The sequence below is a fragment of the Halorubrum sp. AD140 genome (assembly GCF_034497445.1).
Lineage (GTDB): Archaea > Halobacteriota > Halobacteria > Halobacteriales > Haloferacaceae > Halorubrum.
The window spans coordinates 1-43,543 of the sequence record NZ_JAXRUU010000025.1; the positions used below are offsets into that span (position 1 = coordinate 1).

At 69.3% G+C, this 43,543-nt stretch carries 37 protein-coding genes and 3 tRNA genes; 22 read left to right on the forward strand and 18 right to left on the reverse strand.

What is annotated here, in order from left to right; translation table 11 throughout:
- Both U4E84_RS08250 and U4E84_RS08255 read right to left on the reverse strand, forming a co-directional pair.
- Positions 1 to 422, reverse strand: a 422-nt coding sequence (locus tag U4E84_RS08250; protein ID WP_322531624.1) for a DNA-binding protein, incomplete at its 3' end; no start/stop codon positions are given.
- Position 423: 1 nt separating this feature from the next.
- Entirely contained in the window at positions 424 to 1,350 is a 927-nt protein-coding gene (locus U4E84_RS08255; RefSeq protein ID WP_322531625.1) for a replication factor A, read from the reverse strand.
- Between the two features lie 334 nt (positions 1,351 to 1,684).
- On the opposite strand from U4E84_RS08255, the gene U4E84_RS08260 reads away from it, so the two are divergent.
- From U4E84_RS08260 to U4E84_RS08275, 4 genes are all read left to right on the forward strand, one after another.
- Positions 1,685 to 1,987 (forward strand): hypothetical protein, encoded by a 303-nt coding sequence (locus U4E84_RS08260; protein ID WP_322531626.1) that lies wholly within the window; start codon positions 1,685 to 1,687, stop codon positions 1,985 to 1,987.
- A 72-nt stretch (positions 1,988 to 2,059) separates the two neighbouring features.
- Entirely contained in the window at positions 2,060 to 3,250 is a 1,191-nt protein-coding gene (locus tag U4E84_RS08265) for a hypothetical protein (protein WP_322531627.1), read from the forward strand.
- 152 nt (positions 3,251 to 3,402) lie between these two features.
- The gene (locus tag U4E84_RS08270; protein WP_322531628.1) at positions 3,403 to 5,268 is read left to right on the forward strand and encodes an ABC transporter substrate-binding protein; all 1,866 of its coding nucleotides are present in this window, start codon (positions 3,403 to 3,405) and stop codon (positions 5,266 to 5,268) included.
- Positions 5,265 to 6,116 (forward strand): phosphatase PAP2 family protein, encoded by an 852-nt coding sequence (locus U4E84_RS08275; protein WP_322531629.1) that lies wholly within the window; start codon positions 5,265 to 5,267, stop codon positions 6,114 to 6,116. Before U4E84_RS08270 ends, U4E84_RS08275 begins: the two co-directional genes overlap by 4 nt.
- 63 nt (positions 6,117 to 6,179) lie before the next feature.
- Here U4E84_RS08275 and U4E84_RS08280 read toward each other — a convergent pair whose 3' ends face one another.
- The 9 genes from U4E84_RS08280 to U4E84_RS08320 all read right to left on the reverse strand — a co-directional run bounded on the left by U4E84_RS08280 (position 6,180) and on the right by U4E84_RS08320 (position 15,512).
- A complete protein-coding gene (locus tag U4E84_RS08280; protein WP_322531630.1) occupies positions 6,180 to 6,842 on the reverse strand; it encodes a DsbA family oxidoreductase in 663 nt (220 codons plus the stop codon).
- A 149-nt stretch (positions 6,843 to 6,991) separates the two neighbouring features.
- Positions 6,992 to 7,150, reverse strand: coding sequence for a hypothetical protein (locus tag U4E84_RS08285; RefSeq protein ID WP_322531631.1), 159 nt, complete (start codon positions 7,148 to 7,150; stop codon positions 6,992 to 6,994).
- A 2-nt stretch (positions 7,151 to 7,152) separates the two neighbouring features.
- Positions 7,153 to 7,743 carry a hypothetical protein gene (locus U4E84_RS08290; protein ID WP_322531632.1) on the reverse strand — a complete coding sequence of 197 codons (591 nt, stop codon included), beginning with the start codon at positions 7,741 to 7,743 and terminating at the stop codon, positions 7,153 to 7,155.
- Positions 7,743 to 8,672, reverse strand: a complete 930-nt coding sequence (locus U4E84_RS08295) for a signal peptidase I (RefSeq protein WP_322531633.1) — start codon at positions 8,670 to 8,672, stop codon at positions 7,743 to 7,745. Before U4E84_RS08295 ends, U4E84_RS08290 begins: the two co-directional genes overlap by 1 nt.
- The gene (locus tag U4E84_RS08300; protein ID WP_322531634.1) at positions 8,672 to 9,736 is read right to left on the reverse strand and encodes a hypothetical protein; all 1,065 of its coding nucleotides are present in this window, start codon (positions 9,734 to 9,736) and stop codon (positions 8,672 to 8,674) included. Before U4E84_RS08300 ends, U4E84_RS08295 begins: the two co-directional genes overlap by 1 nt.
- Positions 9,733 to 10,494 (reverse strand): hypothetical protein, encoded by a 762-nt coding sequence (locus tag U4E84_RS08305; RefSeq protein ID WP_322531635.1) that lies wholly within the window; start codon positions 10,492 to 10,494, stop codon positions 9,733 to 9,735. The genes U4E84_RS08300 and U4E84_RS08305 overlap by 4 nt, the downstream gene beginning before the upstream one ends.
- A 234-nt stretch (positions 10,495 to 10,728) precedes the next feature.
- Positions 10,729 to 12,432 (reverse strand): vWA domain-containing protein, encoded by a 1,704-nt coding sequence (locus U4E84_RS08310; protein WP_322531636.1) that lies wholly within the window; start codon positions 12,430 to 12,432, stop codon positions 10,729 to 10,731.
- Between the two features lie 128 nt (positions 12,433 to 12,560).
- On the reverse strand, positions 12,561 to 13,913 hold the full coding sequence (locus tag U4E84_RS08315; protein ID WP_322531637.1) for a SipW-dependent-type signal peptide-containing protein: 1,353 nt from the start codon (positions 13,911 to 13,913) through the stop codon (positions 12,561 to 12,563).
- 123 nt (positions 13,914 to 14,036) lie between these two features.
- On the reverse strand, positions 14,037 to 15,512 hold the full coding sequence (locus U4E84_RS08320) for a vWA domain-containing protein (protein ID WP_322531638.1): 1,476 nt from the start codon (positions 15,510 to 15,512) through the stop codon (positions 14,037 to 14,039).
- Positions 15,513 to 15,959: 447 nt separating this feature from the next.
- Here U4E84_RS08320 and U4E84_RS08325 point away from each other — a divergent pair, with 447 nt between their 5' ends.
- Positions 15,960 to 16,520: a hypothetical protein gene (locus U4E84_RS08325; RefSeq protein ID WP_322531639.1), complete on the forward strand. Its 561-nt coding sequence runs from the start codon at positions 15,960 to 15,962 to the stop codon at positions 16,518 to 16,520.
- 307 nt (positions 16,521 to 16,827) lie between these two features.
- Here U4E84_RS08325 and U4E84_RS08330 read toward each other — a convergent pair whose 3' ends face one another.
- Positions 16,828 to 17,763, reverse strand: a complete 936-nt coding sequence (locus U4E84_RS08330) for a hypothetical protein (RefSeq protein WP_322531640.1) — start codon at positions 17,761 to 17,763, stop codon at positions 16,828 to 16,830.
- 303 nt (positions 17,764 to 18,066) lie between these two features.
- Between U4E84_RS08330 and U4E84_RS08335 the strand changes: the two genes are divergently transcribed.
- From U4E84_RS08335 to azf, 4 genes are all read left to right on the forward strand, one after another.
- Positions 18,067 to 18,615 (forward strand): hypothetical protein, encoded by a 549-nt coding sequence (locus U4E84_RS08335; protein ID WP_322531641.1) that lies wholly within the window; start codon positions 18,067 to 18,069, stop codon positions 18,613 to 18,615.
- A 55-nt stretch (positions 18,616 to 18,670) separates the two neighbouring features.
- A complete protein-coding gene (mutS, locus tag U4E84_RS08340; protein ID WP_322531642.1) occupies positions 18,671 to 21,448 on the forward strand; it encodes a DNA mismatch repair protein MutS in 2,778 nt (925 codons plus the stop codon).
- Between the two features lie 61 nt (positions 21,449 to 21,509).
- On the forward strand, positions 21,510 to 21,860 hold the full coding sequence (sepF, locus tag U4E84_RS08345) for a cell division protein SepF (protein ID WP_322531643.1): 351 nt from the start codon (positions 21,510 to 21,512) through the stop codon (positions 21,858 to 21,860).
- Positions 21,861 to 21,985: 125 nt separating this feature from the next.
- Positions 21,986 to 22,882, forward strand: a complete 897-nt coding sequence (gene azf, locus U4E84_RS08350) for an NAD-dependent glucose-6-phosphate dehydrogenase Azf (RefSeq protein ID WP_322531644.1) — start codon at positions 21,986 to 21,988, stop codon at positions 22,880 to 22,882.
- Positions 22,883 to 22,891: 9 nt separating this feature from the next.
- Here azf and U4E84_RS08355 read toward each other — a convergent pair whose 3' ends face one another.
- Positions 22,892 to 23,569 carry a DUF309 domain-containing protein gene (locus U4E84_RS08355; RefSeq protein ID WP_322531645.1) on the reverse strand — a complete coding sequence of 226 codons (678 nt, stop codon included), beginning with the start codon at positions 23,567 to 23,569 and terminating at the stop codon, positions 22,892 to 22,894.
- Between the two features lie 96 nt (positions 23,570 to 23,665).
- On the opposite strand from U4E84_RS08355, the gene U4E84_RS08360 reads away from it, so the two are divergent.
- Entirely contained in the window at positions 23,666 to 25,537 is a 1,872-nt protein-coding gene (locus tag U4E84_RS08360; RefSeq protein ID WP_322531646.1) for a cation:proton antiporter, read from the forward strand.
- 213 nt (positions 25,538 to 25,750) lie between these two features.
- Here U4E84_RS08360 and U4E84_RS08365 read toward each other — a convergent pair.
- A tRNA-Arg gene (locus U4E84_RS08365) sits at positions 25,751 to 25,823 on the reverse strand.
- Between the two features lie 301 nt (positions 25,824 to 26,124).
- Here U4E84_RS08365 and U4E84_RS08370 point away from each other — a divergent pair.
- The 3 genes from U4E84_RS08370 (at position 26,125) to U4E84_RS08380 (ending at position 29,248) form a co-directional block, all read left to right on the forward strand.
- Entirely contained in the window at positions 26,125 to 27,612 is a 1,488-nt protein-coding gene (locus U4E84_RS08370; protein ID WP_322531647.1) for a single-stranded DNA binding protein, read from the forward strand.
- A 199-nt stretch (positions 27,613 to 27,811) separates the two neighbouring features.
- Positions 27,812 to 28,243 carry a histone gene (locus U4E84_RS08375; protein WP_322531648.1) on the forward strand — a complete coding sequence of 144 codons (432 nt, stop codon included), beginning with the start codon at positions 27,812 to 27,814 and terminating at the stop codon, positions 28,241 to 28,243.
- Positions 28,244 to 29,248 carry a histone deacetylase gene (locus U4E84_RS08380; RefSeq protein ID WP_322531649.1) on the forward strand — a complete coding sequence of 335 codons (1,005 nt, stop codon included), beginning with the start codon at positions 28,244 to 28,246 and terminating at the stop codon, positions 29,246 to 29,248.
- A gap of 225 nt (positions 29,249 to 29,473) precedes the next feature.
- Here U4E84_RS08380 and U4E84_RS08385 read toward each other — a convergent pair.
- Positions 29,474 to 29,546 (reverse strand) — tRNA-Asp (locus U4E84_RS08385).
- Positions 29,547 to 29,576: 30 nt separating this feature from the next.
- Positions 29,577 to 29,649, reverse strand: a tRNA-Asp gene (locus U4E84_RS08390).
- 258 nt (positions 29,650 to 29,907) lie between these two features.
- On the opposite strand from U4E84_RS08390, the gene U4E84_RS08395 reads away from it, so the two are divergent.
- From U4E84_RS08395 to U4E84_RS08430, 8 genes are all read left to right on the forward strand, one after another.
- Complete coding sequence (locus U4E84_RS08395) at positions 29,908 to 30,135, forward strand: DNA-directed RNA polymerase subunit H (protein ID WP_123113668.1); 228 nt, start codon at positions 29,908 to 29,910, stop codon at positions 30,133 to 30,135.
- A complete protein-coding gene (locus U4E84_RS08400) occupies positions 30,132 to 31,697 on the forward strand; it encodes a DNA-directed RNA polymerase subunit B'' (RefSeq protein ID WP_322531650.1) in 1,566 nt (521 codons plus the stop codon). The genes U4E84_RS08395 and U4E84_RS08400 overlap by 4 nt, the downstream gene beginning before the upstream one ends.
- A gap of 1 nt (position 31,698) precedes the next feature.
- Complete coding sequence (gene rpoB / locus U4E84_RS08405; protein ID WP_322531651.1) at positions 31,699 to 33,528, forward strand: DNA-directed RNA polymerase subunit B; 1,830 nt, start codon at positions 31,699 to 31,701, stop codon at positions 33,526 to 33,528.
- Positions 33,529 to 33,534: 6 nt separating this feature from the next.
- Positions 33,535 to 36,462, forward strand: coding sequence for a DNA-directed RNA polymerase subunit A' (locus U4E84_RS08410; RefSeq protein WP_322531652.1), 2,928 nt, complete (start codon positions 33,535 to 33,537; stop codon positions 36,460 to 36,462).
- Positions 36,455 to 37,669: a DNA-directed RNA polymerase subunit A'' gene (gene rpoA2 / locus U4E84_RS08415; RefSeq protein ID WP_322531653.1), complete on the forward strand. Its 1,215-nt coding sequence runs from the start codon at positions 36,455 to 36,457 to the stop codon at positions 37,667 to 37,669. Before U4E84_RS08410 ends, rpoA2 begins: the two co-directional genes overlap by 8 nt.
- The gene (locus U4E84_RS08420; RefSeq protein WP_322531654.1) at positions 37,669 to 38,088 is read left to right on the forward strand and encodes a NusA-like transcription termination signal-binding factor; all 420 of its coding nucleotides are present in this window, start codon (positions 37,669 to 37,671) and stop codon (positions 38,086 to 38,088) included. The genes rpoA2 and U4E84_RS08420 overlap by 1 nt, the downstream gene beginning before the upstream one ends.
- Positions 38,089 to 38,337: 249 nt before the next feature.
- Complete coding sequence (locus U4E84_RS08425; RefSeq protein WP_004048726.1) at positions 38,338 to 38,766, forward strand: 30S ribosomal protein S12; 429 nt, start codon at positions 38,338 to 38,340, stop codon at positions 38,764 to 38,766.
- Entirely contained in the window at positions 38,763 to 39,416 is a 654-nt protein-coding gene (locus tag U4E84_RS08430) for a 30S ribosomal protein S7 (protein ID WP_322531655.1), read from the forward strand. The genes U4E84_RS08425 and U4E84_RS08430 overlap by 4 nt, the downstream gene beginning before the upstream one ends.
- Before the next feature lie 176 nt (positions 39,417 to 39,592).
- On the opposite strand, the gene U4E84_RS08435 is transcribed toward U4E84_RS08430, so the two are convergent.
- A complete protein-coding gene (locus U4E84_RS08435) occupies positions 39,593 to 41,581 on the reverse strand; it encodes an aconitate hydratase (RefSeq protein WP_322531656.1) in 1,989 nt (662 codons plus the stop codon).
- A gap of 287 nt (positions 41,582 to 41,868) precedes the next feature.
- On the opposite strand from U4E84_RS08435, the gene U4E84_RS08440 reads away from it, so the two are divergent.
- Complete coding sequence (locus U4E84_RS08440; RefSeq protein WP_322531657.1) at positions 41,869 to 42,342, forward strand: deoxyuridine 5'-triphosphate nucleotidohydrolase; 474 nt, start codon at positions 41,869 to 41,871, stop codon at positions 42,340 to 42,342.
- Positions 42,343 to 42,554: 212 nt separating this feature from the next.
- On the opposite strand, the gene U4E84_RS08445 is transcribed toward U4E84_RS08440, so the two are convergent.
- Positions 42,555 to 43,543: NtaA/DmoA family FMN-dependent monooxygenase (locus U4E84_RS08445; protein ID WP_322531658.1), on the reverse strand; the 989-nt coding region annotated here is incomplete at its 5' end.

Below are 43,543 nucleotides of genomic sequence, written 5' to 3' on the forward strand. Positions count from 1 at the left end.
GCGACCCAGCGGTCGCGGGTGGCGGCGTCGACCTCGGTGATCGACTCGGGGCGGACGGAGACCCGGACGGTGCCGTCGTCGGTCTCGTACGTCCGGGGCTTCCCCACGACTGCGACGTAGGCGGGCGGCTCCAGGTCGCGGAGCTTGGAGGCGGCCTCTGGCTGGTACTGGCCGGCGTACACGAAGAACGTGCCCGTCGGGTCGACGATGCGGCCGCGCCAGTACTCGGCGTCCTCGCCGACGTCCTCCTTCTCGGTGAGGGTGCCGACGAAGAACACGCGGTTCGCGGACTCGCCCGTCGGCAGCAGCGCGTAGACGGGGGCGCGCTCGTCGTCGGACTCGGTGAACGTGTAGCCGGCGTCGTTGAACTCGCTCGCGAACACGCGCCGGGCGACCTCTCGGGTCGGGGCTGATTGACTCATGTTAGATCGACCTCGCTTCGATCAGCGCGCTTTCAACGTCGACGGCGCCGGGGTCTTCCATCTCGTCGACCAGGACGTACCGGCCGAACGTGGGGCCGGTGACGCGGTAGTACCGCCCGAGCACGTCGTCGGCCATCTCCTCGGCGACGACGGTGGTGTCGAGCGCGTCCATCGCCATGTCCTTGGCCGCCTCGAGGCCCATCCCGGTGAGCTCCTCGGTGGCCTCGCGGTCGAAGATCACCTCGGTGACGGTCTCGCCGTCGTCGAGGACGCCCTTGATCCGGAGGTCGAACTCGCCCTCGACCTGGCCGTGTTCGGAGCACCGACCGTTCTGGAGAACGCGCGTGCAGTCGTCCTCGGGGCAGCGCTTGATCAGCCCGGAGCCGGACTGGATGTCGACCAACGCGCCCTCGACGGTGTCGGCGTTGTCGCCGACCTCGATCTCCTCGTCGATCTCGGTGATCTGCGTGGTCCGGTTGAGCTTCACCGAGTAGCTCCCCTCGTACTCGTCGGTGACGACGTTGGAGAGCTCGTACGCCTGCCCCTCCTCCAGCTCGGGGAGGTCGGAGGTCTCGAAGGCGACGAACTTGATCGTGCCCGACTCGTCGCCGAGGAGCCCGACCTGCGAGATCGAGTCACTGCGGGGCTCCCAGAGGTCGACCAGCGTCACGCGCAGGTCGACCCACTGTTCGTCCTCGTCGATCTCGTCGACGAGCACGGACTCGCTGCCGCCGCGGCCGAGCTCGTCGCGTTCCATCCCGGCGTCGTCCAGGTAGCTGTTGGTGACGCTCCGGCGCGCCTCGTCGAGGGGCACGCGGTACTCGTTGACGAGGTTCTCCAGTCGCTCCTCGACCTCGTCGGCGTCCACGTCCAAGTGGTCCGAGAACTGTTCCGCTATCGCTTCCGCTTCCTGTCGCAGTTCGCTCATGGGTGTCTCCGCCTCCGGTCGTGTTTCAATGGGAGGCGTACGACGGTTGGTTCCTCACGGTATTAAAAATCTCGCAACCGCGGTGAAAGTGAACGATTCGGGCCCGTTTACCGTCGGTTTCCGCGGATTTCGGCCGTCGACACCGGCCTGCGTCAGACGCGCGTCCGCCGCACGCGGGCTCCGTTTCGAGTGGAGCCGTGCCACGGGAGAGGGTGTCGCGGTCGGCAGATCGGACTTCGGAGCCGTATCACAGAAGCCCGCGGCGTCTCGGCCCCGCGTCCAGCCTCGACGTCCCCGGCAACGAAGCTATATCCGACGCGCCGAAACGGGCGGTATGGACGACCGACTCGAACGCGTCATCCGCCGGCAGCTCCGCAAGGCGGGCAAGCAGTTCGAGGAGGCGAGACGGGCGTACGCCGAGGGGAGGGGCGACCCCGACGGCGACGGGCGGGGGGCCGACCGGTACGACCTCCCGAGCGACGAGGAGGGTCGCGCCCGTATCGTGTGCAGACGGTATGCGGAGCGGCGGGCGGTCCCCGTGGACGTCGAGGGACGCCCGTCGTGTTTCGACGCCGACCACCCCGACTGCGAGGGCTGCGCCGAGGACGTGCGCGACGGGGTCGTCGAGACCTGGTGAGCCCGCGGGAGACGAGAGGAGGCGGCGCGGAGTGACCCAAACACGTTTCTACGACGGCCTCCTCGCAGGAATATGAAACGGTCGACGGTCGTGATCGGGCTCCTCGTCGTCGTCGGGGTCGGACTCGTGCTCTCCGGCTTCTTCGCCGACGCGACCGACGAGCCCGCCTCGCCGGCGGTGGACGACGAGTCGCTCATCGAGGTGAGCGGCGACTACCACCTGTGGCCGTACACGAGCCAGACGACCTCCGTGAGGAGCCGGACGCTGGCGATGAACGTCGTGTTCCACGCCGACGCGGAGACGACGCGAGCGGCGATCGAGCGCCAGCCGGAGACGGAGTGGGAGGAGACCGACGAGAACGAGTCGGAAGCGACCGCCGAGCGCCAGCAGGTGCGTGAACTCGTCGATCGCGACTGGGAGGACGCGCGCAGTTCGACCCGGTACGCCTACTTCGAAGGTCCCGACGGCGGCATCTGGATGAAAGAGACGTTCGAACTCCACGACGGCACGTATCTGGGGACCCGCGATCACGTGCGGGCGTACGAGTCGCCGGACGGCGCGTACACGGCTGTGCAGGCGCACGAGGAGTACTACGACTGGTTCCGGCTCCGACACACGGTGCCGGAGATCGACGCCCCCAAGACCCGACTGGAAGACGAGTTCATCCACGGGGAGATCGACGCCGAGGTCCGCCGCGAGTACCGGGGCATCGACGGGGGGTGGAGCGACGGATGGATAACCGTGATCGAGCTGGCGGCGGCCGCGGCGCTCTCCGGAACGCTCCTCCAGCAGCGAACGCGAGAGGTCGCAACGGACCTCGGCCAACGAGTGCGGACGGAGGCGGTTCGCCACGCCGACGCCGCGCTGCTCGGCGTCGCGCTCGCCGCGGTCTTCGCCAGCGTCCGAATCGCCGGCGTGACGCTGGAGACGACGTTCCCCGCCCTCCCGCCGAAGGCGATCGCCGCGCCGCTGTACCTCGTCATCGCGCTCGGGCTCCCGGCGCTCGTGTACGCGGGAGCGCCCCGGTGTGATCAGACCGCGGCGTTCCTCGGCGTGGTGGTCGGTCTCGGGGCCGGCTTCGTCCTCGATTTCGCCACCGTGGGCGTCGCCGTCCCCCCAGACCTCATCGTCCACCGGGTCGCCGTGCTCGCCGCGCTCGGGATCGTCGCGATGGGGCGTGCCGCCGCCGACCGGCCCGTGGTCCTCGCCGGCGTCCTGGCGTGGGTGGTGGGACTGGTGCTCCCGCTCGCGGACGTGATCTGAGCGGAGTCGACGGCGGTTCGACGGAGGCGACGACCCCGCGCGAACGCGGGTTCGACGGGAGGAGATCGGCCGCCTGCGGCGTGGAAACGGTTCACAGGGCGAGAGCGCGACCACAGAAGAGATATACACGCGGACCGAAGAGGAACGAACGAATGACACGGCGCGTCAGCCGGCGAGCGGTGCTCGCGGGGGCCGGTATCACGGCCGCGAGCGCCGGCTGTATCGGTCGCACGCGGAATCTCGCGGGACGAGACAGAGCGTCACAGCTCACGCTGCAGATCGACACGGCGCCGGCGGACAGGGACCCGAACGCGATCCGAATCGCGAGACACCTCGCCGAGAACCTGAACGCGGTCGGGGTGGACGCCCGAATCAACACGCTGGGACAGACGGACCTCTGGCGGAAGGTGCTGATCAACCGGAACTTCGACGTGTACGTCGGTCAATCCCTGGAGTCGGACCCGCTCGATCCGGACTCGATGTACGCGCTCACGCACTCGCAGTTCGCCGCCGAGGCCGGCCGCCAGAACCCGTTCGGGTTCACCGACATCAACGGCGTGGACGAGCTGCTGGAAGCACAGCGGCGGACGGAGGACAGTGAGCGGAGCGAGACGGTGGCGGACCTCCAGCGCTCGGTCTGTGACCTACAGCCCTTCTCCGTCGTCGCGTTCCCCGACCCGCTCACGGCGGTCCGGGAGGGAGGGTTCGAGGGGTGGACGACCGATCAGCCGATGTCGCCCCCCTCCCTGCTCCAGTTGGAACGCATGGAGTCGGGCGACGACGGCGGCGGGACGAACGACTCCGACGCGACGAACGACTCCGACGGCGACGAGGAGGGAGACGACGCGGCCGCGCTCCGGCTCGTGACGACGGACACGCACATCACGGAGAACTGGAACCCGCTCGCGGCGGAGTACCGCCGGAATGGGACGTTCACGTCGCTGCTGTACGACCCGCTCGTGCTGGCCGACGGCGAGGAGGAGATACCGTGGCTGTGTACGGAGTGGGAACGCGTCGACGAGGAGACGATCGAGGTTGTGATGCGCGACGCGCAGTGGCACGACGGCGAGCCGGTGACCGCCGAAGACGTCGCGTTCACCTACGAGTTCCTCCGCGACACGTCGATGGACAGCCTGGAGATGGCGGTTCCGACGCCGCGATTTCGAGGCCGAAGTTCGATCGTGCAGGCTGCAACGGTGGTCGACGACGCGACGGTGGAGCTCACGGTCGAGGCCGTCAACGACGCGGTGGCGGCCCGAGCGCTACAGGTACCGATCCTGCCGGAGCACGTCTGGTCGGACCGGACCGAAGCCGCGGAGATCGCCGGCTTCGAGTTCGACGTGGAGACGACCGAGGCGGTCGTGTCGAACAACGAGGAGCCGGTCGGCAGCGGCCCGATACGCTTCGTCGAGGCGACTGCCGAGGACTCCGTCGTCTTCGAACGGAACCCGCACCACTTCCTCGTGCGATCGGGAGAGGATGGGGAGACGACCGACCCGAGAGCCGGGATCCCCGACCGGTTCCACGGGAAGCCGGCGTTCGACCGACTGGAGGTGACGGTGCTGTCGTCCGACATCGCCGCGGTGCAGGCCGTCGGCGACGGGCTCGCGGACGCGACCGTCTCGAACCTCGGCCCCGACGCCGTGCCGCGGATCGGACGGGAGGCCGACGCGCGGCTCGTGACCGGACGGCCGAGCGGGTTCTATCACATCGGGTACAACACGCGACGGGCGCCGCTGTCGAACCCGCGGTTCAGGGGGGTGCTCGCGTCCCTGCTCGACAAGGAGGCGCTCGTCGACGACGCGTTCGACGGATACGCGAAGCCGGCGGCGTCGCCGCTCGCCGCCTCGCCCGCCTGGGTACCGGACGACCTCGCGTGGGAAGAGGGAGAACCGGACCCGGTGCACGCGTTCATCGGAGACGACGGATCGCTCGACCCCGAAGAGGCCAGAGATCGCCTCCGGGAGAACGGATATCGCTTCAACGACAGCGGACAACTGCTCTTGAGGGAAGAATGAGCTGGCTCGTATCGGTCCTCGGGTCCGTCGCGCTGTGGGTCGGTGGAGCGCTGCTCCTCGCGGCCGCGACCATCATCGGACCGGGTCGGCTTCGCGAGCTCCGAGGAGACCTCACGGCGCGTCTCTGGCGTTCGCGTCACGCACTCGCCGCGTTGGGGCTCGTGCTGGTCGCGAGCGCGGTCGGTCGGAGCTCGCTCCAGGTCATCTCGCGGCTGTGGGGGCTCCAGCTGACGGGGTTGATATACGCCATCGAAGGCGAGTTCGTCGGCTGGATACAGGCGACGTTCGCCACCCCCGAGCTGACGGTGTACTTCTCGGGGATATACGTGTACGGCTACGCGTTCCTGCTCTCGTTCCCGTTCCTCGCGTACCTCGCGCTGCCGCGGACGGAGACGCTGCGACGGCTGCTCGTCGCGTACGCGTTCAACTACGCGATCGGGCTCGCGATATACACGCTCGTGTTCGCGCACGGCCCGCGAAACCTGGACGTGGCGACGTCTCTGCTGGTCACCTACAACCCCGATTTCACCGCGCTGACGAGCGAGATAAACGAGGCCACGAACGTCTTCCCGTCGTTGCACACGTCGCTGTCGGTGACCGTCGCGACTTTCGCCGTCTTGACGCGGAAGGAGTACCCGGCGTGGACGCCGATCGCCCTGTGGCTCTCTACCTCCGTGGTGATCGCGACGATGTACCTCGGGATCCACTGGCTCATCGACGTGATCGGCGGGATCGTTCTCGCGCTCGGCAGCGTCTACCTCTCGTACCGGTACGTCGAGGCGGACGACGCTGACGCTGACGAGAGAGATGCCGAGCCCGTGAGGCCCGCGACGCCAAACGACGAGTGAGCGAGTGCGAGAGCAGCCGAGAGACGAGAGCGGTTGCGGAGGAGAGCGACCGCGTCCGCCCGGTCAGGCGCCCTCGACGAGCCGTTCGAGCTGCTCGGGCGGCACCGCCCCGCGGGCGGCGTGGCCGTCGAACGCGAACGTCGGTACGCCCGTGACCCCGCGTTTCCTCGCCGCCTCGAACATGTCGGTCACGCGCTCGCGCAGGTCGTCGTCGGCCAGCGCGGCCTCGACGACGCCGGCGTCGAGCCCCTCCACGTCGTCCGCGAGGTCGGCGAGCACCTCGCGGTCGCCGACGTCCCGCCCCTCCTCCCACAGCGCCGCGAACACCGCCTCGTCGAACGCGGGCCACGCCTCGGGGACCGTCTCCTTCACGTGGACCGAGACCAGTTGGGCGGGGAGCGAGTCGACGTCGGTGGCGATCTCCTGGGCCATCTCGACGTCGTACCGCTCCTGGAGCCGGCGGACGTTCTCGCGGGCCTGCGCGTAGTACTCGTCGTCTTTCCCGTCGTCGACCGCGTGGTCGATCGTGCCGTCCGGCTTCCGCTTGCCGGCCCGGAGGTCGAAGGGATGCCAGTCGACGGCGAGCGGCTCCTTGCGCGTCGCCCGGTACTCGGCGAGCGACTGCCGGCCGAGGTAGCAGAACGGGCAGACGTAATCGGAGTAGACGGTGATCGACTCGGTCGCGTCGTCGGTCCCGGGCGGCGCCGGGGTCTCGGCGTTCGGCATGCCTCCGGTTCGGCGGCGAGCGGCAAAGGCCGTTCGGCGGCGGCGATCGCCGCTGGGGGAGATCGACTGCCGTCGCCGGCGGCAGGGAGCGCCAGCGACGGCCGAGCGAGTCGGCGACGCTCGTCACGGCGGACGTCCCACCTCACCCGTCAGCCGAGTCCGCGGACGAACCCGAGTGCGAGCAGCAGCAGAACCAGGACGGCCGACAGCAGCAGTACCATGAGCTTCGTTCCGAGCCGAGACCCGCCGACGCGAGGAGTGGAGTCGGTCCCACGGGTGCGGCCTCGCGGGCGCGGTCGCAGGGGCACGGTCACGCGTCGTCGGCCGACGGCTCGGACGTGTCGCCGTCGGACCCGTCGCCGGCGTCGTCGACTCCGTCGGACGCGGCGTCGTCTCCGCCGCCGTCGGCCGACTCGCCTCCGGCCTCTCCGTTCTCATCGGAGTCGCCCTCCGCATCACCGCCCGACTCCTCGCTCTCGTCCTCAGGCGACTCCTCGCTCTCGTCCTCAGGCGACTCCTCGCTCTCATCCTGGTCAGCGTCGGCGGCGACGGGTTCGTCGTCACTGGAGTTCGGCCCGGTCTGGTTCGGTCCGGCGCGGTCCGGCGGCCCTCGTTTGCTCGTGTTGAGGTGGTCAGCTGATCCGTTGAGGTCGTTCGATTCGTTGGCGTCGTCCGATTCGTTGACCTCGTCACTGCCGTCGACATCGTCCCCCGCGCCCGGATCGTCGAGGGGGGAGTCAGTCGTCGACGCGCTCGAGACGAAGCGCTCGTTCGTCTCGAAGGTCGCGGTCACCTCGGCGGAGGAGGTGAACACCGCGAGCGTGTAGCCGCCGCCGAAGGCGACGGCCCACACCACCAGCGCGGCGACGAGCAGCGCGGTGAGGGGACGCTCGGCGCGCATCAGTCCCCCTCCCCCGCGCCGTCGGCCGGTGCGGCGGCCTCTTCCGGAATGGTGGACGACGCACGCGCGGCGTCCACTCGGGCGTCGTCGTCCGGTGCGCTTCGGTCGAACACGCCGCTCGCCGGGATCCAGACCACGAGCGCGCCGAGCAGCACCGCCGTCGCCGCGACCGCAACAGCGATCGAGAGCGCGTCCCGGAGTTCGAACGCGACGTACGCGGCGTAGGGCGCGAACCCGGCGAGCACGGCGACCGCTCCGCCAACGGCGGCGACCGACACGCCGCCGGAAGCGACCTCGACCGCGGACTCCTCCGGCGAGGACCGAGCCGCGCCGATCGAGGCGTCTCGGGCGCCCGTCTCCGCGGCGTCCGCTGCTGCGGCGGCCGACGGATCCGGATCGGGCGTCGGCTCCTGGCCGGAGTCACGAGCGATCGACCACAGTTCGCTGGCCGCGAGCAGTCCGAACGGGAGCACCACGAGCGCGACGAAACCGGCCCGCGTGCCGGCGAACTGGATCACGTACCCGATGTACGGGATCACGAACACCACCTCGCCGATGAGGTTGGTCGCGGGCACGAGTCCGGGGTCGGTATCCTCGTTCGCGTCGCCCCGGGTTTCGAAGGCGACGCCGCCGTCGGCCGCGACGACGTCGACCACCCGATGCGTCACGGGCACGTCGCTCGTGCCGCGGGAGAAGGTGATCACGTCGCCGGCGGCGATCGCGGTCGGGTCGCGCTCGGCGACGATCACGACGTCGCCCGGGGCGATCGCCGGCGTCATGCTCGCCGTGAGCACGACGAAGCTCTCGTCGGCGCCGACGACCTCGGGGGCCGCGAACGCCGCGAACGGCGCGACGAGCGCGATCAGCAGGACGATCCCGAGTACGTTCGCCGCCTTCCGCGTCGTTGGTGATGTGAGTGGGTTGTTCATCAGATTGCCTCCTCGCCGCCGTCATCGTCGCCGTCGCCGCCGTCATCGTCGCCGTCGCCGCCGACACCGTCACAGACGAAGACGACGATGTTGCTGATTCCGTACCGCTTGTCGTTGCTGTCGTTGACGGGCGCGAACACCACTTCGCCCGTGTCGGGTCCGACGGGGGCGATCTCGTGCCGAACGGTGTCTGGACCGCCTTTGACCTCGACGGCGCACAGGTCCGGTCCGGGGTCGCCGGCGGCGTCGATCAGCGAGAACGCAGCGCCGATCGCCTCGCCGTCGTCTTTCGTCTCGACCACGGTGATCTCGATCGAGTGCGGTCCCGTGCCGTCGGGCAGTTCGACGAGCGGGAGGAGGTCGCCGACCGTGAGCGCGGCCTCGACGTCGTCCGCCTTGCCGAACTCGACGCACGCCGGACAGTCGTCCTCCGGTTCGTCGCACACCCGGTCCGCGAAGGGGTTCGATCCCTCGGCGTCGGCCTCCGAGACGTGTCGGCACTGCTCCGCATAGAGGCGGAACGCGAGCGCGGCGGCGGTCTCCTCCAGCGAGTCGGTCGCGTCGTCCGGAAGCCGCCAGTCGATTGTCACGTCGAGAGCGCCGTCGGGGTCGAGACAGCCGACGTCGATTCGTACCCCGCCGGCGAGCGCGCGCTGGACGTCCGCCAGCACGCCCTGACCGCCCGAAATGGGGTCACTGTCGACGCGGACGTCGACCTCGAGCGCGTCCGCGAGACTCCCGTCCGGCCCGGGGCAGTCCGCGGCGAGCCAGACGCGAACGGGGTTCGTCCGAACCCCCACCTCGAAGCGCTCGGTCCCCGCGTCTCCGGGCTCGATACCGGAGACGCCGAGCTCCACGGCCCCGCTGGTGACGGTTCCGTCCATCGTCAGCTCGACCCCGCCCGCGCCGAGCGCGTTACCGTCGAAGGCCGCGCGATCGGAGAGGTACGCGCCGGTGCCGAGCCCGCTGGCCATGCCGACGGCGCCGATCCCGCCGATCCCGGTGAGCAGTTGGCGACGGCTCAGACCGCCGGGGCGGCGGCCGCCGTCGCGTCCGAGGGTCACGGCTGCCCCCCGGCGTCGTCGACGGCCGCCGTCAGGAAGGGGTTCGCCTCGTCGCCGCACGCGACCGCGGCGAACGACAGGTCGAAGTCGACGGTGCCGCCCTGTCCGGCGTTCCCGCCGTCGGCGTCGAACTCCCACGCGAAGGCGAGGCACCGTCGTTCGCCGGGTGCGAGACATCCGCCTCCGAGGAGGCCGGGGGTGAGCTCGACGCCCGACGCGAGGGCGCCCCCGTCGAACGACGCGAGGGTGCCGGCGGCGATCCGCTCGCCGTAGGCCGCGAAGCTGCTCCCGGCCCCGGCGCAGCCGCCGATACCGAGTATCCCGGTGTCGTACCGGAGATCGATCGAGACGCGCTCGGCGAGCGCCGCGCTCGCCGGGTCGCTCCCGACGCGCGGGACGAGCCTGAGCCACACGCGGACGCCCTCGGGAACGAGTTCCGCGGGGTCGTCGAGCCGGAGCCCGACGCTCGCGGTCCCGCTGTCGCCGGGGAGCGCGTTGTCCAGGTCCACGAGCCGGACGTCCGGTCCGGCGTCCGCGACGGCGTCGGTCGGGCTCGCGTCGACGACTGATCCGTTCTCGGTCCGGCGCCAGCCGACCACGACGTTCCACGGCGTGTCGGACTGCGCGTACGTGTAGTCGGAGTAGTCGTCCCAGCTGCCCGTCGACCGGCCGCCGGCGGCGCCGAGGGTCGCGAAGCCGACGGCTCCGACGCCCGCGAGTGCCTCCCGCCGCGTGAGATGTGTGTCTTTCTGTGTCATGGGTTGTCCCCGGCTCCGAACGGCCGTCTCGTCAACTGTGCCTCTCCACGCCGCCTGAGTCCGTATGTATGTCCGGCCTACCTCTCCGGGCCGCGCGACCGCGTCCGCCAGTCCGTACGGCATACCCGTCCGGTCCGTGAGGCCGGTCTGCGCCGTCTGCCGGCGAGAGAGGCGGTTGCCGTCCCCTACCGACGCCGCAGCGGGGCGTCGACCTCGGTCTCGGATCCAGGCGGTCTACTCGGGTCCGGAACCGTCGTTGTGGCGCGCCTGCTCGGTGTAGAAGCCGAGGTCGAAGCCGAGCGTGTCGCCCTGGACCTCGTTTCCCACGTCGATCGGCAGTTCCCACTTGAGCGCGACGCAGTGCATCACGCCGCCGCCGTCGAACGGCTCGCGGTAGGGGGCGTCGGCCGGCTCCTCGAACTCGTCGTACAGCGTCCCGCGGTTTCCGTCGAGCGGGACGCCGTTGCCGTCGGCGAGCGCGTCGAGGACGGTCCCGAGCGTGTCCTGCATGATGACCTTCTCGCCGGCCGTCTGCGCGGCGAGGGTACCGAACACCGCCGGGATGTTGAGCGGGTCGTCGACGTCGAAGAAGTACGCCTCTTCGTCGCCAGAGCTGCCGGCCGCGCCCGCCATCGCTTGGAGCACCGCATCGTTCGCGCTCCCGACGGAGATGGTGAACACGTCGGTCGCCGGCGCCGGCGAGGCCGCGCGGGCGTCGGCGGCGGCGTCCTCCGGGTCGGAGAACTGGGTGCTGCCGGTCCCGTTGAACGATTCCCCGTCGGAGAGGATGATGTTGTGCTTGTCGGCCCCGCTGCGGCCGTTCGACGCGAGTTCGTCCTGCGCATCGTCGACGCCCTCGCCGATGTAGGTTCCCTCGGCGATGCCGTTGGCGTTCGCGAACGGGTCGGGGTCGCCGTCGTCGTCGTTCGGGTCCGAGGGGGAAGTACCCGTCACGAGGTTCGCGACCTTTTCTCGGAGCCCCGACAATGCGTCGTCGACGTCGTCGAGGTCGTCGGTCAGCGGCTGTAAGATCCCGGTCCGTGGTTCGGAGTCGTCGCTCCCTTCGCCGTCGAAGTACGCGACGCCGACCTGGACGTCGGAGCCCTGTCCCTCGAGGTACTCGACGAACTGGCGGGTGCCGAGTTCGACGAGGTCGATCTTCGTGGTCCCGTTGCGTTCGGTGCCGTCGACTTCGATGTCGTCGTCACTGATCACGCCGCCGAACTGGTCGTACAGCATCGAGCCCGAGAAGTCGAGCGTGAGCATGATGTCGACCGGAGACGTGGCGTCGTACACGTTGTCGCAGTCCTCGTCGTACCAGAGGGTCGCCTGAATCGCGTCGCCGAGGTCCGCCGCGTTCTCGCCGGCCGCGACGTCCTCCGGCTCCGTGAACGCGCCGCCGTCCTCGGTGACGTTGTCCGCCTGCATCCAGATGTAGCCGGGGTTGTCACAGAGGTGGAGAGAGAAGGTGACCTCGCCGGAGTCGCCGGGTTTCACGTCGGTGAACTGGACCAGCGTCTCCATCTCCTCGCCGGTCACGGGGTCGGTGCCGAAGTCGGCCTCCGACAGCGGCGGGATGTTCTCGCAGTTCAACACGGGGAGGTTCGCCCCGTTGCTGTCCTCGTCATCCTCGTCCGGGAAGTCGCTGTATTTGTAGACGTCGCCGTCTATCTCGACCGACTGCTCGCCGTCGCCGTCGTGGTCGGGGTGCGCGCTGACGAAGGTGTGCCCCTCGCCGAAGTCGTAGGTCTGTTGCCAGTCGACCAGCAAGTCGAGGTTCCCCGCAGTGAGCGTGTTGTCCTCGAACGTCTCCGTGTCGTTGAAGTACGCCGTCGTGCCGAGTCCCGCCCCCGCGGAGGCCACGCCGACCGCGCCGAGGCCGGCCAGCAGCGTCCGCCGCGAGAGTCCGATCGTGTCGATGTTGTCTTTGTCTGTCATGAGTGTGATTCCCCGAGGGGAAGTCCCACCGACGGCGTCGAACCGTCGTCGTCGGCCGCCCGCGCGGGTCCGAGGTGGGAGGAAGCGAGGGAGGGAACGCGCCCTCGCGTCGTTCGTGACGCGCCCGCCTACGCGTCGAGCACCTCGACGTACACGGCGGGGTTCTCGTCCGGGGCGCCCGCGTCGTCGTCGAGCCCCTCGAACGCCACGTCCGCGGTCAGCTCCCAGTCGGTGCTGGCGTCGACGTCCTCGATCAGCAGCGAGACGGTCTCGCTGCCGTCCGCCTCGACCGCGTCGGGGCCGGTCGGGGCGCTCCCGTTGACCCGGACGTTCGAGACGCTCGCGAGGTGGCTCGCGTCGTCGCCGCGCGCGACGATGGAGATCACGTCGCCGGCGGCGTCGCTGACGGCGTAGCTGACGTCGGTGGTGGAGCCGTTGGCGAGCTCCAGGGTGGCCTCGCCGCTGTCGGCGTCGTACGCCACGGTGAGCTCGCCGTCGAAGGTGCTGCCGCCGAAGTCGTAGTCGGCGGTGTCGCTGTTGGCGTTGTCGTCGCCCACGATCAGCTCGTAGGTGTTCTCGCCGCCGTTGCGCGCCTTGGAGATCCACAGCACGTCGGCGTCCTCCTCGTACGCGAACTTGCCGAAGCCCTCGACCTCGCGGGAGGTGATGCAGGGGTTCGCCGAGCCGTCGTTGTGGCGCGACTGGACCGCGTAGAACTCGAAGTCGAACGCGACCGAATCGGTCTGGATCTCGTTGCCGACGTCGGTGGGAACGACCCACTCGAAGCAGACGCACTGCTCGGCGACGTTGGGTTCGTCGTCATCGAACGCAGACTCGACGCCCTCGAAGGGCGCGCGGTCGTCGACCGGGGCGTCCGCGTCGCCGTCGCCCGCCAGGGGGACGCCGTTGTCGAGCGCGGCCATGACCTCCGCCAGCGAACCGGAGATGATCTCCTCGCCGTGGACCAGCTCGTCGTCGTCCTTGGTACAGTACGAGACGGTCACCTGCATCGCGTCCGCGAGTTCGCCGTCGCCCTCGCCGGGGTCGCCGCCGGTGTTGTCGATCGCGGCCTCGGGCTCGGTCTGCCCGTTCTCGTCGTTCGCGGTCACCTCGCCGCACATCCACATGTACGCGGGGTTGTCGACGATGGAGAAACAGAAGTCGCCCTCGCCGGAGTCGCCGGGCTTCAGGTCGGAAACCTCGATGCTGAGCGGCTCGCCGTCCTCCTCACCGCCCACGACGTTGCCGTCGACGTAGGTTCCGGGCTCGGTCGACCAGCTCCCGTAGCTGCCCTGATCCTCGGAGTAGTTGACGTGGACGAACAGGTCCAGCTCGCCGGCGGTGAGCGTGTTGTTCTCGAACGTCTCCGTGTCGTTGAAGTACGCCGTGGTACCGAGGCCAGCGCCCGCGGAGGCCACGCCGACCGCCCCGAGTCCGACCAGCATCTTGCGCCGCGATAGTCCGATTGTGTCGTCGTTCATTTGTATCATCCCCAGTGGGGAACTCCCGGCGGCGGTCGCGAACCGCCGCGTCGGCCGCCCGAAGGCGCCGAGCCGGGAACCGAGCGAGCGTGTCGCTCGGGGGAGCCGCGTGGCTCCGAAGCGCTAGTCAGCGCTCACGTTACCGGTGCTGTTGCTGTCGACGTCCGTCCCGCTGATCGAGACGTCCGGCGCGTCGTTGTGGCGCGACTGCTCGGCGTAGAAGCCGAGGTCGAAGGCGACGGAGTCGGTCTGGACCTCGTTGCCGACGTCGGTCGGGAGGCACCACTCGAAGCCGATACACTGCGTCAGGCCGCCCTCGAACGGGTCCCGACCCTCGGTGGAGCGGTTGCCGTCGAGCGCGATTCCCTCCTCGAGCGCCGCCATCGCGTCCGCGAGCGATCCCTCGAAGAGTATCTCCTCGCCGACGGTGATCGTCTCGGCGACCTGTCCGAAGATCTGCTCGATCGCGTCGTCGTCGATCGCGAAGAACACGTGTTCGTCGGCGGGGTCGCTGGCGAGGTCCGCGAGGTCGCTGAAGCTCGCGCCGCCGACGCCGATCGCGAAGATCTCGGTCCCGGCGTCCTTCGCGTCGCCGCCGTCGGTGTTGATGTCGCCGTCGCCGAAGACGACCATCACGCGGTTGTCGTGGGGACAGTTCTCGAGTTCGGCCTGACCGGCGTCCACGCCGGCCTGCGCGTTGGTGCCACCGGACGCGCCGAGCCCGTCGATCGCGGCCTCGACGTCCCCCAAGTCGTCTGTCAGCGGTTGCGGCGTGCTCGCGCCGTTGCTGAACCGCGTGACGCCGACCTGGTTGTCGGGATTCGCGTCGAGGATGGTCGCCGCGAGCTGTTTCGCGCCACTTTTCGTGTTGGCGATACGGCTGCCACCCATCGAGCCGGACGTGTCGATCACCAGCTGAACGCACACCGAATCCCCTCCCTCCTCGGTGTCGGCGTCCAGGACGTTGTTGCAGTTCTCGTCGTACCACACCGTCACGTCGATGGCGTCGGCGAGCTCGCCCGTGCCCTCGCCGGGGTCGCCGCCGGTCTCGTCAATGATCCCCTCGGGCTCACTCCGTCCGTTCTCGTCGTTCGCCGTGAGCTCGCCGTTCATCCACACCCACGAGGGGTTGTCACAGATGTGGAGGCTGATCGTCACCTCGCCGCAGTCGCCGGGCTTCACGTCTTCGAGGACGAAGACCGGGATCTGGTCGCCGTTGATCAGGCCCACGTCGGGCGCACAAAAGTCGCGCTCCTGGACGACGTCGGGCCACTCGCCCTCGTCGATGTTCGGGACCTCGCCGATGAGGTAGACGCCGTCCTCCTCCTCGACGACTTCGAAGGGCTCGCCCGGGCCGTCCTCGCTGTACCAGCCGTTGATCTCGTCGATACGCCCGGGGCCGCCCGCGTACGTGGCGCGGTAGTCGAGCTTGAGATCGAGCTCGCCCGCCGTGAGACCGTTGTTCTCGAACGATTCGGTGTCGTTGAAGTACGCCGTCGTGCCGAGTCCCGCCCCCGCGGAGGCCACGCCGACCGCGCCGAGGCCGGCGAGCAGCTTGCGCCGCGAGAGTCCGATCGTGTCGTTTGTGTCCGGATTCATGGTTCTCGCCGACTCGCCCTTCGTCCACGCTGGATAGCCGAATCGGGTACTCCCCCCTCCGAGGGATACCGTCGTAGTTACGCGCAGCCACGTCACCGTCGAACGGGGGATTCGATCCGGTGGAACGGACGGTTCGCGCGGTCAAACACCGCGTTCGTTCGGCGGTTCGTCGCCCCTACTCCGAGCCAAAAACGCGGCACGGTTCCCGTACTTCGAACGGAATGACCGGTACGAGACCCGTGCTGCATCGGACGTCGCGACAGGACGGACGGAGCGGAAGAGAGCCGTCTATGGAGGTACGGGCTATCGATTTCGCGAGGTCGACTCTGGGACGGAGACACCACCGACCCGGACCGGCGTGAGGGTAACTAGCGCATACATATGCCCCCCACAGAAGATGGAAGGGCAACGACCGATCCCCCACCGCGGGGAGCGTCGAAGACAGCCATGAAACTCCGAACCGACGTCCTTCCGGCAGAGCAGGTGTACGCCATCCTCGCGAACGAGCGCCGTCGGCGCGCCCTCGAACAGCTCGGGAACGTCGGCGGCACGGTGACGGTCCACGAGCTGTCCGAGCTGGTGGCGAGCCGCGAGACGGGCGAGAGCCCGCCGCCGAAGCGCTGTCGCGAGAGCGTGTACACGTCCCTCGTCCAGACGCATCTACCGAAGCTGGAGGAGCTGGGCGTGATCGAGTACGACCGAGAGATCCAGCGAATCGAGCTGTCGCGACACGCGCGGGACGTCTCCCTGTACACCGAGATCGTCGCGAAAGGCGGAGTGACGTGGTCGGAGCTGTACCGCGCGCTCGGCATCGTGTCGCTGACGGTCCTGCTCGCGGCGCTTCTGGGGACGCCGCTCGTCTCCGCGGTCGACCCGGTCCTGTTGACGAGCCTCGCGCTCGCGCTGTTCGCCGCCGCGAGCGCCTACCAGCTGTGGCTGAACCGCTTCTCCGTGCTTCGACAGCTCCGCGCCGGCCGCGACGGCCTGCTCTCGCGGGGCAGGAGCTGAAACGACCGCCGATTTCTGCGACCCGCCGACCTAGTTATAAACAAACAGGCAGTTGCGGTGGTGCGCGCCTGCGAGCGGCCGCCGGAGGCGGCCGCGAGGAGCGTCGCGCGAGGGAGTCGCTGGCGGCTGTCGCCGCCAGCGACGAGGCTGGGGAGGTGTGAGGTGCGGTCGCGGTCCCGCGAGCAGTGCAAGCGGGAAGGATAGTCGCATCCCGCGCAGCGAACGACCGAAGCGCGCAGCGAGCGTGTGCGCTCCTCGCGGCTGGGGCTTTGGAGGTGTTCACCGCGGAACGGTCGGTCACGTCGTATTATTCGCTCGCGAGCGACGGCGGGAGATCGATCTCGAACAGCCGCGCGTTACACGCGGTACACCGGCCGGCGACGACCTCGTAGCTCGAACAGCAGGACTCGACCACGCGCTCCTCGAGGCGCACCGGCCCCTCACAGGTCGGGCAGCGCTCGACGAACAGCCGGAGCGCGCCGAGTACGCCGCTCCGGGAGGCGAGCGGGAGCGACGTCCAGTCGTCGCGGTGCGCCATCAGCGCGCGGTCCGCGGCGACGTCCGCGAGAAACGCGGCGCGGGACTCCCAGCGACCGACGCGCTCGCCGTCGGCGTGCGCGAACCCCGCGTCGCCGCGCCACCACAGGGACAGCCCGTCCTCGTCGAGCCCGGTGAGTCCCGCGAGGGCAACGACGTCGGCGGGAGAGGCGGGATGAGCACCGTCGGGTGCGGGCGCGGCGAGCGCGTGATCGTCGACCGCCGTCGCCCCCGCCGGCTCGCCCGCCGCAGCGCCCACCGTCGCGTCGTCGAACGCGGTCTCGGCCGCGTCGCGCAGCTCGGCGAGGTGTGTCCGCCACGCCGACTCGAACCACGGGGCGAAGGCGAGATCGTCCCCGTCGGGGGTCTCGACGAGCACGTCCGCCGACACCAGGTACGACTCCGCGTCGATGTCGGTCGGGGGCACGGCCTTCCGCCCCTTTCCGAACAGCCGCAGCACGCGTTCGGGGAGGTACCGCCTCGTGAGCTCGGGCGTCCCGGGGACGAGGTAGCCGCGCAGCCAGATAGCGGCGAGTGAAGCGAGGAGGACCAGAGCGCCGAGCCCGGGCGCCGTGACCGATCCGACCGCGACCGCGGCAGCCACGCCGATCGCGACGTTGACCGCAGTACACGGGAGACAGCGGTTCTCGCCGGTGTACTCGGGACGGCGAACGCGACCGAGACGGGTGTCGTGTGACGTCGTCATACCCCTGATCGGCGCCGAGCGGTCGTATGTATGAACGGCATACCGCCGATCGTGCGGCCGAGTGAGTGAGACGCGGGACGAAGCAGCCGAACGAGGATGCGAAGAGACATACAAAACTAGATAGTTCCGGAGAGGACCGGATACAGGTCGTTCGGTGTCCGAGATATTTCGTAGAGTATCACCGGAGAGAGCGGTTCAGTCGGTGGGGTTTGACCTATTCTATGAGAGACCAAAAACAGGGAAATGATAATAGAAAATGATATATTCTCTAGAAATAATAAGTACGCAAGCAGTAACCGTGTCATGCCAACACAACTCACCAAAGCGGCCGACGACGACGCGGACGAGGGACCCTCGCGAGACGAGGTGTTCACGGCGCTGAGCAACCGCCGGCGCCGAAACGTGATCAAGTACCTGAAGCAACGTGGGGAGGTCGCGCGCGTGCGGGATATCGCCGAGCAGCTGGCGGCGTGGGAGAACGACCTCGCGATCCCCGAGGTGACGTACAAACAGCGGAAGCGCGTGTACACCGCGCTCCACCAGTCGCACCTGCCGAAGCTGGCCGAAAGCGGGTTCATCGCGTACGAGCCCGACAGGGGGATCGTGTCGCTGACGGAGGAGAGCCGACAGCTGGAGGTGTACCTCGAGGTGGTCAGCGAAAACGAGATCCTGTGGAGCGAGTACTACGTGGGCCTCGCGGTCGTCTGCGGGCTGCTCGGCGGGGCCGCAGCGGTCGGAACCGTCCCGTTCGCGAGCGTCTCCGGGTACGCGTACGCGATCCTCTTCGCGGCCCTCTTCGGCGTCTCCGGGATGATACACCGGACGACCACGCGTCGGAATCGGCTCGGCTAGGCTCGCCGCGTGACACCCGCAGGGTTTTACCCGCCCACGGCGGGAGTACGGACGTATGGCAACGGGGATCGTCGGGGAGTTCCTCGACCTGAAGGCGGAGACGGACGCGGACGTGCTGGCGATGCAGTGCGGCGACTTCTACGAGTTCTTCGCGGACGACGCCGAGCTGGTCGCCGACGAGCTCGACCTGACGGTCTCACAGAAGTCCTCGCACGGCTCGTCGTACCCGATGGCGGGCGTCCCGCTCTCGGAGCTGACCCCCTACGTGAAGGCGCTCGTCGAGCGCGGCTACCGGGTCGCCGTCGCCGACCAGTACGAGACGGACGACGGCCACGCCCGGGAGGTCACCCGCGTCGTCACGCCCGGGACGCTGCTGGAGACGGCCGACGACGACGCGCGGTACCTCGCCGCGGTCGTCCGGGAGGACGGTGAGGCGGGCGGCCCCTACGGACTCGCGCTGGCGGACGTCACCACGGGCCGGTTCCTCGTCACCGAGGTCGACGACGAGAGCGACCTCCGGGCGGAGTTGTACCGGTTCGACCCCGCGGAGGTGCTCCCCGGCCCCCGCGTCCGCAACGACGACCGGCTGCTCGGTGCGGTGCGCGAGGACCTGTCGGGGTCGATATCGGTGTTCGACGCGGAGGCGTTCGCGCCGGGCCGGGCGAAACACGCTGTGCGCGAGCAATTCGGCCGGGAGACCGCGGACAGCGTCGGCGTCGACTCCGACCTCGCCCTGCGCGCCGCCGGCGCCGTGCTCGGCTACGTCGAGGAGACGGGCGCCGGCGTGCTGGCGTCGATGACCCGGCTCACGGCGTACGGCGACGGCGACCACGTCGACGTCGACGCGACGACCCAGCGCAACCTCGAGCTCACGGAGACGATGCGCGGCGAGAGCGAGGGGTCGCTGTTCGAGACGGTCGACCACACCGTCACCGCGGCCGGGGGGCGGCTGCTCCGCGAGTGGCTCACGCGGCCGCGGCGCGACCGGGTGGCGCTCGACCGCCGGCTCGACGCGGTCGAGGCGCTGGCGGCGGCGGCGCTCGCGCGTGACCGCCTGCGCGAGACGCTGGGGGACGCGTACGACCTCGAACGGCTCGCCGCGCGGGCGACGAGCGGGAGCGCGGGGGCGCGAGAGCTCCTCTCGGTGCGCGACACGCTCGCGCTGGTGCCGGCGATGCTCGACGCCGTCGACGGGACCCCGCTCGCGGAGTCGCCGGTCGCGGAGGTACTGGAGGGACTCGACCGCGAGCGCGCCCGCGCCCTCCACGGCGAGCTCGCCGACGCCCTCGCGGACGACCCGCCGAAGGCGAAGACGCAGGGCGGGCTGCTCCGGGAGGGGTACGACGACGAGCTCGACGAGCTGATCGCGAGCCACGAGGAGGCGCTGGAGTGGCTCGACACGCTCGCGGAGCGCGAGAAGCGGCGGCACGGGCTCAGCCACGTCACGGTCGACCGCAACAAGACGGACGGCTACTACATCCAGGTCGGCAAGTCGGTCGCCGACCAGGTGCCCGAGGGGTATCGCGAGATCAAGACGTTGAAGAACTCCAAGCGGTTCGTCACCGACGAGCTGGCGGAGCGGGAGCGGGAGGTGCTGCGGCTGGAGGAGGCCCGCGGCGAGCTGGAGTACGAGCTGTTCGAGGCGCTGCGCGAGCGCGTCGCGAGCGACGCCGCGCTGCTCCAGGACGTCGGGCGCGTCGTCGCCGAGGTCGACGCGCTCGCGTCGCTGGCGACCCACGCCGCCGGCAACGACTGGACGCGCCCCGAGCTGACCGACGAGCGCCGGCTCGACGTCGAGGCCGGGCGCCACCCCGTCGTCGAGCGGACCACCGACTTCGTGCCGAACGACCTCCGGCTCGACGACGAGCGCGGCTTCCTGATCGTCACCGGGCCGAACATGAGCGGGAAGTCGACGTACATGCGGCAGGCGGCGCTGATCCAGCTGCTCGCGCAGGCCGGCTCGTTCGTCCCCGCGCGGGCGGCCGAGGTGGGGCTCGTCGACGGCATCTACACTCGGGTCGGCGCGCTCGACGAGCTGGCGCAGGGGCGCTCGACGTTCATGGTCGAGATGCAGGAGCTGTCGAACATCCTCCACTCGGCGACCGCCGACTCGCTCGTGATCCTCGACGAGGTCGGCCGCGGCACCGCCACCTACGACGGCATTTCCATCGCGTGGGCGGCGACCGAGTACCTCCACAACGAGGTGCGCGCGCGGACCCTCTTCGCCACGCACTACCACGAGCTGACGACGCTGGCGGACCACCTGCCGAGCGTGGAGAACGTCCACGTCGCCGTCGACGAGCGCGACGGCGAGGTGACGTTCCTCCGGACCGTCCGGGAGGGGCCGACGAACCGGTCGTACGGGGTCCACGTCGCCGACCTCGCCGGGATCCCGGCGCCCGTCGTCGGCCGCGCCGACGAGGTGCTCGACCGGCTCCGCGCGGAGAAGGCGATCGAGGCGAAGGGGTCGGGGAGCGGCGCCGGCGCCGAGGGGAGCGGACCCGGGACCGGGAGCGACGAGGACACGAAGCAGGTCGTCTTCGACCTCTCGTCCGGGTCGTTCGCGGGCGACCGCGACTCCGGAGCGGCCGCGGGGAGCCCGGACGGTTCGAACGAGGGACGAAACGGAACGGAGCCGGAGCCGGCGGCGAACGCCCCGAGCGGTCCCGCCGCCGGCTCCGAGACCGCGGAGGCCGCAGCGGCCGACCGGCTCGGCCCCGAGACCCGCGCCGTGATAGAGGAGCTGAGCGGCGTCGACGTCGAGGCGACCGCGCCGGTGGAGCTGCTCGCGCGAGTGCAGGAGTGGCAGGAGCGGCTCGGCGAGCGTCGCTGACGGCCGGCGAGACGGAGCGTCTGACGTAAGAACTAATGTCCGACCTCGACGTGTAGTGTGTATGGGCATCATGAGCAAGATCCTCGGCGGGGGCGGGAACCGCTCCGTCGACGACTACGTCGAGCTCGACCTCGACGACTTCGCCGAGGCGCACGCGGACACCGGGATGCGGGTACACATCGCGGAGATCGGCGACCAGAGCGACGTCATCCCGATCAAAGACGCCGTCTACGACGGCGACTTCGTCATCGCCGACATCACCCGCCACTCCACGTCGGACCGCACGATCGAACACATCATGGACGAGCTGCGACAGGTCGCCCGAGAGGTCGACGGCGACATCGTCCAGAAGGGCGACGACCAGATCGTCATCACGCCGACCAGCGTCTCGATCTCCCGCGAGAAGCTGTAGGTCGCGGCCGCGGGTCGCGTTCTCGACGCTCTGCCCCCGGACGTGTACCCGCGTTCTCGGCACGATCGACCGCTTTGCGGCCGAACCGTGTCATATATGCCCGTCTCCCGCCCACGTACGACCGAATGGACGACCCGGTCCTGCTGACGGGCGCCGGTGGACGGGTGGGACAGGCCATCCTCCGCGGCATCGGCGACGACTACGAGTGGCGACTCCTCGACAGAGAGCCGCTGCCGCCGGCGAAGGTGCCCGACAGAGTTACCGACGCCGACCGGTACGTCGCGGACATCACCGACGACCGCACGGTCCGGGAGGCGATGGACGGCGTGGGCGCCGTGATCCACCTCGCGGGCGACCCGCGGAAGACGGCGCCGTGGGACTCCGTGTTGCGGAACAACATCGACGGGACCCAGGTCGTGATGCGCGCGGCCGCCGAGGCCGGCGTCGAGCGGTTCGCGTTCGCCTCCTCGAATCACGCGGTCGGCGGATACGAGACGGACGACCGCACGCCGGACCTCTACCGCACCGACGACGACTATCGGCTCGACGGCACCGAGCTCCCCCGGCCGGGGAACCTCTACGGCGTCTCGAAGGCGACCGGCGAGGCGCTCGGGCGGTTCTACCACGACGAGTACGGAATGAGCGTCGTCTGCGTCCGCATCGGGAACCTCACGAAGGACCACCCGCCCCGGGAGTACGAACGCGGGCAGGCGATGTGGCTCTCGCACCGCGACTGCGCGCACCTGTTCGACCGGTGTCTCCGGGCCGACTACGGCTACGAGATCGTCTACGGCATCTCGAACAACGACCGGCGCTACTACTCTATCGAGCGCGCCCGCGAGGTGCTCGGCTACGATCCGGCCGACAACTCCGCGGACTACACCTTCGAGGGCGAGCCGAAGGACGGAGCCGCGGCGACCGAGACCGACGGCGACACCGGCGACGCCGACCCCGTCACCGAAGATCCCGCCGCGGAGCCCAACTTCCCGTCGGACCCCGACACCCCGACCGACGGCGCCTGACGGCGGGGCTCAAAAGAGGTCCTCGACGTCGCTTCGCTTCCGCCGTTCCCGTTCCACGTGGTCGGCGAGCCGCGCGGCGACCTGCGGCCGCGCGTCGGGCCGGCGGAGGAACGCGAAGATGAGCTCCGCGAACCGCGTTCGGCCGGTGCCGCGCTCCTCCCGCGCGAGCGTCGCCGCCGCCTCGAACGTCCTCGAGTCGCCCGATTCGACCGCGTCGGCGAGGGCCGTCGCCGCGAGCAGCGCCGCCGCGAGGTCCAGGTCGTCGAACCGCGGCGCCGATCCGTCGATCCGGACCGCCGGCGGCGACGCGCGCTCGACGACCTCGGGGTCGGCGGCGACCCGCCGGCACCACTCCCGGACGCGCGCGACGTCGACGCCGCGAGCCGCGTCGGCGAGTTCCCCGAGGTACGTCACGGCGTTGGCCGCACAGCCGACCGCGCCGGACCAGTTCCGCTCCGTCGCGTGGTGGGTCGCCGCCGCGGCCGCGATCAGCCCGTGGAGCAGGCGCTCGTCGGGCCCGTCGACGAGGGGGAGCCACGCCGCCTCCCACAGCTCGTGAGCCGCGAGGACGTGCCCCTCGTTGAACAGGGCGGCGCCGGCGGCGAGGGCGGCGGAAACGGACGGGGGATCCCCGGGGGCGGTCGCGGCGTCGACGTCGTCGCCGGCGGTCGGCTCGCGCTCCGTCATGACCGACTCTCGACGGCGACGACGTAAAAGCGAAGCTGCTGGGCGCGGCGGGACCGCTCGGGCGCGGCACCAGTACACTGACGGTATCGGGCGTCCATGCCGATCGTAGACGTGTCTAGTAGTCTGTTACCGGTCATCGCAGCTATTCTCGTGTCCGGGCTCGTCGTGCAGCTTCTCGCCCACCGGCTGAAGGTCCCGAGCGTGGTCTTCTACCTCCTCCTCGGGGTTGTGCTGGGCCCGGAGGTGCTGGGGCTCGTGACGCTGGAGACGTTCGGGAGCGGGCTGGAGGTGATCGTCGGAATCAGTGTCGCGATCATCGTCTTCGAGGGCGCGTTCGCCCTGCGGCTTGAGCGGATCCGGGGGGCGTCGACGGTGTCGCTCCGGCTGGTGACGGTCAGCGCCCTGGTGATGTTCCTCGGGACGGCCGCCGCGGTCCGGCTCTTCGGGGGGACCGACTGGGAGATCGCGCTGCTCATCGGCGCGCTGCTCGTGGCGACCGGGCCGACCGTGATCACGCCGATACTCAACGTCGTCCGCGTCAGGGACCACGTCGCGACCGCGCTCGAGACGGAGGGGATCGTCAACGACGTGACCGCCGCGATCGTCGCCGTGGTGATCTTCGAGACGCTGCTGCTCGACGACCTCGGCGTCGAAGCGACCGTGCTGGCGTTCCTCCAGCGGCTCGGGGTGGGGATCGCCGCGGGAGCGCTCGCGGCGGCGGCGATCTACCTCCTGTTGGACAGCGAATTCGTCCCCGAACGCGACGTGCAGGCGGCGCAATTCCTCGTGTTGGCGGCGGCGGTAGGGGCGTTCGGGGCCGCGGAGGTCGTCGCCGCCGAGGCGGGCATCGCGGCGGCGGCGACGAGCGGGATGCTGTTGGGGAACCTCGACATCGACAACAGAGTGGAGATCGAGGAGTTCGCAGAGAACACGACGCTCGTCGTCCTCTCGTTCGTGTTCATCTCGCTGGCGGCGCTGATCGACGTCGGGGCGATCCTGCAGCTCGGGCTCGGCGCGGTCGCAATCGTACTCGTGATCGTGCTCGTGCTCCGCCCCCTCGGTGCGCTCATCGCCACCGTCGGCGTCGAGCGGTTCACGTGGCCGGAGCGGTTGTTCATCGCGGGCGTCGGCCCGCGCGGGATCGTCCCGGCGAGCGTGGCGACCCTGTTCGCGATCGAGCTGGAGCTCGCCGGGAACGTCGCGGCGGGCGAGCTGCTGATCGGGACGGTGTTCGCGGTCATCTTCGCCACCGTCGCGGTCGAGGCCGGGCTGGCGCGGCAGATCGGCGACTACCTCGGAGTGACACCAATGCGCACAATCATCATCGGCGGGGGCCGGATCGGACGGGCGCTCGCCACACGACTGGAGAACAGAGGCGAGTTCGTCGTCGTCATCGAAACCGATCCCGACGCGGTCGAGGAGGCGCGGTCCGCCGGATTCACCGTCCGCGAGGACGACGGGAGCGAGGCCGACGCCCTCCGTCGAGCCGAGATCGAGAAGGCCAAGCGGTTCGTCGCGACGACCGGCGACGATGACATCAACCTCCTCGCGTGCCAGCTCGCGATCACGAAGTTCGGCGTCGAGTCGGTGTACTCGCGGGTGAACGAGCCGGCGAACGTCGACGCCTTCGAGAGCCTCGGCGTGACGGCCATCGACGCCTCGACCGCGACCGCGGTGGCCATCGACGACGAGATCGAGCGCCCGGCGCTCACCCACTGGATGAACGAGCTCGGCGACAGCCACGACGTACAAGAGATCGAGGTGACCTCCGAGCGGGTCGCCGGCAAGACCATTCGGGAGCTCCACTCGCAGATCCCCGACGGCACCTTCGTCGCCGTCGTCAGCCGCAACGGCGAGAATCACGTTCCCTCGGCCGACAGCGTCCTCGAACTCGGCGACCACGTGACGTTTATCGGCGACTCGGACGCGGTCAGACAGGCAATGAATCGGTTCCATCCGCACGACTAGCGCGCGGTCTGCGGCCGCAGGTGCACCCACGGCTCGCTACGCTCGCCGTTTGGTGTGTCCGAAAACGTCCTGACGGAGTCCTGCGCGAGCGGGGCGAGGGCGAGCGCAGGGAGCCCTCGTGGCGAGCGGCGACGCCGCGAGCGGAGCGAGCGCAGGGCACGTCAGGACCGAACGCCGCGGCTGTCGAACGGAGTGAGACAGCCGCAAAGTGAGCGTCCTGACGGAGATTTGAACTCCGGTCCCTGGCTCCGCAAGCCAAGAGGATAGTCCACTACCCTACCAGGACTCAAACGAACGTACCGCGGTAGAACTTAAGACGGTTACGGTCCGCGAGCCGCGTGGCGGGGGGTCGCACACGACGCGAACGAGAGCGATCGCGGTCGACCGCGGCGTTCGCCGGCCGACCGGGTCGGCCCGGCGCGGATTGCACACCTTTTGTATCGAGCGGACCGAGGGATCGGTATGACGGAACCTCGATCCCCGACGGCGACGCCGCGGGCCCGACGGGCGGCGGACACCGGTCCGGCAGCGAGACCCCCGCAAGGACAACGCTTATCCGCGGACTCGACAACCGAGGAGGTACGCGTATGGGAGTGATAGAGGACGTCTACGAGGATCTCGACACCGACGTCGAGTTCAAGAAGTTCGAGGCGGCGGTCGAGGACAAGGTCGAGCAGATGGGCGGGCTCGCCGACGAGGAGACGGCCGCGATGCTCATCGCCCACGAGCTGCGCGACGAGGAGGCCGACACGATCGCCGACATCGAGCCCGGGATGAACGACGTGAAGTTCCTCGGGAAGGTGACCTCCATCGGCGACGTCCGGACGTTCGAGCGCGACGGCGAGGACGCCGAGGAGGGGCGCGTCTGCAACGTCGACGTCGCGGACGCCTCCGGCTCCGTGCGGGTCGCCCTCTGGGACGAGATGGCCGCGGCGGCCGAGGAGCAGCTGGAGGTCGGACAGGTGCTCCGCGTCATGGGGCGGCCGAAGGAGGGGTACAGCGGGCTGGAGGTGAGCGCCGACAAGGTCGAGCCCGACGAGGACGCCGAGGTCGACGTGCAGGTGCTCGACACCTACCGCGTCGAGGACCTCTCGCTCGGCGCCTCCGACGTCGACCTCGTCGGACAGGTGCTCGACACTGACTCGGTCCGGACGTTCGACCGCGACGACGGCAGCGAGGGACGCGTGGCCAACCTCACGGTCGGCGACGAGACCGGCCGCGTTCGCGTCACGCTGTGGGACGACAAGGCCGACCTCGCCGACGAGTTCGAGGCCGGCGAGGTCGTCGAGGTCGGCGACGGCTACGTCCGCGAGCGCGACGGGGACCTGGAGCTCCACGTCGGCGACCGCGGCACCGTCGAGCGCGTCGACGAGGACGTCGAGTACGTGCCCGAGACGACCGACATCGCCGACCTGAAGATCGGCGAGACCGTCGACATCGGCGGCGGCGTCATCGAGACGGACCCGGTGCGCACGTTCGACCGCGACGACGGCAGCGAGGGACAGGTTCGCAACGTCCGGATCAAAGACGAGACCGGCGAGATCCGCGTCGCGCTGTGGGGCGACAAGGCCGACCGCGACATCGACCTGGCCGACCGCGTCGTCTTCACCGACGTGGAGATCCAGGACGGCTGGCAGGACGACCTGGAGGCGTCCGCGAACTGGCGCTCGACGGTCACCGTCCTCGACGGGGGATCGGAGGCGACGGGCGCCGCGGGCGGAACCGACGACCGAGAGCGGGACGGCGCCGAGGCCGGCCTGGGCGCGTTTGCCGACGAGAGGAGCGGCCCCAGTGACGACGGGAGCGGCGGCGAGAGCGGCGCCGGGGGCGACGGTGGAGCCGCGGCGGCCGACGCCGTAGCGGCCGAGTCGTCCGGCGGCGCGGCGACCGCGACCGCGGCCGCGGAGGAGGTCGAGTTCACGGGCACCGTCGTGCAGACCGGCGACCCCGTCGTGTTGGACGACGGACAGCGGACGAAGAGCGTCGAGACGGACGCGAGCCTCCGGCTCGGCGAGGAGATCACCGTTCGGGGCGCGGAACGCGACGGGACGATCGACGCGGAGGACGTGTTCTAGCCGCCACGGGCGCCGGTGCGTGCGGCGATCGCGTCTTCTACCCGCGACGGGGAGCGCCGCGCGCACACGACGAGACCCCGCGTGATACAGCGACGCGCGGAGCGTCAGAGCGACGCGTCGAGCGGCCGCGACGCCAGCGCTCGGGCGCGGAACGCCGGTAACGGAAAGCGTTATACGGTACACGGACGCGACTGTGTGTATGAGTGTCGAGTTGCCGTTCGCGCCGGTCGACGGGATCATCCGGCGGAACGCCGGGGAGCTTCGCGTCAGCGCCGACGCCGCCGAGGAGCTGGCGCGCCGCATCCAGGCGCACGGCGCGGAGCTGGCGATCGACGCGGCCGAACGGGCGACCGACGACGGACGGAAGACGCTGATGGCGTCGGACTTCGGCGTCGAGCAGGTGATCACCCGCGAGGAGCTCACCCTCCCCGTCGCGCCCATCGACCGGATCGCGCGGCTCCGGATCGACGACCGCTACCGAGTCGGCGTCGACGCGCGGATCGCGCTGGCCGACATCTTGGAGGACTACGCCGACAACGTCGCGAGCGCGGCCGCGACGCTCGCGCGACACGCCGACCGGCGGACCGTACAGGCCGAGGACATCGAGACGTACTTCGCGCTGTTCGAGTAGATGCGGTTCGGCTACAGCGAGCGGTGCCTCGCACACGACACGGGGGAACGGCACCCGGAAAATCCGGACCGCCTGCGCGCTATCCGCCGGGGGCTCGCCAAGCGGCACGGGGTCGAGTACGCCGAGGCGCCCCCGGCGACCCGCGAGGAGGTCGTCGCCGTCCACGACGGGGAGTACGTGGACGAGCTCGAGGCGTTCGTCGACGGCGGCGGCGGGAGCTGGGACCCCGACACCGTCGCGAGCGAGGGGACCTGGGACGCCGCGCTCACCGCCGCCGGCCTCGCGCAGTGGGCGGCGCGGTCGGCGCTCGACGGGGCCGACGGCCGAGACACCCCGTTCGCGCTCGGCCGCCCGCCGGGCCACCACGCGGTCCCCGACGACGCGATGGGGTTCTGCTTTTTCAACAACGCCGCCGTCGCGGCCCAGACCGTCCTCGACGAGGGCGACGCCGACCGGGTCGCGATCTTCGACTGGGACGTCCACCACGGGAACGGCACCCAGGACGTGTTCTACGACCGGGGCGACGTGCTCTACTCGTCGATCCACGAGAAGGGGCTCTACCCGGACACCGGCGGCCTCGAGGAGGTCGGCCGCGACGACGGGGAGGGGACCACGGTGAACCTTCCGCTCGCCGCCGGCGCCGGCGACGCCGACTACCGCTACGCCGTCGACGAGGCGATCGGGCCGGCGATCGGCCGGTTCGACCCGGACCTCCTGATCGTCTCGGCCGGGTTCGACGCCCACCGCCACGACCCGATCTCGCGGATGCGCGTCTCCTCGGAGGGGTACGCGATCCTGACCGACCGGATCCGCTCGATCGCCGACGACGTCGGCGCCGCGACCGCGTACGTGCTCGAGGGCGGCTACGGGCTCGACACCCTCGCCGAGGGCGTCTCGATGGTCCACGAGACGTACGACGGGCGGACCCCCGTCGCGAATGGCGAGGAGCCGGACGAAAAAACGGTGTCGCTGGTGGCGGAGCTGCGGGAGCTGCTCGATCTGTAGCGGCGGACGGCTGACCGGCGGCCTCGGAGACTGCTGAACGCGACGACCGGCTCGCTCCGCTCGCCAGTCGGAGTCGACAGAATACGCCCGAAGCGGGAGTTGAACCCGGAGGACGTCGCTCACGTCGTTCGCTCGTCCTCAGATGCAAATTCTTTCAGCGTGGTTCCGTTTCGACCGGACTCGCGGTTCGCGAAGCTCACCGCTCGTTTATTGCTCGCAACGGAACGCCCGGAGCGGGATTTGAACCCGCGTCACGACCGTGACAGGGTCGTATGATGGGCCACTACACCATCCGGGCAGACAGGCGACAGCGCCCCGAAACGGGGGACGCCCGGAGCGGGATTTGAACCCGCGTCACGACCGTGACAGGGTCGTATGATGGGCCACTACACCATCCGGGCTTGTCGCAGTCGTTGGTACCCCTGTCTGGCAAATAAGGCTTGTCATCGCCGGCGACGGTGGGGACGGGTGACAGGGCAGCGGCCGGTCGTCTTCGTCGATCGCGGCGGTACTCTTTTGTAGGATAACCGCATGAGTGAGAGTATCGCACGCCCCCCGTCGTGAGCCGTGCGCGGCGACGCGGTTGGCAAGCCTTATGCCGTTGGCGCATATAGCTGTCTGTAGTATCTCGTGATAGCTTCTCTCAATAACCACCACCCATGGTAGACGTAAGCCAACACGAACTCGTCCCGGACCACGTCCTTCTCGACGCCGACGAGATCGACGAGGTCCTGGCGGAGTACGACGTGAAGCGGACGAACCTGCCGAAGATCAAACGCACGGATCCCGCGCTCCCCGACGAGGCCGAGGTCGGCGACGTGGTGAAGATCGTTCGAAACTCCCGCACGACCGAGGAGGCGGTCGTGTACCGACTGGTCGTCTCATGAACAGGCAAGACCGACGCGTGGTCTCACGCGAGTACTTCTCGGACGAACGGCTCGCCGAACATCACTTCCGATCGTTCAACAACTTCCTCGACCGCGGCATGCAGGAGGTCGTCGACGAGAAGGAGACGATCGAGACCGACATCGGCGACAAGGAGGGCCAAGAGCCCGTCTACGTCGAGCTCGGCGACGTGCGGATGGTCACCCCGCGCGTCCGCGAGGCCGACGGCTCAGAGGAACTGCTGTACCCCCAAGAGGCCCGGCTCCGCAACATCACCTACTCCGCGCCCGTGTTCATGGAGATGTCCATCGTGCGCGGGGGCGAGGACGAGCCCGAACAGGTCGTCGACACGACGGAGACCAAGGTCGGCCGAATGCCGATCATGGTCGGCTCGGACAAGTGCAACATGGCCGGCTTCTCCGACGAGGAGCTCATCGACATCGGCGAGGACCCCGTCGACCCCGGCGGTTACTTCATCGTCAACGGCTCCGAGCGCGTGCTGATGACCTCGGAGGACCTCGCGCCGAACAAGATCCTCGCGGAGTACGACTCGAAGTACGGCGACGAGATCCAGGTCGCCAAGACGTTCTCCCAGCGCCGCGGCTACCGCGCGCTCGTGCTCTGTGAGCGCAACCGCGAGGGGCTGCTCGAGGTGTCGTTCCCGTCCGTCTCGGGCTCGATCGACTTCGTGACCCTCGTCCGGGCGCTCGGGCTGGAGTCGGACGAGGAGATCGTCCACCGCGTCTCGGACGACCCCGAGATCGTGAAGTTCATGCTGGAGAACTTAGAGGAGGCGGAGGTGCAGACCACCGAGGGAGCCATCGAGACCCTCGGCGAGCGCGTCGCGAGCGGGCAGGGGAAGAACTACCAGCTCAAGCGGGCGAACTACGTCATCGACCGCTACCTCCTCCCGCACCTCCACGAGGAGGGCGTCGACGAGGAGGACGTGCGCATCAACAAGGCGTACTACCTCTGCCGGATGGCCGAGGCGTGCTTCGAGCTCGCCTTGGACCGCCGCGAGTCCGACGACAAGGACCACTACGCCAACAAGCGCCTGAAGGTCTCCGGCGACCTGATGCGCGACCTGTTCCGCACCGCCCTCAACAAGCTGGCGCGCGACGTGAAGTACCAGCTGGAGCGAGCGAACATGCGGAACCGGCAGCTCACCGTCAACACGGTCGTGCGGTCGGACGTGCTGACCGAGCGACTCGAACACCCGATCGCGACGGGCAACTGGGTCGGCGGCCGCTCCGGCGTCTCCCAGCTCGTCGACCGGACGGACTACATGGGCGTGCTCTCGCACCTGCGCCGGCTGCGCTCGCCGCTGTCGCGGTCGCAGCCGCACTTCGAGGCGCGAGACCTCCACGCGACCCAGTGGGGTCGCATCTGTCCCTCCGAGACGCCGGAGGGGCCGAACTGCGGGCTCGTGAAGAACTTCGCGCAGGCGATGGAGCTCTCACAGACCGTCGAGGACGAACAGGGGCTGAAACGAGAACTGGCGTCGATGGGTGTCGAGGGGATCCCCGGCATCGAGGGCGTCGAACGACAGACGGCGGACGACTAACATGGCACAGGCAGAACGCGAAGCGAAGGTGTACGTCAACGGGAGCCTCGTCGGGACCCATCCGGACCCCGAGGCGCTCGCCGAACAGATCCGCGAGGCGCGCCGCCGAGGCGACGTCTCGGAGATGGTGAACGTCTCGGTCAAGGACCGCACCCAGGAGGTGATCGTCAACGCGGACGCCGGGCGCGCCCGGCGACCGCTGATCGTCGTCGAGAACGGCGAGCCGCTGTTGAGCGACGAGGAGATCGACGCGCTCGACCGCGGCGACGTCGAGTTCGAGGACCTCGTCGACCGCGGCTACGTCGAGTTCATCGACGCCGAAGAGGAGGAGGACATCCTCGTCGCGGTCGACGAGGAGGACGTGACGGAGGACCACACGCACCTCGAGATCGACCCGCAGCTCGTGTTCGGCATCGGCGCGGGGATGATCCCGTACCCCGAGCACAACGCGAGCCCCCGAATCACGATGGGCGCGGGGATGATGAAGCAGTCGCTCGGACTCCCCTCCGCCAACTACCGGATCCGGCCGGACACGCGCCAGCACCTGCTGCACTATCCGCAGCTGGCGATGGTGAAGACGCAGACGTCCGACCAGATCAGCTTCGACAAGCGGCCGGCGGCACAGAACTTCGTCGTCGCCGTGATGTCCTACGAGGGGTTCAACATCGAGGACGCGCTGGTGATGAACCAGGGCTCCGTCGACCGCGCGCTGATGCGCTCTCACTTCTTCCGGACGTACGAGGGCGAGGAGCGCCGATACCCCGGCGGACAGGAGGACCGGTTCGAGATCCCCGACCAGGACGTCCGCGGCGCGCGCGGCGAGGACGCCTACACCCACCTCGACGAGGACGGCCTCGTCAACCCGGAGACGAAGGTGAACGAGTCCTCGGTCCTGCTCGGCAAGACCAGCCCCCCGCGCTTCCTCGAGGAGCCCGACGACATGGGCGGACTCTCGCCTCAGAAGCGGCGCGAGACCTCGGTCACGATGCGGTCGGGAGAGGACGGCGTCGTCGACACGGTGACGCTGATGGAGGGAGAGGACGGGTCGAAGCTCTCGAAGGTGAAGGTGCGCGACCAGCGCGTCCCCGAGCTGGGCGACAAGTTCGCGTCCCGACACGGACAGAAGGGCGTCGTCGGCCACCTCGCACCCCAGGAGGACATGCCGTTCACCGAGGAGGGGGTCGTCCCCGACCTCGTGATGAATCCCCACGCGCTGCCGTCGCGGATGACGGTCGGCCACGTGCTGGAGATGCTCGGCGGGAAGGTCGGCTCGCTGCGCGGCGAGCGCGTCGACGGCACGCCGTTCCAGGGCGAAGACGAGGAGGAGCTTCGCGGCGGCTTAGAGGAGCACGGCTTCAAGTCGTCCGGCAAGGAGGTCATGTACTCCGGCGTCACCGGAGAGAAGGTCGACGCGGAGATCTTCGTCGGGACGATCTTCTACCACAAGCTGTACCACATGGTGTCGAACAAGCTCCACGCCCGCTCGCGCGGGCCGGTCCAGGTGCTCACGCGCCAGCCGACCGAGGGGCGCGCCCGCGAGGGGGGCCTCCGCGTCGGGGAGATGGAGCGCGACACGATCATCGGCCACGGCGCGTCGATGGTGCTCAACGAACGGCTCCTGGAGTCGTCGGACGCAGAGACGGTCCACGTCTCCGCGGAGACGGGGCTCGTCGCCGTCGAGGACCGCGAGCAGCGCCGCGTGTACGACCCGGTCACGGGCGACGAAGACGACATCCACGAGCTCGAGGTGAGCTACGCGTTCAAGCTCCTCCTCGACGAGATGATCGCGCTCGGCATCCGACCGAAGCTCGAACTGGAGGACGCAATTTAAATGTCAATGCAAACACCGAAAGTGCTCGGCGGCATCGACTTCGGCCTCATGGACCCGGAGACGTACCGGGACATGTCGGCGACGAAGGTGATCACGGCCGACACGTACGACGACGACGGCTACCCGATCGACATGGGGCTGATGGACCCGCGGCTCGGCGTCATCGACCCCGGATTGGAGTGTCGGACCTGCGGCTCCCACTCCGGCTCCTGTAACGGCCACTTCGGCCACATCGAGCTGGCCGCGCCCGTCATCCACGTGGGCTTCACGAAGCTCATCCGGCGGCTGCTGCGCTCGACGTGCCGCGAGTGCGGCCGGCTCGCCTTGGACGAGGCGCAGCGAGACGAGTTCCGCGACCGCTACGAGCGCGCGAAGGAGCTCGGCGACGACGAACACGACGTGTTGAAGGCCGCCGTCCGGCAGGCCCGGAAGGCGAAGACCTGTCCGTTCTGTGGCGAGCCGCAGGCGGACATCAAACACGAGAAGCCGACCACGTACTACGAGGTCCAGGACGTGCTCTCGGGCGACTACTCCGAGCGCATCGCGTCCGCGATGCAGCCGGACGAGGAGGAGGACGACCCGGGCACCTCGCCGCAGGAGCTCGCCGAGAAGACCGACATCGCCTTAGACCGGATCAACGATATCATGGCCGGCGAGTTCCGCCCGCGGAAGGAGGACCGCCGCGCCATCGAGAAGGCGCTCGACATCGACCTCACCGAGGAGGACATGAACAAGCTGATGCCCTCGGACATCCGCGACTGGTTCGAGGACATCCCGAACGAGGACCTGGAGGTCCTCGGCATCGACGCGGAGGACTCCCGGCCGGAGTGGATGATCCTGACGGTCCTCCCCGTCCCGCCGGTGACCACGCGTCCCTCCATCACGCTCGACAACGGCCAGCGCTCCGAGGACGACCTCACGCACAAGCTGGTCGACATCATTCGGATCAACCAGCGGTTCATGGAGAACCGCGAGGCGGGCGCCCCGCAGCTGATCATCGAGGACCTCTGGGAGCTGCTCCAGTACCACGTCACCACGTTCGTCGACAACGAGATCAGCGGGACGCCGCCGGCGCGACACCGCTCCGGCCGCCCCCTCAAGACCCTCAGCCAGCGGCTGAAGGGGAAGGAGGGCCGCTTCCGCGGCTCGCTGTCCGGCAAGCGCGTCAACTTCTCCGCCCGGACCGTCATCTCGCCGGACCCGACGCTCTCGCTGAACGAGGTCGGCGTCCCGGACCGGGTCGCCAAGGAGATGACCCAGACGCTCAACGTCACCGAGCGCAACGTCGAGGAGGCGCGGCAGTACGTCCGGAACGGGCCGGAGGCGCACCCCGGCGCGAACTACGTCCGACGACCGGACGGGCGGCGGCTGAAGGTGACCGAGAAGAACTGCGAGGAGCTCGCCGAGAAGGTCGAGGCCGACTGGGAGGTGAACCGCCACCTCGTCGACGGCGACATCGTGATCTTCAACCGGCAGCCCTCGCTGCACCGGATGTCCATCATGGCCCACGAGGTCGTGGTGATGCCGTACAAGACGTTCCGGCTCAACACCGTCGTCTGTCCGCCGTACAACGCCGACTTCGACGGCGACGAGATGAACATGCACGCGCTCCAGAACGAGGAGGCGCGCGCCGAGGCGCGCGTCCTCATGCGCGTCCAAGAGCAGATCCTCTCGCCGCGGTTCGGCGGGAACATCATCGGCGCGATCCAGGACCACATCTCCGGGACGTACCTGCTCACGCACTCGAACCCCGAGTTCACCGAGACGCAGGCGCTCGACCTGCTCCGGGCGACCCGAGTGGACGAGCTGCCCGAGGCCGACGGCGTCGACGACGACGGCCGCGAGTTCTGGACCGGCCGAACGCTGTTCTCGGAGCTGCTTCCCGACGACCTCTCGCTGCGCTTCTCGTCGTCGACGGGCGACGACGTCGTCATCGAGAACGGCCAGCTGATCGAGGGGACGATCGACGAGGACGCGGTCGGCGCGTTCGGCGGCGAGGTCGTCGACACCCTCACCAAGGAGTACGGCGAGACGCGGGCGCGCGTGTTCATCAACGAGATCGCGTCGCTGGCGATGCGCGCGATCATGCACTTCGGGTTCTCGATCGGGATCGACGACGAGTCGATCCCGCCGGAGGCCGAAGAGCAGGTGGACGACGCCATCGAGAGCGCGTACGAGCGCGTCCAGGAGCTGATCGCGACGTACGAGGCCGGCGAGCTGGAGTCGCTGCCGGGCCGCGGCGTCGACGAGACGCTGGAGATGAAGATCATGCAGACGCTCGGGAAGGCCCGCGACTCGGCCGGGGAGATCGCCGACCAGCACTTCGGCGACGACAACCCGGCGGTCGTGATGGCCCGCTCCGGCGCGCGTGGCTCGATGCTGAACCTCACGCAGATGGCCGGTTCCGTCGGCCAGCAGGCGGTTCGGGGCGAGCGCATCAACCGCGGATACGAGGACCGGACGCTCTCCCACTACAAGGAGCACGACCTGTCCGCGGAGGCGCACGGCTTCGTGGAGAACTCCTACCGCGGCGGGCTCACGCCCGAGGAGTTCTTCTTCCACGCGATGGGCGGCCGCGAGGGGCTCGTCGACACGGCGGTCCGGACCTCCAAGTCCGGCTACCTGCAGCGCCGCCTCATCAACGCGCTCTCCGAGCTGGAGGCGCAGTACGACGGCTCCGTCCGCGACACCTCGGGCCGGATCGTCCAGTTCGAGTTCGGCGAGGACGGCACCTCGCCGGTGAAGGTGTCCTCCGGCGAGGGCGACGGGATCGACGTCGACGACATCGTCGACCGCGTCGTCGACGCCGAGTTCGACTCCACCGACGAGAAGGAGCGGTTCCTCGGCGAGCGCACGCCGCCGACGAACCTCTCGGAGCACTCCGGACCCGGGCTGAACAAGGCCGCGGAGACGGGGGTGGAGTCCGATGACTGAGTACGACCACGTCACCGACGACATGGAGGCGGTCGTGGAGGCGACCGAGCTGCCCAGCCGCCTCAAAGACGAGGTGTACGAGGCGCTCGACCGGAAGGCCGAGGAGGCCGGCGAGATCACGATCGAGCAGGCCACCGAGGTCGCGACCGGCGTCGAGAACCGGTACATCGAGACGCGGGTCGACCCCCTGGACCCCGTCGGGACGGTCTCCGCACAGTCGATCGGCGAGCCCGGGACGCAGATGACGATGAACACGTTCCACTACGCCGGCGTCGCGGAGATCGACGTCACCCAGGGGCTCCCCCGGCTCATCGAGCTGGTGGACGCCCGGAAGACGCCGGACACGCCGATGATGACCGTCCACCTCGAGGGCGAGTACGCGACGGACCGCGAGAAGGCCCACGAGGTCGTCTGGTCGATCGAGGCGACGCGCATCCTCGCGCTCGGCGACGTGTCGACGAACGTCGCCGACATGCTGGTCCGGATCGACCTGAACGACGACACCCTCCTAGAGCGGTGGCCGACCCACTCCGACCCCTCGGCGGTCGCGGAGATCATCGCCGAGACCATCGAGGACTCGCTCGGCGTCGACGCCCGACAGTCGGGCACCGTCATCGAGTTCGGCCCGAGCGAGCCGAGCTACCGCGAGCTGCTCCAGCTCGTCGAGCGGCTCCGCGACATCGTGTTCAAGGGTATCGAGGAGATCGAGCGCGTCGTCATCCGGAAAGAGGAGATCGACGGCGACGAGGAGTTCGTCCTCTACACGGAGGGGTCGGCGTTCGGCGACACCCTCGACATCGAGGGCGTCGACGCCTCGCGGACGACGTGTAACAACATCCACGAGATCTACCGCAACCTCGGCGTCGAGGCGGCCCGCGAGACGATCATCGACGAGACGAAGAACACGCTCGAAGAGCAGGGGCTCGACGACGTGAACGTCCGTCACCTCATGCTCGTCGCGGACATCATGACGAACAACGGCGAGATCGACTCGATCGGCCGACACGGCATCTCGGGCTCGAAGGACTCCGTGCTCGCGCGCGCCGCGTTCGAGGTGACGGTCAACCACCTGCTCGACGCCGCGATCCACGGCGAGTACGACGAGCTCGACGGTGTCATCGAGAACGTCATCGCCGGCAAGCCGATCTCGCTCGGCACCGGCGACGTCGACCTCCGGATGGGGTCGCGCGTCGTGAGCGACGACTGATGCGCGTCGAGCTCTCCGACGAGGCCCGGCGCTACATCGGTCGCTTCGACGAGCTGACCGGGGTCGCGCCGAAGGACTGCCTCGTGGAGGGCGACCGGCTCGTGTTCCTCGTTCCGGCCGACGAGATGGCCGCCGCGATCGGCCAGGCCGGCGAGACCGTCGAGGAGGCGGAGCGGCGGCTCGACAAGTCCGTCGAGCTGGTCGGGGACGCGGACACCCCGGAGGCGTTCGTCGCGAGCGCGCTCGCGCCCGCCGCGGTCAACGCCGTGACGATCTCCGAGCAGAACGACCGCGTCGCGTACGTGGAGGTGCCGGAGCCGGACCGCGGCGTGGCCATCGGCGCGGACGGGGTCAACATCGAGACGGCCAGGACGCTGGCGAAGCGCCACTACGACATCGACGACATCCAGCTGACTTGAGCTGAGCCGACTCGACCGCGCTCCCGACCGCGGCGGTCGCGCGGCGTGTTCGAGCCGGTCGCGCGGCCGCGAACGACACGTTCTCGCGTCGGCTTATCGGCTCAGCGAGGAGGAGCGTCCGTCGTTTCCACTCTGTCGCGTCACGAAACACGCTCAGAATCCACGAGAGGTACCGCTCGACCGATCTGAGGGCGTTTCGTCGCGTCGAAAGACGACGCTTAAGTAGCTCCGTTCGGAAGAACACGTACGATGGCGAACGGCAAATACGCGGCCCGTAAGCTCAAACAGGACCGGCAGAAGCGCCGCTGGTCCGACTCCGAGTACGCTCGGCGAGAGCGCGGGCTCAAGAAGAAGTCCGACCCCCTCGAGGGCGCCCCGCAGGCGCGCGGGATCGTCTTGGAGAAGGTCGGGATCGAGGCAAAGCAGCCGAACTCGGCGATCCGAAAGTGCGTCCGCGTCCAGCTCATCAAGAACGGGAAGCAGGTCACCGCGTTCTGTCCCGGTGACGGCGCCATCTCGTTCATCGACGAGCACGACGAGGTCACGATCGCTGGGATCGGTGGAGCCAAGGGTCGCGCGATGGGCGACCTCTCCGGCGTCAACTACAAGGTCGAGAAAGTCAACGGCGTCTCGATGATCGAACTGGTTCGCGGGAACGCGGAGAAGCCCGTCAGATGAGCGGGGAGGAGACCGAGGCGGAGTCCGACGCGGACGTCGCCGCCGACGAGCCCGAGCCGGACGCGCCCGCGGCCAGCGAGGCCGCCAACGAGAACGCCCAGCTGTTCGGCGTCTGGGACGTCACCGAGATCGCCTACGAGGACCCCTCGACGAAGCGATACATGACCGTGACGCCGATCGCCCACACGATGGGCCGGCACGCGTCCAAACAGTTCAAGAAGTCCGAGATCTCCTTAGTCGAGCGGCTGATCAACCGCCTGATGCAGACCGAGGAGAACACGGGCAAGAAACAGCAGGCGACGCGGATCGTCCGCGACGCCTTCGACATCGTCCACGAGCGGACCGAGGAGAACCCGGCCCAGGTGCTCGTGACGGCCGTCGAGAACGCCGCGCCGCGGGAGGAGACGGTCCGCCTGAAGTACGGCGGCATCTCCGTCCCCAAGGCGGTCGACGTCGCGCCCCAGCGCCGCGTCGACCAGGCGCTGCTCTTCATCTCCGACGGCGTCGCCAGCGCGACGTACAAGTCGACGACCTCCGCCGCCGAGGCGCTCGCCAACGAGCTGATCGCCGCGGCCGACTACGACGTCGACCGCTCCTACTCCATCTCGCAGAAGGAGGAGCGCGAGCGCGTCGCCGCCGCGGCTCGCTGACGCCGGTTCGCGCGTCGAACCGACGGGTCGCGTTTTTCGACTGCACCGCCCGGCGAGCGGCGGCCTCGTCGCGTGTGTCCCCACCGAGAGCGGCGGCGACGCTCCGTGTCGGTGAGCGCTGAAAGGGAGCAGAGCCGAAAGAGATCGAAGAGAGAGCCGCGGGGCCGCGGGCCGGCTCAGTCGTCGGCCGGCGCCGCGCCGGAGCCGCCGTCGGCGTGCTGCCGTTTGACCCACGAGAGCTTGCCGCCGGCCGCGAGGATATCGCGCTCGCGCTCGGAGGCGTCCAAGTCGGCGGTGAACTCCCACTCGCCGTCGTTGACGCTCACGGTGAACTCCTCCTGCCCGGAGGCGACGCCCGCGGGCACGTCGTCGACGATTTCGAGGTCGTCGCCCTGCTCGATCTTCTCGTACGTCTCCGCGTCGATCGCCAGCGGGACGATGCCGAAGTTGAACAGGTTCGCCTTGTGGATGCGGGCGAAGCTCTGCGCGAAGACGGCCTCAATGCCGAGGTACATCGGACAGAGGGCCGCGTGTTCGCGCGAGGAGCCCTGTCCGTAGTTCTCGCCGGCCACGAGGACGCCGCCGTCGGCGTCGAGGGCGCGCTGCGCGAACGTGTCGTCGACGCGCGAAAGCGTGAACTCGGAGAGCTTCTCGATGTTCGAGCGGAACTTCAGGATGTCCGCGGTCGCCGGGATGATGTGGTCGGTGGTGATGTTGTCGTCCATCTTGAGGAGCGCCTCACCGCCGTCCACGTCGATCCCGTCCTTGAGCGGCACGTCGCCGATGTTCGGCCCCTTGATGAGACCGTCGTCGATCGCCTCCTCGGGCGAGATGATGTCGGAGTCGTCCCGACCCATGCCGGGGCCGTACTTCGTCCCCATCTCCAGGCCGGGCGCCTCGAGGTCGCCGAGGTCGTCCGCGAGGTCGCGGGGGTCGACGATCTCGCCGGTGATGGCCGCCGCGGTGGCGACCTCGGGCGAGCAGAGGAAGACGGAGTCGTCCTCGATGCCGGAGCGACCCTCGAAGTTGCGGTTGAAGGTGCGCAGCGAGACGGAGTCGGAGGCGGGCACGTGACCGATGCCGATACACGCGCCGCAGGTCGCCTCGGAGAAGTTGACGCCGGCCGCCATCATCTCCGCGGTCCAGCCCTCGCGGGCCAGCATCTCGGAGGCCTGCTTGGAGCCGGGCGCGACGATCATCTCGGTGCTCTTGGACACCTCGCGTCCCTCCAGCATCTTCGCGCTGGGGAGGATGTCCTCGTAGGCGCCGTTGGTACAGGAGCCGACGATGACCTGCTCGACGTCGGTGCCCTCGTACTCGCTGACGGGGGCGACGTTGTCGGGCATCGACGGGGCGGCCACGAGCGGCTCGAGCCCGGAGAGGTCGACCTCGATCGTCTCCGCGTATTCCGCGTCGTCGTCGGGCTGGAGGTCGACGTACTCCTCCTCGCGGTCCTGGCGCGCGAGCCAGTCTTTCGTCTTCTCGTCGGTCGCGAATATCGAGGAGGTGGCGCCGAGCTCGGTGCCGAGGTTCGTGATCGTGGTCCGTTCGGGGATCGAGAGGCTCTCGGCGCCGGGGCCGGTGTACTCGAAGATCTTGCCCACGCCGCCCTTCACGGTCAGCTCGCCGAGCAGGTGGAGCGCGACGTCCTTGGCGGTCGCCCACTCGGGGAGCTCCCCTTCGAGGTGGACGTTGACGACCTCGGGCATCTCGACGTAGTAGGGGCCGCCGCCCATCGCGACGGCGATGTCGAGCCCGCCCGCGCCGATCGCGAGCTGGCCGAGCCCGCCGGGGGTCGGCGTGTGCGAGTCGGAGCCGAGCAGCGTCTTGCCGGGCGCGGCGAAGTTCTCCTTGTGGACCTGGTGACAGATGCCGTTGCCGGGCCGGGAGAAGTACGCGCCGTACGTGCCGGCCGCGGAGCGGAGGAAGCGGTGGTCGTCGGTGTTCTTGAAGTCGAACTGGTACGTCTGGTGGTCGCAGTACTGCGCGGCGAGCTCCGTCTGGACCTCGTCGAGGTCCAGCGCCTCGAACTGGAGCCACACCATCGTTCCCGTGGTGTCCTGCGTCAGCACCTGGTCGATCTCGATGCCGATCTCCTCGCCGGGCGTCAGCTCGCCCTCGACGAGATGGTCATCGAGGATTTTCTCCGTAATCGTTTGTCCCATATCACCGAAAGATGGCCGTTCCGTGGATATAAAACCCGCGAGTTTTCCGGGATATCGACCGTGTAAGACCGGTCGAGCCGGCGATTGTTACTGGAACACGGGCGTGGTATCACTCCCCGTGTGAGCGACGATCGTTGCCAGAGTATAAGGTCGATAAAGGCCGGTGTCGGCCGATATCTCCGAGTTCCGCGGCGGCCGCAAACGGGACGTGTCACGCCACAAGCGGGACGTGTCACCCCGGCTCGGCGTGCGACACCGTTTAGTCTCGCCCGCGGGTTCGGGCGGGTATGTTCGACTCGGGAGCGACGGTCGCGGCGGCGCTCGAAGCGGGCGACGCCGACCTCGACGACGCGCAGCGACAGCCGAACGGCGTCGACCTCACGGTCGGGGCCGTTTTCGAGCAGACGACGCCCGGACGGATCGGTCGCGACGGGAAACGTGTCGGCGAGCGCGAGGAGCTCGAACTCGAGGACGGGGCGTATCGGCTGGACCCCGGGACGTACGTGGTCAGGTACGGCGAGCCGGTGCGGATCCCCGAGGGGCGGGTCGGGTTCGTGCTCCCCCGGTCGACGCTGCTGCGGAACTCCTGTACCCTCGACACCGCCGTCTGGGACGCCGGGTACGAGGGCGTCGGCGAGGGGCGCCTCGACGTGGGACACGCGATCGAGATCGAGCCGGATGCGCGGATCGCCCAGCTGGTGCTCGCCGAGGCCGACCACGACGGAGCGTACGAGGGGTCGTATCAGGGGGAGAACCTCTGAGGGGACGCGGACGCATCGGCGTCGCTCCTGGAGCGAGACGCAGAGCGTCGCTCGTCGGTGTGAAAGGAACGAACGGCACGCCCGTGCCGGGAAAAGGTGGCACGGGCGTGCCGTTCAGTAGGTCCCCGCTGACGCTTCGGCCCTCCAAGCGAAGCGTCGGCTGAGACAAGCGGTGGAATCCACTTAAGCGTAGCGGGGGCGGCAGAACCGCCCTACTGCCTCGCCGGGTGATCCTCGCGGAGCCGGGACTGTCCCTCGCCGAGCAGGCGCTCGCGGAGGGTACCGCCGCGGCGCGCCTCGCCGTCGCTCGGATCCGGAACGAGCCCGCGCTCGCGCAGCTCCGGGACGACGAGGTCGACGAAGTCCGTCAGCGAGTCGGGCCGCACGACCTCCTTCACGTTGAACCCGTCGACGCCGACCTCCTCGTGCCAGCGCTGGAGCTCGTCTGCGACCTGCGCCGGCGTACCGACGATCTTCGGCGACGTGGTGCCGAGCCCGCAGAACTCCGCGACCTCGCGGACGGTCCACTCGCGGTCCGGCTGAGATTTCGTGAACGCGTTCATCGTCCCCTGGATCGCGTCCGTCTCGATGTGCTCGACCTTCTGGTCGGGATCGAGCTCGGAGAGGTCCATGTCGAGGAACCCGGAGAGCAGCGCGAGCGTCGCCTCGACGTCGACGTGTCGCGTGTACTCCTCGTGTTTCGCCTCCGCGAGCGCCTGCGTCTCGCCGACGACGGGGACGACGCCGATGAAGAACTTCAGGCTCTCCGGGTCGCGCCCGTGGTCGGCCGCGCGCGACGTGACGTCCGCCACGTACTCTCGGACGCCCGCCTCGGTGGGCTGGCTCGCGAAGACGGCCTCGGCGTTGGCGGCCGCGAACTCGCGCCCGCGGTCCGAGGAACCGGCCTGATAGATCACTGGAGTCCGCTGCGGCGAGGGCTCACAGCCGTGGGGACCGGGCACGGAGAAGTGCTCGCCCTCGTGGTCGACGGCGTGGACCTTCTCGGGGTCCGCGTACCGACCGGCCTCGCGGTCGACCTCGACGGCGTCGTCCTCCCAGGAGTCCTCCCACAGGGCGTAGCAGACGTCGAGGAACTCGTCTGCGCGGTCGTAGCGCGTCTGTTTGTCCAGCCGCTCGTCGAGCCCGAGGTTCTCGGCGGCCGACTCCAGGTAGGAGGTGACGACGTTGATCGCGACCCGAC

Coding starts and splice junctions, on each gene's coding strand:
- U4E84_RS08375 (WP_322531648.1), top strand. CDS start 27,812: ATGAGTGTCGAGTTGCCGTTCGCGCCGGTCGACGGGATCATCCGGCGG.
- U4E84_RS08425 (WP_004048726.1), top strand. CDS start 38,338: ATGGCGAACGGCAAATACGCGGCCCGTAAGCTCAAACAGGACCGGCAG.
- U4E84_RS08400 (WP_322531650.1), top strand. CDS start 30,132: ATGAACAGGCAAGACCGACGCGTGGTCTCACGCGAGTACTTCTCGGAC.
- U4E84_RS08270 (WP_322531628.1), top strand. CDS start 3,403: ATGACACGGCGCGTCAGCCGGCGAGCGGTGCTCGCGGGGGCCGGTATC.
- U4E84_RS08290 (WP_322531632.1), bottom strand. CDS start 7,743: ATGCGCGCCGAGCGTCCCCTCACCGCGCTGCTCGTCGCCGCGCTGGTG.
- U4E84_RS08275 (WP_322531629.1), top strand. CDS start 5,265: ATGAGCTGGCTCGTATCGGTCCTCGGGTCCGTCGCGCTGTGGGTCGGT.
- U4E84_RS08355 (WP_322531645.1), bottom strand. CDS start 23,569: ATGACGGAGCGCGAGCCGACCGCCGGCGACGACGTCGACGCCGCGACC.
- U4E84_RS08370 (WP_322531647.1), top strand. CDS start 26,125: ATGGGAGTGATAGAGGACGTCTACGAGGATCTCGACACCGACGTCGAG.
- U4E84_RS08260 (WP_322531626.1), top strand. CDS start 1,685: ATGGACGACCGACTCGAACGCGTCATCCGCCGGCAGCTCCGCAAGGCG.
- U4E84_RS08380 (WP_322531649.1), top strand. CDS start 28,244: ATGCGGTTCGGCTACAGCGAGCGGTGCCTCGCACACGACACGGGGGAA.
- U4E84_RS08315 (WP_322531637.1), bottom strand. CDS start 13,913: ATGAACGACGACACAATCGGACTATCGCGGCGCAAGATGCTGGTCGGA.
- U4E84_RS08395 (WP_123113668.1), top strand. CDS start 29,908: ATGGTAGACGTAAGCCAACACGAACTCGTCCCGGACCACGTCCTTCTC.
- U4E84_RS08440 (WP_322531657.1), top strand. CDS start 41,869: ATGTTCGACTCGGGAGCGACGGTCGCGGCGGCGCTCGAAGCGGGCGAC.
- rpoB (WP_322531651.1), top strand. CDS start 31,699: ATGGCACAGGCAGAACGCGAAGCGAAGGTGTACGTCAACGGGAGCCTC.
- U4E84_RS08330 (WP_322531640.1), bottom strand. CDS start 17,763: ATGACGACGTCACACGACACCCGTCTCGGTCGCGTTCGCCGTCCCGAG.
- U4E84_RS08410 (WP_322531652.1), top strand. CDS start 33,535: ATGCAAACACCGAAAGTGCTCGGCGGCATCGACTTCGGCCTCATGGAC.
- sepF (WP_322531643.1), top strand. CDS start 21,510: ATGGGCATCATGAGCAAGATCCTCGGCGGGGGCGGGAACCGCTCCGTC.
- U4E84_RS08335 (WP_322531641.1), top strand. CDS start 18,067: ATGCCAACACAACTCACCAAAGCGGCCGACGACGACGCGGACGAGGGA.
- mutS (WP_322531642.1), top strand. CDS start 18,671: ATGGCAACGGGGATCGTCGGGGAGTTCCTCGACCTGAAGGCGGAGACG.
- U4E84_RS08320 (WP_322531638.1), bottom strand. CDS start 15,512: ATGAATCCGGACACAAACGACACGATCGGACTCTCGCGGCGCAAGCTG.
- U4E84_RS08305 (WP_322531635.1), bottom strand. CDS start 10,494: ATGACACAGAAAGACACACATCTCACGCGGCGGGAGGCACTCGCGGGC.
- U4E84_RS08265 (WP_322531627.1), top strand. CDS start 2,060: ATGAAACGGTCGACGGTCGTGATCGGGCTCCTCGTCGTCGTCGGGGTC.
- U4E84_RS08420 (WP_322531654.1), top strand. CDS start 37,669: ATGCGCGTCGAGCTCTCCGACGAGGCCCGGCGCTACATCGGTCGCTTC.
- U4E84_RS08435 (WP_322531656.1), bottom strand. CDS start 41,581: ATGGGACAAACGATTACGGAGAAAATCCTCGATGACCATCTCGTCGAG.
- U4E84_RS08255 (WP_322531625.1), bottom strand. CDS start 1,350: ATGAGCGAACTGCGACAGGAAGCGGAAGCGATAGCGGAACAGTTCTCG.
- U4E84_RS08280 (WP_322531630.1), bottom strand. CDS start 6,842: ATGCCGAACGCCGAGACCCCGGCGCCGCCCGGGACCGACGACGCGACC.
- U4E84_RS08310 (WP_322531636.1), bottom strand. CDS start 12,432: ATGACAGACAAAGACAACATCGACACGATCGGACTCTCGCGGCGGACG.
- azf (WP_322531644.1), top strand. CDS start 21,986: ATGGACGACCCGGTCCTGCTGACGGGCGCCGGTGGACGGGTGGGACAG.
- U4E84_RS08325 (WP_322531639.1), top strand. CDS start 15,960: ATGAAACTCCGAACCGACGTCCTTCCGGCAGAGCAGGTGTACGCCATC.
- U4E84_RS08295 (WP_322531633.1), bottom strand. CDS start 8,672: ATGAACAACCCACTCACATCACCAACGACGCGGAAGGCGGCGAACGTA.
- rpoA2 (WP_322531653.1), top strand. CDS start 36,455: ATGACTGAGTACGACCACGTCACCGACGACATGGAGGCGGTCGTGGAG.
- U4E84_RS08430 (WP_322531655.1), top strand. CDS start 38,763: ATGAGCGGGGAGGAGACCGAGGCGGAGTCCGACGCGGACGTCGCCGCC.
- U4E84_RS08360 (WP_322531646.1), top strand. CDS start 23,666: ATGCCGATCGTAGACGTGTCTAGTAGTCTGTTACCGGTCATCGCAGCT.